At 63.7% G+C, this 57,335-nt stretch carries 51 protein-coding genes (2 of these 51 only partly in view); 19 read left to right on the forward strand and 32 right to left on the reverse strand.

The window, feature by feature from the left end:
* The 6 genes from trmB to SSA02_RS09615 form a co-directional block, all read right to left on the reverse strand.
* Positions 1-12: the beginning of a tRNA (guanine(46)-N(7))-methyltransferase TrmB gene (gene trmB, locus SSA02_RS09590; RefSeq protein ID WP_147093949.1), read on the reverse strand. It extends 705 nt beyond the left edge of the window; 12 of the gene's 717 nt are visible here — the first part of the coding sequence; it begins with the start codon at positions 10-12; its stop codon lies beyond the left edge, outside the window.
* Between the two features lie 5 nt (positions 13-17).
* Positions 18-1,205, reverse strand: a complete 1,188-nt coding sequence (metK, locus tag SSA02_RS09595; protein WP_147093839.1) for a methionine adenosyltransferase — start codon at positions 1,203-1,205, stop codon at positions 18-20.
* Between the two features lie 118 nt (positions 1,206-1,323).
* A complete protein-coding gene (gene dapB, locus SSA02_RS09600) occupies positions 1,324-2,091 on the reverse strand; it encodes a 4-hydroxy-tetrahydrodipicolinate reductase (protein WP_147093840.1) in 768 nt (255 codons plus the stop codon).
* Between the two features lie 4 nt (positions 2,092-2,095).
* Positions 2,096-3,241: a molecular chaperone DnaJ gene (dnaJ, locus tag SSA02_RS09605; protein ID WP_147093841.1), complete on the reverse strand. Its 1,146-nt coding sequence runs from the start codon at positions 3,239-3,241 to the stop codon at positions 2,096-2,098.
* Positions 3,242-3,472: 231 nt separating this feature from the next.
* Positions 3,473-5,377 carry a molecular chaperone DnaK gene (dnaK, locus tag SSA02_RS09610; protein WP_147093842.1) on the reverse strand — a complete coding sequence of 635 codons (1,905 nt, stop codon included), beginning with the start codon at positions 5,375-5,377 and terminating at the stop codon, positions 3,473-3,475.
* A 132-nt stretch (positions 5,378-5,509) separates the two neighbouring features.
* A complete protein-coding gene (locus tag SSA02_RS09615; protein ID WP_147093843.1) occupies positions 5,510-6,112 on the reverse strand; it encodes a nucleotide exchange factor GrpE in 603 nt (200 codons plus the stop codon).
* A gap of 263 nt (positions 6,113-6,375) precedes the next feature.
* Here SSA02_RS09615 and SSA02_RS09620 point away from each other — a divergent pair, with 263 nt between their 5' ends.
* Positions 6,376-7,089: a response regulator transcription factor gene (locus SSA02_RS09620; RefSeq protein ID WP_147093844.1), complete on the forward strand. Its 714-nt coding sequence runs from the start codon at positions 6,376-6,378 to the stop codon at positions 7,087-7,089.
* A 114-nt stretch (positions 7,090-7,203) separates the two neighbouring features.
* Positions 7,204-8,895 carry a stimulus-sensing domain-containing protein gene (locus SSA02_RS09625; RefSeq protein WP_371859210.1) on the forward strand — a complete coding sequence of 564 codons (1,692 nt, stop codon included), beginning with the start codon at positions 7,204-7,206 and terminating at the stop codon, positions 8,893-8,895.
* A 133-nt stretch (positions 8,896-9,028) separates the two neighbouring features.
* Here the strand turns inward: SSA02_RS09625 and SSA02_RS09630 are convergent, their stop codons facing one another.
* Complete coding sequence (locus tag SSA02_RS09630) at positions 9,029-9,388, reverse strand: UrcA family protein (RefSeq protein WP_186807753.1); 360 nt, start codon at positions 9,386-9,388, stop codon at positions 9,029-9,031.
* A gap of 254 nt (positions 9,389-9,642) precedes the next feature.
* On the opposite strand from SSA02_RS09630, the gene SSA02_RS09635 reads away from it, so the two are divergent.
* Positions 9,643-10,527: an aspartyl/asparaginyl beta-hydroxylase domain-containing protein gene (locus SSA02_RS09635; RefSeq protein ID WP_306345086.1), complete on the forward strand. Its 885-nt coding sequence runs from the start codon at positions 9,643-9,645 to the stop codon at positions 10,525-10,527.
* Positions 10,528-10,555: 28 nt separating this feature from the next.
* On the opposite strand, the gene SSA02_RS09640 is transcribed toward SSA02_RS09635, so the two are convergent.
* The 6 genes from SSA02_RS09640 to mlaD all read right to left on the reverse strand — a co-directional run bounded on the left by SSA02_RS09640 (position 10,556) and on the right by mlaD (position 14,784).
* Positions 10,556-11,053, reverse strand: coding sequence for a disulfide bond formation protein B (locus tag SSA02_RS09640; RefSeq protein WP_147093846.1), 498 nt, complete (start codon positions 11,051-11,053; stop codon positions 10,556-10,558).
* Positions 11,050-12,393, reverse strand: a complete 1,344-nt coding sequence (locus tag SSA02_RS09645) for an alpha,alpha-trehalose-phosphate synthase (UDP-forming) (RefSeq protein WP_147093847.1) — start codon at positions 12,391-12,393, stop codon at positions 11,050-11,052. The genes SSA02_RS09640 and SSA02_RS09645 overlap by 4 nt, the downstream gene beginning before the upstream one ends.
* Complete coding sequence (gene otsB, locus SSA02_RS09650; RefSeq protein WP_147093848.1) at positions 12,394-13,152, reverse strand: trehalose-phosphatase; 759 nt, start codon at positions 13,150-13,152, stop codon at positions 12,394-12,396.
* 233 nt (positions 13,153-13,385) lie between these two features.
* Complete coding sequence (locus tag SSA02_RS09655) at positions 13,386-14,084, reverse strand: DUF2155 domain-containing protein (protein WP_147093849.1); 699 nt, start codon at positions 14,082-14,084, stop codon at positions 13,386-13,388.
* A complete protein-coding gene (locus SSA02_RS09660) occupies positions 14,081-14,287 on the reverse strand; it encodes a hypothetical protein (protein ID WP_147093850.1) in 207 nt (68 codons plus the stop codon). Before SSA02_RS09660 ends, SSA02_RS09655 begins: the two co-directional genes overlap by 4 nt.
* Positions 14,284-14,784 carry an outer membrane lipid asymmetry maintenance protein MlaD gene (gene mlaD / locus SSA02_RS09665; RefSeq protein WP_147093851.1) on the reverse strand — a complete coding sequence of 167 codons (501 nt, stop codon included), beginning with the start codon at positions 14,782-14,784 and terminating at the stop codon, positions 14,284-14,286. The genes SSA02_RS09660 and mlaD overlap by 4 nt, the downstream gene beginning before the upstream one ends.
* Positions 14,785-15,105: 321 nt before the next feature.
* Between mlaD and SSA02_RS09670 the strand changes: the two genes are divergently transcribed.
* From SSA02_RS09670 to SSA02_RS09685, 4 genes are all read left to right on the forward strand, one after another.
* The gene (locus SSA02_RS09670) at positions 15,106-16,728 is read left to right on the forward strand and encodes a TSCPD domain-containing protein (RefSeq protein ID WP_147093852.1); all 1,623 of its coding nucleotides are present in this window, start codon (positions 15,106-15,108) and stop codon (positions 16,726-16,728) included.
* A gap of 35 nt (positions 16,729-16,763) precedes the next feature.
* On the forward strand, positions 16,764-17,228 hold the full coding sequence (locus tag SSA02_RS09675; protein ID WP_147093853.1) for a RidA family protein: 465 nt from the start codon (positions 16,764-16,766) through the stop codon (positions 17,226-17,228).
* Between the two features lie 65 nt (positions 17,229-17,293).
* Complete coding sequence (locus SSA02_RS09680; protein WP_147093952.1) at positions 17,294-18,448, forward strand: GNAT family N-acetyltransferase; 1,155 nt, start codon at positions 17,294-17,296, stop codon at positions 18,446-18,448.
* Positions 18,449-18,532: 84 nt separating this feature from the next.
* A complete protein-coding gene (locus tag SSA02_RS09685) occupies positions 18,533-18,781 on the forward strand; it encodes a hypothetical protein (protein WP_147093854.1) in 249 nt (82 codons plus the stop codon).
* Positions 18,782-18,870: 89 nt separating this feature from the next.
* Here the strand turns inward: SSA02_RS09685 and SSA02_RS09690 are convergent, their stop codons facing one another.
* A complete protein-coding gene (locus tag SSA02_RS09690) occupies positions 18,871-20,880 on the reverse strand; it encodes a M1 family metallopeptidase (RefSeq protein ID WP_186807754.1) in 2,010 nt (669 codons plus the stop codon).
* A gap of 153 nt (positions 20,881-21,033) precedes the next feature.
* Positions 21,034-22,254, reverse strand: a complete 1,221-nt coding sequence (locus SSA02_RS09695) for a glycosyltransferase family 32 protein (RefSeq protein WP_246103814.1) — start codon at positions 22,252-22,254, stop codon at positions 21,034-21,036.
* Between the two features lie 478 nt (positions 22,255-22,732).
* Here SSA02_RS09695 and SSA02_RS09700 point away from each other — a divergent pair, with 478 nt between their 5' ends.
* From SSA02_RS09700 to SSA02_RS09710, 3 genes are all read left to right on the forward strand, one after another.
* Entirely contained in the window at positions 22,733-23,128 is a 396-nt protein-coding gene (locus tag SSA02_RS09700) for a hypothetical protein (protein WP_147093855.1), read from the forward strand.
* A gap of 78 nt (positions 23,129-23,206) precedes the next feature.
* A complete protein-coding gene (locus tag SSA02_RS09705; protein WP_147093856.1) occupies positions 23,207-25,552 on the forward strand; it encodes a TonB-dependent receptor family protein in 2,346 nt (781 codons plus the stop codon).
* A 9-nt stretch (positions 25,553-25,561) separates the two neighbouring features.
* On the forward strand, positions 25,562-26,998 hold the full coding sequence (locus SSA02_RS09710) for a PepSY-associated TM helix domain-containing protein (RefSeq protein ID WP_147093857.1): 1,437 nt from the start codon (positions 25,562-25,564) through the stop codon (positions 26,996-26,998).
* On the opposite strand, the gene SSA02_RS09715 is transcribed toward SSA02_RS09710, so the two are convergent.
* The 3 genes from SSA02_RS09715 to SSA02_RS09725 all read right to left on the reverse strand — a co-directional run bounded on the left by SSA02_RS09715 (position 26,975) and on the right by SSA02_RS09725 (position 29,538).
* Entirely contained in the window at positions 26,975-27,631 is a 657-nt protein-coding gene (locus SSA02_RS09715; protein ID WP_147093858.1) for an SCO family protein, read from the reverse strand. The two genes, SSA02_RS09710 and SSA02_RS09715, sit on opposite strands and share 24 nt — an antisense overlap.
* Positions 27,632-27,739: 108 nt before the next feature.
* Positions 27,740-29,029 carry an adenosylhomocysteinase gene (gene ahcY, locus SSA02_RS09720; protein WP_147093859.1) on the reverse strand — a complete coding sequence of 430 codons (1,290 nt, stop codon included), beginning with the start codon at positions 29,027-29,029 and terminating at the stop codon, positions 27,740-27,742.
* A 128-nt stretch (positions 29,030-29,157) separates the two neighbouring features.
* A complete protein-coding gene (locus tag SSA02_RS09725; protein WP_147093860.1) occupies positions 29,158-29,538 on the reverse strand; it encodes a hypothetical protein in 381 nt (126 codons plus the stop codon).
* A gap of 263 nt (positions 29,539-29,801) precedes the next feature.
* On the opposite strand from SSA02_RS09725, the gene SSA02_RS09730 reads away from it, so the two are divergent.
* On the forward strand, positions 29,802-30,887 hold the full coding sequence (locus SSA02_RS09730; RefSeq protein ID WP_147093861.1) for a CorA family divalent cation transporter: 1,086 nt from the start codon (positions 29,802-29,804) through the stop codon (positions 30,885-30,887).
* A 258-nt stretch (positions 30,888-31,145) separates the two neighbouring features.
* Here the strand turns inward: SSA02_RS09730 and trhO are convergent, their stop codons facing one another.
* Positions 31,146-32,087, reverse strand: a complete 942-nt coding sequence (trhO, locus tag SSA02_RS09735; RefSeq protein WP_147093862.1) for an oxygen-dependent tRNA uridine(34) hydroxylase TrhO — start codon at positions 32,085-32,087, stop codon at positions 31,146-31,148.
* Positions 32,088-32,511: 424 nt separating this feature from the next.
* Between trhO and SSA02_RS09740 the strand changes: the two genes are divergently transcribed.
* The 3 genes from SSA02_RS09740 to SSA02_RS09750 all read left to right on the forward strand — a co-directional run bounded on the left by SSA02_RS09740 (position 32,512) and on the right by SSA02_RS09750 (position 37,063).
* Complete coding sequence (locus SSA02_RS09740) at positions 32,512-34,752, forward strand: Hint domain-containing protein (protein ID WP_186807755.1); 2,241 nt, start codon at positions 32,512-32,514, stop codon at positions 34,750-34,752.
* 355 nt (positions 34,753-35,107) lie between these two features.
* Complete coding sequence (locus tag SSA02_RS09745) at positions 35,108-35,998, forward strand: aldose 1-epimerase family protein (RefSeq protein ID WP_147093864.1); 891 nt, start codon at positions 35,108-35,110, stop codon at positions 35,996-35,998.
* Positions 35,999-36,112: 114 nt separating this feature from the next.
* Positions 36,113-37,063, forward strand: a complete 951-nt coding sequence (locus tag SSA02_RS09750) for a S1/P1 nuclease (protein ID WP_246103816.1) — start codon at positions 36,113-36,115, stop codon at positions 37,061-37,063.
* Positions 37,064-37,135: 72 nt separating this feature from the next.
* Here SSA02_RS09750 and SSA02_RS09755 read toward each other — a convergent pair whose 3' ends face one another.
* Positions 37,136-38,083, reverse strand: coding sequence for an aspartyl protease family protein (locus tag SSA02_RS09755; protein WP_147093865.1), 948 nt, complete (start codon positions 38,081-38,083; stop codon positions 37,136-37,138).
* Positions 38,084-38,086: 3 nt separating this feature from the next.
* Positions 38,087-39,022, reverse strand: a complete 936-nt coding sequence (locus SSA02_RS09760) for a tyrosine recombinase XerC (RefSeq protein ID WP_147093955.1) — start codon at positions 39,020-39,022, stop codon at positions 38,087-38,089.
* 95 nt (positions 39,023-39,117) lie between these two features.
* Between SSA02_RS09760 and SSA02_RS09765 the strand changes: the two genes are divergently transcribed.
* Complete coding sequence (locus SSA02_RS09765; RefSeq protein ID WP_147093866.1) at positions 39,118-41,352, forward strand: primosomal protein N'; 2,235 nt, start codon at positions 39,118-39,120, stop codon at positions 41,350-41,352.
* A 120-nt stretch (positions 41,353-41,472) separates the two neighbouring features.
* Here SSA02_RS09765 and SSA02_RS09770 read toward each other — a convergent pair whose 3' ends face one another.
* The 3 genes from SSA02_RS09770 to ykgO form a co-directional block, all read right to left on the reverse strand.
* The gene (locus SSA02_RS09770; protein WP_147093867.1) at positions 41,473-41,727 is read right to left on the reverse strand and encodes a hypothetical protein; all 255 of its coding nucleotides are present in this window, start codon (positions 41,725-41,727) and stop codon (positions 41,473-41,475) included.
* 69 nt (positions 41,728-41,796) lie between these two features.
* Positions 41,797-42,495, reverse strand: coding sequence for a tetratricopeptide repeat protein (locus tag SSA02_RS09775; RefSeq protein WP_147093868.1), 699 nt, complete (start codon positions 42,493-42,495; stop codon positions 41,797-41,799).
* Between the two features lie 37 nt (positions 42,496-42,532).
* Positions 42,533-42,658, reverse strand: coding sequence for a type B 50S ribosomal protein L36 (gene ykgO, locus SSA02_RS09780; RefSeq protein ID WP_025886195.1), 126 nt, complete (start codon positions 42,656-42,658; stop codon positions 42,533-42,535).
* Between the two features lie 121 nt (positions 42,659-42,779).
* On the opposite strand from ykgO, the gene SSA02_RS09785 reads away from it, so the two are divergent.
* Positions 42,780-43,229: a hypothetical protein gene (locus SSA02_RS09785; RefSeq protein WP_147093869.1), complete on the forward strand. Its 450-nt coding sequence runs from the start codon at positions 42,780-42,782 to the stop codon at positions 43,227-43,229.
* Positions 43,230-43,283: 54 nt separating this feature from the next.
* Here the strand turns inward: SSA02_RS09785 and SSA02_RS09790 are convergent, their stop codons facing one another.
* On the reverse strand, positions 43,284-44,990 hold the full coding sequence (locus SSA02_RS09790; RefSeq protein WP_147093870.1) for a S9 family peptidase: 1,707 nt from the start codon (positions 44,988-44,990) through the stop codon (positions 43,284-43,286).
* Positions 44,991-45,146: 156 nt separating this feature from the next.
* Between SSA02_RS09790 and SSA02_RS09795 the strand changes: the two genes are divergently transcribed.
* Positions 45,147-45,680: a DUF2501 domain-containing protein gene (locus SSA02_RS09795; RefSeq protein ID WP_147093871.1), complete on the forward strand. Its 534-nt coding sequence runs from the start codon at positions 45,147-45,149 to the stop codon at positions 45,678-45,680.
* A gap of 198 nt (positions 45,681-45,878) precedes the next feature.
* Here the strand turns inward: SSA02_RS09795 and mdoH are convergent, their stop codons facing one another.
* The 6 genes from mdoH to SSA02_RS09825 form a co-directional block, all read right to left on the reverse strand.
* Positions 45,879-48,056 (reverse strand): glucans biosynthesis glucosyltransferase MdoH, encoded by a 2,178-nt coding sequence (gene mdoH / locus SSA02_RS09800; protein WP_147093872.1) that lies wholly within the window; start codon positions 48,054-48,056, stop codon positions 45,879-45,881.
* Positions 48,032-49,555: a glucan biosynthesis protein gene (locus SSA02_RS09805; RefSeq protein WP_147093873.1), complete on the reverse strand. Its 1,524-nt coding sequence runs from the start codon at positions 49,553-49,555 to the stop codon at positions 48,032-48,034. Before SSA02_RS09805 ends, mdoH begins: the two co-directional genes overlap by 25 nt.
* 135 nt (positions 49,556-49,690) lie before the next feature.
* Positions 49,691-51,154: a mannitol dehydrogenase family protein gene (locus SSA02_RS09810; protein WP_147093874.1), complete on the reverse strand. Its 1,464-nt coding sequence runs from the start codon at positions 51,152-51,154 to the stop codon at positions 49,691-49,693.
* A gap of 276 nt (positions 51,155-51,430) precedes the next feature.
* Complete coding sequence (locus SSA02_RS09815; protein WP_147093875.1) at positions 51,431-52,486, reverse strand: FUSC family protein; 1,056 nt, start codon at positions 52,484-52,486, stop codon at positions 51,431-51,433.
* Between the two features lie 3 nt (positions 52,487-52,489).
* Positions 52,490-54,061 carry a Do family serine endopeptidase gene (locus SSA02_RS09820; protein WP_371859211.1) on the reverse strand — a complete coding sequence of 524 codons (1,572 nt, stop codon included), beginning with the start codon at positions 54,059-54,061 and terminating at the stop codon, positions 52,490-52,492.
* A 49-nt stretch (positions 54,062-54,110) separates the two neighbouring features.
* Positions 54,111-55,379, reverse strand: a complete 1,269-nt coding sequence (locus SSA02_RS09825; RefSeq protein WP_246103817.1) for an OpgC family protein — start codon at positions 55,377-55,379, stop codon at positions 54,111-54,113.
* A gap of 144 nt (positions 55,380-55,523) precedes the next feature.
* Here SSA02_RS09825 and SSA02_RS09830 point away from each other — a divergent pair, with 144 nt between their 5' ends.
* Positions 55,524-56,663 carry an Mrp/NBP35 family ATP-binding protein gene (locus tag SSA02_RS09830; protein ID WP_147093877.1) on the forward strand — a complete coding sequence of 380 codons (1,140 nt, stop codon included), beginning with the start codon at positions 55,524-55,526 and terminating at the stop codon, positions 56,661-56,663.
* Entirely contained in the window at positions 56,660-56,854 is a 195-nt protein-coding gene (locus SSA02_RS09835) for a hypothetical protein (protein ID WP_147093878.1), read from the forward strand. Before SSA02_RS09830 ends, SSA02_RS09835 begins: the two co-directional genes overlap by 4 nt.
* A 130-nt stretch (positions 56,855-56,984) precedes the next feature.
* Here the strand turns inward: SSA02_RS09835 and SSA02_RS09840 are convergent, their stop codons facing one another.
* A protein-coding gene (locus SSA02_RS09840; protein WP_246103818.1) for a preprotein translocase subunit YajC crosses the window boundary here: on the reverse strand, positions 56,985-57,335 show its 3' portion. Its footprint extends 336 nt past the window's final position; the window shows 351 of its 687 coding nt (coding positions 337-687); its start codon lies beyond the right edge, outside the window; it ends in the stop codon at positions 56,985-56,987.

Here is a 57,335-nt window from a genome sequence, read left to right on the forward strand (position 1 = left end):
GTCGGACAGGATGGGCCTCAGCGATTCAGGGCGCTGTGCAGACCCGGAACCAGATCCGTCTGCTCCCACGTGAAATTGTCCAGAGCCGGATCGGGCACGCGGCCGAAATGGCCATAGGCCGAGCTCGGCACATAGATCGGACGGTTCAGGCGCAGATGCTTGCGGATGCCGCGCGGCGACAGATCGACCATCTCGTTCAGCAGCTTGCCGAGACGCGCTTCGTCGATATCCTTGCCCGTGCCGTCGAGATCGACATAGACCGAAAGCGGCTTGGAGACGCCGATGGCATAGCTGAGCTGGATGGTGCAGCGATCAGCCAGACCGGCAGCGACCACGTTCTTGGCCAGATAACGTGCGGCATAGGCTGCCGAACGGTCCACCTTGGTGGGGTCCTTGCCCGAGAAGGCGCCGCCGCCATGAGGTGCCGCACCGCCATAGGTGTCGACGATGATCTTGCGACCGGTCAGGCCCGCATCGCCATCGGGACCGCCGATCACGAAGTTACCCGTCGGATTGACGTAGAATTCCTCTTCCGGGCACATCCAGCCTTCGGGCAGGATATCGCGGACCACTTCGCGCAGCATTTCGCGAATGGTGTTCTGGCGCATGCCTTCGATATGCTGCGTCGAGATCACGACCGAGGTTGCGCCAACGGGCTTGCCATCGACATAGCGCAGCGTGACCTGGCTTTTCGCGTCCGGCAGCAGGCCGACGCCCAGAGCATGGCCGCTCTTGCGGTAGTCACGAACCTTCTCGAGGATCGACTGCGCATAGAAGAGCGGGGCCGGCATGAGATGTTCGGTCTCGCGGGTGGCGAAGCCGAACATGATGCCCTGATCGCCCGCGCCTTCGTCCTTTTCGCCCGCGCTATCCACACCGACGGCGATGTCGGCGGATTGTGCATGGAGGAGCGAGGTGATCTCGGCGGTCTTCCAGGAGAAACCGTCCTGATCGTATCCGATATCCCTGATGGCGTCGCGCGCGCGCTCGATCAGCAGCTCCGGTGTGACCGATACAGGACCGCGAACCTCGCCGGCCAGAACGACACGATTGGTCGTGCAGAGCGTTTCGCACGCAACACGGGCTTCCGGATCGGCCTCGAGATAGGCGTCGAGGACCGTATCGCTGATACGATCGGACACCTTGTCCGGGTGACCTTCAGAAACGGATTCCGATGTGAAGAGAAAATCGCCGTAGTTACGCACTCAGGGACCTCGCAGGGAATGAGTGAAAGAATAAGGCAGCGGACGCGCGACAGCCTGCGCCCGTACCGCAAGAGAGGGTCGTCCTTAGAGGCAAGATACGGCGAGGGTCAAGAGTTTGTTATGATTTAGGCGCCTGGCTCCCGAAGACCATCGCCATGTCGTAGAGCCCCGCCGATCGGCCGTACAGCCAGTAAGCCGCCTTGAGCGCTCCTTGCGCGAAGACCCGCCTGTCGAAGGCGCGATGCGACAAGGTGATCTGCTCGGTATCCGATGTCAGGATCAGGCTGTGCTCTCCCACGATCTGTCCCGCGCGCAGGGAGGCGAACCCGATCGCGCCCTCGCCGCGCAGCCCCGAGCGATCGGTCTCGGCGATCCCGGCCAGGGCGGCACCGCGCCCGCGCGCCACATGCTCGCCAATGGCCAGAGCCGTGCCGGAAGGGGCGTCGCGTTTCTGGCGGTGATGGGTTTCCAGGATCTCGGCATCGTATTCGCTTGCGGGCAGGGCTGCGCCGAGCTGACGGGCCAGATCGAGCATCATGGTCAGACCCGGCGCGAAATTGGCGGCGCGAAGCACGGGAATGACTGCCGAGGCCCGTTCGATCGCGTCTTCGGCAGCGGCATCGAACCCGGTCGTGCCGATCACCCAGGCACAACCCGCACTGCTGAATGCCCGGGCATTGGCACAGGTGGCATCCGGGCTGCTGACATCGATCACGACATCGCTGCACGCTGCGAGTTCGGACGGATCCGTCACGATGCGGCGCGATGGATCGGCCTTGCGGGCCAGACCGCCCGAGAGAATACCGGGAGCTGAGGCCGTGTTTTCGAGCTCGGCCGCACAGAGCGCGCCGAGGCGGCCTGTGATGCCCGCAATACCGATGCGCATCCTGTCATTTCCCTTCGAAGAAGTCGCGGACCTTGGCGAAGAAGCCGGTATGTTCGGGATTGGCCTTTTCCTGATCCTGCGCCTCTCCCGCCTCCGTCTCGAACTCCTCCAGAAGCTCCTTCTGGCGCTTGCTCAGATGATGCGGCGTTTCCACGGCGACCTGGATATACATGTCGCCACGGGCACTCGAGCGCAGAACCGAGAAGCCCCGACCGCGCAGACGGAAATTCTCGCCGGTCTGGGTCCCCGCGGGGATCCTGACCTTGGCCCGGCTGCTATCGATGACCGGAACCTCGATCTCCGTTCCCAGAGCGGCCTGGGTCATGCGCAGCGGCACACGGCAATAGATATTGGCGCCGTCACGCTGGAAGATCTCGCTGCTGCCGACTGCGACATGAACATAGAGGTCGCCCGGTTGTACGCCATTGCCGCCCGCTTCGCCCTCACCCGTGACGCGGATACGGGTGCCGTCCTCCACCCCGGCCGGAATGGCGATATCGAGGGTGCGGGTCTGTTCCGTCGTGCCCGAACCGCGGCACGTCTTGCACGGATTGCGCACGACCTTGCCCGAGCCGTGACAGGTCGGACAGGGACGTTCGACCAGAAAGAATCCCTGCTGGGCGCGAACCGCGCCCGCACCGTGACAGGTCGGGCAGGTCGTGTCGCCGGGGTTGCTCTCCGCCGAACCCGAACCGTGGCAGTCCTCGCAGGTGACGCGCGTACGGATCTCGACCGGCTTCTTCACGCCGGTGAACGCCTCGCTCAGGGAGATCTCGACCTGGACCTGGATGTCATTGCCCGTGCGACGGCGCCCGCCACCGCGGCGGCCGCCCATCATGTCGCCGAACATCTCGAAGATATCGTCGAGTCCCCCGCCGCCGAAGCCACCGAAGCCGCCGCCCATGCCGCCCATGCCGCCATTCTCGAAGGCAGCATGACCGAAGCGGTCATAGGCGGCACGTTTCTGCTCGTCCTTCAGGACGTCATATGCCTCGTTGATCTCCTTGAACTTGTGCTCTGCCGTTTCATCCCCCGGATTGCGGTCGGGATGATAGCGCATCGCCTGCTTGCGATAGGCTTTCTTGAGTTCGTCGGCAGAGGCGGTCCGGGAGACTTCGAGAACGGCGTAGAAATCGATTTTGGTGGCCATGGGAGTCCTCGTCAGGAGATCCGGGGTCAGGAGATCCGGAGTCTGGAGATTCGGGGGTCAGGATGGGGGTGCCACGCGCCGTCGCCACTGACGGGCGGGTAAGGTTCGGGCGGGTAAGGTTCGGGCGAGCGGAGCAGAACGGCGAAACGCCCGCCCTTCCCTGAGGAAGGACGGGCGCCACGAGCAATCAGCCTCGGGAAGGGGCGGGAGACCGCCCCTGCCTTCGGGAGATCAGTGCTTCTTGTTGTCGTCCACGTCCTCGAAATCGGCGTCCACGACGTTTTCGTCCTTGGCAGCATGAGCCTCGCCACCGGCTGCGCCTTCCTCGGTCTGACCCGCGGCATAGGCAGCCTGACCGATCTTCATGGCCGACTGCGTCAGACGCTCGGAGGCAGATTTCAGCGCCTCGGCATCCGTGCCGTTCATGGCTTCGCGCACTGCGGCGATGGCCGCTTCGGCTTCGGACTTGTCCGCTTCCGGAACCTTGTCGCCCGCTTCGCTGATGGCCTTCTCGGTCTGATGAACGAGGGCCTCGGCATTGTTGCGCTGCTCGACCAGTTCACGCTTTGCCTTGTCGGCGCTGGCATTGGCTTCGGCTTCCTTGACCATACGGTCGATATCGGAATCCGACAGACCGCCGGAGGCCTGGATCTTGATCTGCTGCTCCTTGCCGGTCGCCTTGTCCTTGGCGGACACGTTGACGATGCCGTTGGCGTCGATGTCGAAGGTGACCTCGATCTGCGGCACGCCGCGCGGGGCCGGAGCGATCCCGGTGAGATCGAAATTGCCGAGCAGCTTGTTGTCTGCCGCCATTTCGCGCTCGCCCTGATAGACCTTGATGGTCACGGCGCTCTGGTTGTCCTCGGCGGTCGAGAAGGTCTGGCTCTTCTTGGTCGGGATCGTCGTGTTGCGATCGATCAGACGGGTGAAGACACCGCCCAGCGTTTCGATACCCAGCGAGAGCGGGGTCACGTCGAGAAGCAGGACATCCTTCACGTCGCCCTTGAGCACGGCGCCCTGGATGGCTGCACCGATGGCCACGACTTCGTCGGGGTTGACGTTGCGGGCGGGTTCCTTGCCGAAGAACTGCTTAACGGTCTCGATGACCTTCGGCATACGGGTCATGCCGCCGACGAGGATGACTTCGTCGATTTCCGCCGGCGTGACCGAGGCGTCCTTCAGGGCCGCGCGACACGGGCCGAGCGTACGCTGGATCAGATCCTCGACCAGGCTTTCCAGCTTGGCACGGCTGAGCTTGATCACGAGATGCTTCGGACCCGAGGCATCGGCCGTGATGAAGGGCAGGTTGATCTCGGTTTCCTTGGCGGAGGAAAGCTCGATCTTGGCCTTTTCTGCCGCTTCCTTCAGACGCTGCAGGGCCAGCTTGTCGCCACGCAGGTCGATGCCCTGCTCGCGCTTGAACTCGTCCGCGAGGTAACCGATGATGCGGTTGTCGAAATCCTCACCGCCGAGGAAGGTGTCGCCGTTGGTGGACTTCACCTCGATCACGCCATCGGAGATCTCGAGGATCGACACGTCGAACGTGCCACCGCCGAGGTCATAGACGGCCACGGTGCCGGAATCGCGCTTGCCGAGGCCGTAGGCCAGAGCGGCAGCCGTCGGCTCGTTGATGATGCGCAGCACTTCGAGACCGGCGATACGACCGGCATCGCGCGTCGCCTGACGCTGGGCATCGTTGAAGTAGGCCGGAACCGTGATGACGGCCTGGGAGACGGTCTCACCGAGATAGGCCTCGGCGGTTTCCTTCATCTTGCCCAGAACGAAAGCCGAGATCTGCGACGGGGAGTAGTTCTCACCGCGTGCGCGCACCCAGGCATCGCCGTTATCGCCACGTACGATTTCGTACGGGACCATTTCCTTGTCCTTGGCGACGGTCGGATCGTCGTAGCGACGGCCGATCAGACGCTTGACGGCATAGAGCGTGTCGGAAGGATTGGTGACGGCCTGACGCTTGGCGGCCTGACCGACGAGACGCTCGCCGCTGGCCGTGAAGGCGACCATGGACGGCGTGGTACGCGCGCCTTCGCTGTTCTCGATGACCTTGGTCTCGTCGCCTTCGCGAATGGCGACGCAGGAATTGGTGGTACCGAGGTCGATACCGATGACTTTACTCATGTTCCGGTCCTTTCAGCGGCGTGGTCCGGCCCATTCAGGCACCGGTCAACGCCCTCGTTTTCTGGAATCCTGCCCCGTCAAGGGACTGGTTTACCTGTAAAATCTAGGAGGCCTTCAGGTCGGTTTCAACCCTCATTCGCCCGCTTTGTTTCCGCCCTTGGCAACCACGACCATGGCGGGCTTGAGCAGACGTCCGTGCAGGGTCCAGGTCGGCGTCCAGGCCTGCATCACGGTGCCGTCGGCATGGTCGTCGCTGGGCTGCTCCGCCATGGCCTGATGCAGGTTGGCGTCGAAGGCCTGGCCGACCGGATGCTGGCAGGTGATGCCGTTTCGCTCGAGAATGCCGAGGAACGAACGCTCGGTGCTTTCGAAGCCCTCGCGCAGCTTTCCGATCAGGCTGTCTTCCGTATCGCTTTTCGCGGGCAGGGAGGCGAGACCGCGCTGCAGGTTCTCGGCCGCCTCGACGACATCCTTGGCGAATTTCTGAACGGCGTACTGACGGGCATCCTCGACCTCGCGCTTGGAGCGGGTGCGGAGATTCTGCATCTCTGCCTCGGCGCGCATCCACTTGTCGCGGAATTCGGCGACCTGGGCCTCGAGCTCGGCGATACGGGCTTCGGGGGATTCATGGCCGTCCGTCCGATGGCTTTCCGTATCCTGCCCGTTTCCTGTCTGCTCCGCTTCCTTGCCCGACATGTCGGCCTGTTCGGCGTGCAGCTCTTGTTCTGTTGTCATCGTGGTCGCAACCTCGGAATTCTGGCCCGGTCTGGACCGGGCGGCTGACGGTCGGCTTCCGGCGCGCTCCCCCTGTGCGGGGCGAGTAGAACTGCCAGAAGCCACGAAACGCGAACGGCAGAGCATCTGGGAGTGCCCCACCGTTTTGAGCCGCCCCGTCTTGGGCGCGGCTTCGTGGTAGGATATAGGTGGCAGTCCCAAGCCATATGCCAACCCCCCCTGAATTGGCAACAGGCAGAAATTGACAGGCGGATGCATCACTCATGGAGATGACCAAGCACACAATCGCCCTGGTGGACGACGATCGCAACATCCTCACTTCGGTGCAGATGACGCTCGAGGCCGAGGGGTTCGTGGTGCATACCTATACGGATGGCGAGGCCGCGCTCCAGGGTATCCAGGCGCGTCCCGTCAGTCTTGCGGTGCTCGACATAAAGATGCCGCGCATGGACGGAATGGAGCTGCTCCAGCGTCTGCGCGCCCGGTCGTCCCTGCCGGTCATCTTCCTCTCCTCCAAGGACGAGGAGCTCGACCAGCTCATGGGGCTGAGGCTGGGCGCAGACGACTACATCACCAAGCCTTTCTCGCAGCGCCTGCTTCTCGAGCGCATCCGTGCCCTTCTGCGTCGTCAGGATGCCAGCCGGGCCGAAGTCAGCGGCGCCGCCGGTACGGGGGCGGCGATCGTGCGCGGCAGCCTGACGCTCGACGAGACCCGTCATCAATGTCTGTGGGCGGGGCAGGACATCATGCTGACCGTTACGGAATTCCTGCTGGTCAAGGCGCTGGCCCTGCGTCCGGGAATGGTGAAATCGCGCGATCAGCTCATCGATGCGGCCTATGGCGAGAACATCTATGTCGACGATCGCACCATCGACAGCCATATCAAGCGCGTGCGCAAGAAATTCCGGCAGGTGGATGACAGTTTCAACCAGATCGAGACACTGTACGGCATAGGGTATCGTTACAAGGAAGACTGAACGGCCATGCCGCAGCCCGAACCCTATGGAAGGCCGTCCCGGCGGGGGGCACCGGGCACGGTCTCGCGCCTGATGCGCCGGTTGCGCAGGCGCTCGCTGCGCCATCGCGACATCATGGCGCTGGAAGCCGGACGCGAGAACGAGCCGTCGCGGCGCTTCCGCCTGCCGCGTTTCGCCTCGCCGCTCATGAGGCGGATCTTCCTGCTCAATACGCTGCCTCTCGCCATTCTCGCAGTCACGCTCCTGTTTCTCAACGATTTCCAGAACAGCCTGCTCGAGACCGATGTGAACGCCCTGCGTGAGCAGGCGCATATCTATGCAGCGGCCATGGGCCAGATCGCCGTGGTGCGCGATCCCGCCCGGCATCCGCTGCCCGGTGCGGAATTCATGCTGGATGCCGCCCAGGCCCGGCCTCTTCTCCTGCGTCTTACGGAACCGAGTCCGAATGTCCGTGCCCGGCTCGTCGGACCGGACGGGACATTGGTGGCCGACAGCATGAACGAGGCGGCTCTCGTCAGACGCGGAAAGAGAAACGTGCAGTCGGGCGCCGGAGAGCCCGCGCCCCCGCCCCGCTGGGAGCCGCCGCGCAATAACGGCATCGAGATCGCTTATGAATGGCTTCTCTCGCTTCTCCCGCTTTCGTCCCGGGAGGGAATCGTGACGCTCGACACGCAGGACAATCCTCCGCCCCTGCGTTCGGCCGGCGAGTATCGCGGTGTCGAGGCGGCGCCCTATATCCGCCGTACCCCCGATCATCAGCTCGTCATCACCGTGGCAGAGCCCGTAACCCATGACGGTCAGACCGTGGGGATCATCCAGCTCACGCGGCAGGCACAGGAAGTCGATCGATCGCTTTTCGCGGTCCGGTCCTCGATCCTCTCGCTCTTTCTTGCGGCGATGGTGATCACGATGCTTCTGTCATGGTATCTCTCCCTGACCATCGCGCGCCCCCTGCTGCGGCTTGCGGTGGCCTCGCATGACATGCGCGATGTTTCCGGACGTGCGGATACCGTGCCGGAAGCGCTGCTGGTACGTCGGGACGAGATCGGCGTGCTGGCCCGCGCGCTCAGGGGGAGCGTGCTGGCCCTCTGGGCGCGCATGGACGCCATCGAGCGTTTTGCGGCCGATGTCAGCCACGAGATCAAGAACCCGCTTTCCTCCATACGCTCCGCCATAGAGACCCTGCCGCGGATCGAGAACCGGGAGCGCCAGACCCGTCTTCTCGGGATCATCAACAACGATGTGCGCCGTCTGGATCGTCTGATTACCGATATTGCCGATGCGAGCCGTATCGATGCCGAGCTTTCCCGCACGCGATCCGAGCCGGTCGCCGTCGGGATGCTGCTCTCGATCCTGACGGAGATGCACCAGACCACGCGCAAACCCGAGGATGCCGTTCTCGTTCTGGACGATACCCATGACGACGCGACTCACCCCTTGCGCGTCCTGGCCGTGGAGGATCGTCTCGTTCAGGTCCTGCGCAACCTGATCGGCAATGCGATTTCCTTCTCGCCTCCGCGCGGCAGGATCGTGCTCTTCATGGCGCCGCAGGACCGGCAGGTGAAGATCACCGTCAGCGACGAGGGACCGGGTATTCCGCCCCTCAAGCTGGAGGACATATTCGACCGGTTCTACTCCGAGCGACCCCAGACAGAGAATTTCGGCCAGCATTCGGGGCTGGGTCTGGCGATCAGCCGACAGATCGTCGAGGCCCTTCACGGAACGCTCTATGCGGAGAACCGTCACGACGATGCGGGCCGGGTGATCGGCGCGCGTTTCGTTATCCTGCTGCCGCGCGCGCTCTAGGCTCGGGCGCGTCGGTTTGCCGCCCCGCGAGCGCAGATCCGGCGCTCCGGACCGGGCATGCCGCGCATCGGTCGATACGGGCCCGGCATGCCTTGCCCGCGCTTCGCCTTTCCTTTTCCGGTCATGCGTGAAGTCAGAACCGGGCGAGGCGGGTCTGGCCTGCCGCCTTGCGTCGCGCCAGCACGTCGCGCATCTGCGCCACGCCGTTTTCATAGGAGGCCTGCGCGCATTCCTCCACCTCCGCGGCGCGGCGGTCGCTCGCGCCCAGCTGCGCCTCGCACAGAGCTTCGGCTTTCTCGCGGAGGGTATCGGCGATGCGGTTCCACTCCCGGTCGGAGTCGAGATTGACATGCGAGATATCGATCCGGGCATTGTCGGGCGTGCCGGGCTGCGCCTGCACGGTTTCGAGCCGGGCCGCATCGGCATGAGCCGGGGTGACGGTCAGGGCGACAAGGCTGGCGGCGGTGACGAGCGTCTTGGTTACAACGAACATGATGCAATCTCCGGGCTGACCGGAAGGCCCCATGCCTCCCCGGTCGAGACACTCCATGCAAGAAGCGTGCCAAACCCGTATTTTCATTGCTGGGAGAGAATATTTTTCCAGAAACCCTGAAAGAGAAAGAAACTTATCCCATAAGATATGGATAATCGGCCATTCGATGGCGTTTTTCGCCAGTTTTCCTGCAAGGTCTGCGCTCGATATCCGGGAGGCGCCGCCGGGATTGCGATCGGCGGTCCGGAGCGGTCTTGAAAAAACGATCGCAGCGGATCAGTGTCCTCCTGTTACAGATCGATTACAGGGGGCCTGACGTGGATTATCTGGGCAAGAGAGTGGTGGATCACGGGCGCAAGCTGCCCTTCCTCAACAAGTCGCTCTATCAGATCGGCAAGGATCTCCGGCCCTCAATCGACCGTTTCATCGCCCGCAACTCGCTCATTCCGAATACGGCGCTCGTCGATACGCGGTATTTTCCCTGGATCCGCATGCTCGAGCGGAACTGGGAAACCATCCGGGACGAGGCGCTTCGTATCCGGGCGGAAGATATCCCGTCTCTGGGAGAGATCTCGCGCGAGCACGGACGTATTGCCGGGGACCGACGGTGGAAATCCTTCTTTTTCGAGGGATACGGCTATCGTCGCGAGGAGAACCGTCAGCGCGCGCCGAAGACGACGGCCCTTCTGGACCGGATTCCGGGTCTGGTGACGGCGAGCTTCTCGGTGCTCGAAGCCGGATGTCACATCCCCCGTCATGTCGGCATGACCAAGGGAACGCTCGTCTATCATCTCGGTCTCAGCATCCCGAGGAACAGGGAAGCCTGTCATATCAATATCGAGACCGAGGCCGGGCTGCACGTCCATAGCTGGAGCGATGGCGGGTCCCTGCTGTTCGACGACACCTATAATCACGAGGTCTGGAACGATACGGACGAGGATCGCTACATCCTTCTGGTCCAGATGCAGCGTCCCTGCCGCAAGGCAGCGCGCAGGCTCCTGCGTTTCTTCCTGTTCTGCGTGCGTCATTCACGCTTCGTTCAGGAGATCAAGAAGCGTCTGGACCGGATGCCGACCGGTAATGACGCAGCCCCTGCGCCGGGGACCCCTGCTTCGGTAACCCCTGCTTCAGGGGCGTAGAAAACCGGGATGAGCGCGCCTTGGGCGGTCAGCGTGTCTGGCGCCATTGCCGGGCCTGGAGCACGACACTGTAGCTGACGAGCGCGAAGAGCACGGCAGCCGCGATCCCGCCGAGAACCGTCATCGAGACGGGGAGATGGAAAAGATAGGTCGGATCGTCGCAGGGTTTGGCGGGACGCAACGGCATATGGGCCATGCGCTCGCTGAAGCTTCCGCCATGAAAGACAGGCGCGTGACAGGACGGGAGCGGACTCTGCCACCATTTGCGTTCGACGCCGTTATGGAGGCCGGCAAGCATGACGGCGGCGGCGAGCGCCGGGAGAGACAGAACCGTCGCCCAGAAGCCGATCATCCCCGGAACCAGCAGGGCAATGACGCCGAGCACGCCGACGATACGCCAGGGGGTGCGTTCGATGAGGCAGAGCTCACAGGGCGCATAGCCCAGAACATGTTCCGCCCACCATGCGATTCCGAGTGCGGCCATACCGGCGAGAAACAGCGATCCACCGGTCAGTCTTGTAATCATTCCCGTCTTTCGGTCTCTCTCAGCATTTCGAGGAACGTATCGGCCCAGTTGGCTGCCGTATTCTGGGTCACGTCCTTGTGCAGAGCCTGCCAGCGCCTCTGTCTTTCTTCAAGGCTCATCGTGATTCCGGCATGGATCGCATCGGCGATCCCTTCGGAATCGTAGGGATTGACCATGAGCGCCTGTTCCATCTCCGGAGCGGCACCTGCGAGCGAGGACAGGATGAGCGCACCGGGATCGGCCTCGTCCTGAGCGGCGACGAATTCCTTCGCCACGAGATTCATGCCGTCGCGCAGGGGCGTCACGAGCGCGACATCCGCGATCCGGTGAAAGCCGGCAAGGAGCTCGCGCGAGACCGACTGGGTCAGATAGCGTATGGGCGACCAGTCGAAATTGCCATGCATGGCGTTGATATGTCCGGCCATCTCGTCGAGCTGGCGACGCAGGTCGCGGTAGCTCGCGACCCCGGCGCGTGACACCGGCGTGATCTGCAAGAGGACCGTCTCGCCCTTGTGCTGGGGATAACGGTTCAGGAAGGCCTCGTAGCCATGGATACGCTCGGGAATTCCTTTCGAATAATCGAGGCGGTCCACACCCAGGATCAGCTTTCGCCCGCGCAGCGAGGCATGGAGGCGCTGCACCTCCGGCATGAGGACGTTCCTGCTGGCCTGTTCGCTGAATTCGACCGGATCGATCCCGATCGGGAAATGGGCCGCGCGATTGGGGAGGCCGTTCGCCGCGAAACAGCCATCCATGTTGCGGGCATCTTCTTCGGTCTGCACCCCGATGAGATCGTAGGCCGCCATCTCGCGCAGCATTTCCTCGGCGCAGGGCAACACGCGGGTGACGCTCCAGGGCGGGAACGGGATGTGCAGAAAGAAGCCGATCTTGGCCTTGACGCCGCGTCGCCTCAGCTTCGCCCCGAGCGGGAAGAGATGATAGTCATGAATCCAGATCGTGTCGTCCTCGCGGAGGAGCGGGACGAGCTGGTCGGCGAACATGGCGTTGACTTCGCGGTAGACCTGATAATCCGTCCGACGATAATCGATGATCCCTATGCGGTAATGGCAGAGCGGCCAGAGGAGACCGTTGGAGAAATTCTCGTAGAAATGCTCGTACTGGCTGCGCGTGAGATCGATCGTCGCATAGGTGCAGCTTTCATGCGTGTCGCATCTGGGCGTCTGGTCTTTCGTCTGGCTGGCATGACGACCGGACCATCCGAACCAGAGGCTTTCCGTACCGCGCACGGCATCGCGCACACCGACCGCGAGACCGCCCGCGGGCTGACTGCGTTCCCGCGGGGCGGGAACGCGGTTCGAAACGACGACGAGGCGTCCCATTCAGCTCTGCTCCCCGTAACCTGCGAGAAAAGCGCGAAATGCATGGGCGGTCGGAAAATCGTCGGGAATGAGATAGCCCTGTCCGCCCATGGCCCGTGCGGCTTCGACCCCGTCCCGGTCGGTCACGTCATCGCCGACGAAAACGGGAATGCGTCCCCTGAAAGGAGGCGCCTGCATCAGAGCTTCGACCGCCTTGCCCTTGTGAACCCCTGCGAGCCTGATTTCCCAGGCCATCTTGGAAGGATGGATCTCGAACCTGTCCTGACCCGACAGCCAGGCAAGGATCTCCTGCTCGAATACGGGTCCGGCCTCCGGATGGCTCCGGTAATGCAGCACGAGACCCGCCTGCTTGCGTTCGAGGGCACAGCCCGCAAACCGGGCGACGAGCGTTTCGGCCCGGTCGATCCACGGCTCGGGCAAGGGGGTCGTCATCATCGGTTCCGTCGGGGCATCGGGGCTGCGACGCAGGGTCAGGCCATGCTCACCGGCGATTGCGGTCGGCACATGAGGCAGGAAATGATCGATCTGCGCGATGGGTCTGCCGGTGACGATGGCCAGAGCGCCGCCGCAGAGCGTTCTGATCCGGGTCAGGGTCTCGACAAGACCCTCTTCCACCTTCACCGAGGCCGGGGTGGGGGCGATATCGACGAGCGTTCCGTCGAAATCGAGCAGGAACGCCGCGCGATCCGGCGGGGGAAACGCCGGAGCGGGAAGGGGAAGATCGGGCCTGTCCGGCTCGGCGGGAGAGGGGGTTGTCATGATCCTGATAACTTCCTCATTGATACGCGGTTGCACCGAACCCGGGGGAACATCCGCGTTATCGCCCGCAAATCTGATCAGAATATGGTCGTATGTCGAAAGATGTTTCCCCGGAGGAAGGGAGGCAAGGCGGCCTCCCGGCTCTCCGGCCTTCCGGCCGGAAACGACGCGGGAGGATCGGCGCAACAAGGTCGAAGCCGATGGGTCGAAGCTGCGGGGTCGAAGCTGCGGGGTCAGCGGGACGGAGCGGCTTGCGGGGGAGGGAGCGGGGTCGCGCCATTGCCCGAGAAAGGCGTGAGCTGGGTCGGGCCGCCTCCGGACGCGGTGCTGGAAGGGCGGCCATAAGGCGGGGCGGAAGAGGCAGGCGGGACGGGCTGGTCGCCCAGCGGGGCGAGGCGGGTCGGGCCGGTCGCGCTGTCCGATCCGCCCGGGCGATCGTCCAGATCGCCGGGCTGGTTCTGTTCGCCCTGGGGGGGCGAGGCCGTCAGGACCGGAACGACCGGCTTGGGCAGGGGGGCCAGAGCCGGGTCGGTCTTCGGACCCGCGCATCCCATGACGTTGATGCCGTATAGCGGGCTGCGAAAGGTGGAGAGAGAGGGCTCTTCGGCGAGGATCCAGCCCGTCCAGGCCGATTCCGGCTCGGAATCGTCGGTCGTGCTGAGGAGCACGGCCGCATTGCGCGGCAGCGTTTCCGGGCGATCGACGCAGCGGGTCACGCGCAGATGCAGCGAATGATAGTGTGCCTCGCCGCCAGCGGGGATCGTCAGGGTCTCGACGGTCGAATCCGTGCGGTTCAGGATCTGGATGACGGCCTCGCCGCGCCCTTGCCAGAGATCGGCGGCATACATGACGGGCGGAGCCACCGCCTCGGCGCCCGAAGCGGGCGCGCTCAGGACGAGGGCGAGAAACGGCGTCCAGGCGAGGCGTTTCATGTCTTGAGTCCTTTCAATGCGTCGATCATCTGCCTCAGATGATGGCGCATGACTTCCGGATCCACGCCCATCAGGAGGGCATCCTCATAGACATCCTGAAGGGTCTGTCTCAGTTCGGCATCGTTTTCGCGCAGAACCTTGAGCTTCTCGACGCAGGAAACGGGGTTGCCGTCGCGATCGGTCCAGGGGATCGATCCGGTCACGGGGTGCTCGCCTTCCGGCTCTTGTCGAGAGAATCCGTAACCGAGAAGATGAACTTGCTCAGAAGCTGCTCGAGGCTGATGGAGCCCTGTGTCTGGGTGACCATGCTGCCCGGTTTCAGGTCCTTCTCGTCGCCACCCGGAGAAAGGGCGATGTATTTTCCGCCGAGCAGACTGTCCGATGTCACGATGGCCGCGCTATCCGTCGGCAGGGCAATCCCGTCACGCACGGTGAAGGCGACTTCGGCGCGGTAATTTCCGGGATCGACGGATTCCGATGTCACATGGCCGACGGTGATCCCCGCCAGGCGGACATCCGATCCGACCGAAAGCCCGTCGATCTGATCGAAGACGGCGTGCAGCGTATAGCCGTCGCTGCCGCCCTGATGCCGTCCGAGCACCGCAAGTGCCAGAAGAGCGGCCAGAAGGGCCAGAACGAGAAAGCCGGTCATCAGCTCGACGAGGTCGCGACGGGGTCGCACGCCGGATAGTGAAGGCATGAGGCTTTGGTCCTGGTTTGATGGGCCCGAAAAGGATGACGCCCTTCAGTCCTACAGGCTTCGTCCGTCAGCGTCCATCGTCCGGATGGCGCCTCCCGCGCCCTCTTGCCTGCCGGGCACCGGGAGCGCCCTCCGGGAGACGCGACGTTTCCGGCACAGGGAGCAATTCGGGACGGAGCGATTTCCGGGGCGGAGCGAAGCACGGGGGAGGCGGGCCGGGAAACGTTATCCACCATATCCCCATTTTACGGACCATTATCCCCGCCTGGCCTTGCCGAATTCCCCTTTCCGGTCGGGCGGCGCGTATCTAGATTCACAGACATGACAATGCTTCTCCAGTGGAACGGGGTACGGATGCGCACCGCTCAGGTCGCCGCCGATCCTGACGATCTCGCCCTGCGGGCCGTGACCCTCCCTGTGACCTGGGAGGACGAGGCTGCGGCGGCGCTGGTGCAGCTCGCCCCCGGAACAGGGCCTGTGCGTCTCTCCACGGAGGCGGGGCGCTGGCTCGATCGTCTCGATCGTCTCCCTCCCCTTTCCGGGGAGACGAGCCCGATCCGTCTCGGTCCGGCGCTTGCCGGGGGGCTGCTCCGGCAGGAGCTCGCCCCGCAACAGGGGCTGTGGCAGGGGCAGATCGACCGGCGCGCGGGGTTCGTGCTCAATCTTGCTGCCTTCGTGGATGAAGGCGCGTTCTCCGGCGCGGCGCTCGTGCAATGCATGCGAATGGCCTGTGCGGCTTTGCGCAGGCTCCATGCCGTCGATGGCCCCATGCTCAACGGGGAGCTTCCCCTGTTCGACACGCCGGCTGCGAGCGCGCCGGAGCCTGAGGCACAGGGTGGCCAGACTCCGGGTGGCCAGACTCCGGGTAGCCAGACGCTGGACGGCCATGCTCCGGACGGCCAGGTGCCGGGCGGTCCTGCGGGGATCGTCCTGCTGACGAATCTCGATTGCTGCCTTGCGCTCATGGGGCTGGATTACGACAGCGAGGATGGACGCGATGCCGCGTGCTATCTGTCCTGGCTCGTGACCTCTCTGGCCCGTCAGGGTGCGGGGCCTGTGCCGCTTCCGCCGGTTTCCTGCCCCATACCCGGCCTGGAGACGACCGGACGTCAGATCCGGGACGAAATGGAAGACGCCCTTCCCGATCTGCCCAATCGCGCCCTGATCGAGACGGGGTTCTCCCGGCCCGGCCCGATCGATGCGCTTCTCGGGGTCGAAGCCTGCGGACTTGCGCCGATCTTCTCGCCTCTCAGACCCGACGGCAAGCTGCGGGTGAGTGCGCTGGCCCGCATCGCACGGCGCGGGCTGACGATCGAGGCGGCTCTGGCGGCCTCCGTACTCGGCGAGACGCCGCTCCCGCAACCCGGCCCCGACGCCCATCTGCGTATGCATCGCGCCCTCACGGGATTTGTCGATCGTATGCCCGCACGACCCGATCCGGCTGCGCCCCTGCCTCTGCGCACCCGGCTCGATCGCGGGACGCGCCGCCCTCTGCCCGCGCGTCATGGCGGCTTCACGCAGCGCAGTTCCATCGGAGGACACAGGCTCTATCTGCGTACCGGCGAATATGAGGATGGCTCTCTGGGCGAGATTTCCCTGACGCCGGGGCGGGAAAGCGCGATGGTGCGCGGTCTGCTCGAAAGCGTCGGTCAGGCGGTGACGATCGGTCTGCAGTACGGTGCGCCGCTGGAGGCCTATGTCGCCCAGTTCGCCCATACGCGTTTCGGCCCTGCCGGTACGGTCGAGGGCGATCCGGTGGCAGCCTATGCGTCCTCGCTGCTTGATTATGCGTTCCGGGCGTTGTCAGATAGCTATCTCGACAAACGTCTTCCCGACAGCGCGCCCGAGGATCCGGAGATCGTTGACGAGGATCCGATGTTGCCGCTCGATATCCCGGGCGATCCTCCCCCGCGACAGCGCGGCAAGCTGCGCCTCGTCAGCTGACGGGGGATGACGCTCCTTCGTCAGGAGTCATACCGATGACCGATTCTCCCCAGGACCGCCTCGCAGCACTCGGCCTTTCCCTTCCAAAGGCTGCCGCTCCCGTTGCGACCTATGTGCCCGTCGCCCGCACCGGGTCGCTTCTCGTCGTCTCGGGTCAGTTGCCGCTGACCGGCGGCACGCTCAAGGCGACGGGCAAGCTGGGTGAGGATGTGTCTCCCGAGCTCGGGCGAGCCTGTGCCGAACTCTGCTTTCTCAATATCCTTGCCCAGCTCGAGGCGACACTCGGCGATCTGTCCCCGGTCGTGCGGATCGTCCGTCTCGGCGGTTTCATTGCCTGCACGAGCGATTTCACCCAGCATGCCACGGTCATGAACGGCGCATCCGATCTCGCCGTAGCCGTTTTCGGCGAGGCGGGACGTCATGCCCGCTCCACGATCGGCGTGCCGTCCCTGCCGCTCGATGCTCCGGTCGAGATCGAGGCGCTCGTCGAAATCGCCTGATCTGATCCCGGAGGGCGATGCCGGGAATGCTTGATTCCCGCCCGGTGACGGCCCACCTAGCGGAGATGACGGACTGGTCCCTGACCCTGCATGCCTCCATCGCCGAAATCGATCCCGTGCAATGGGGGCATTGCGCGGGCGACGACAATCCGTTCGTCGCCCATGACTTCTTCCTCGCACTCGAGGAGAGCCGCTCGGTCGGGCCGGAGAGCGGCTGGCTGCCGCGCTATGCCGTGCTCCGGGGAGATGGGCAGATCGTCGCTCTGGCGCCGCTCTTCCTCAAGGCGCATTCCTATGGCGAATATGTTTTCGACCATGGCTGGGCGCAGGCCTATGAACAGGCAGGCGGGCGGTATTATCCGAAGGCGCAGATCGCCATTCCGTTCTCGCCCGTCAGCGGCGGGAGACTGCTCGTTTCCCCCGATATGCCGGATGCGGAGACGATACGCGGTCTTTTCGCGCAGGCCCTGCAACAGGCATGCGAGGAGCTCGGTCTGTCTTCCGTTCATATGACCTTCTGTTCTGAAGACGACCAGAACGCTGCCGTCGATCGGGGCTGGCTTCCCCGGATCGGGTTGCAATATCACTGGGAGAACCGGGGCTATGGGACATTCGACGACTTTCTCGAGACCCTGTCCTCGAGAAAGCGCAAGGCCATTCGCCGTGAACGACGTGAAGCGCAATCCTGCGGGCTCGTCTTCCGTACGCGTCGCGGCGATGAAATCACAGAGGCCGACTGGGATGGTTTCTACGCATTCTACCAGGCTACGATCGACCGGAAATGGGGACAGGCCTATCTGACGCGCGCCTTCTTCTCGCAGTTGTCGGAGCGTCTGGGCACGCGGGTCGTTCTGATGCAGGCGCTTGCGGGAGATCGACCCGTAGCGGGTGCGCTCAACCTCGCCGGGACCTCGACCCTTTTCGGCAGGAACTGGGGATGCGAAGGATCATGGCCCTTCCTGCATTTCGAGCTCTGCTATTACAGGGCCATCGATTTCGCCATTGAGCAGGGTCTCTCCCGCGTCGAGGCGGGCGCCCAGGGCGAACACAAGATCCAGCGCGGCTATCTCCCGCGCCTGACGCGCTCTGCCCATTTCATTCGCGATCCCGCTTTGGCGGGACCGGTCGCAGCCTTTCTCGAACAGGAAAGAGAGGCCATCCTGCGCGAGAGGGACGATCTTCGCAGCCTGTCTCCCTTCCGTGAGGAAAATATTAGTTGAGAACGACTCTCACTATCATATAGCCTGTGGTGACCGTCATCGTACGTGGCATCTGCCGCGTCGTTCCTGTGAAGGTCAGACCGCATGATCCGATATCTCTCGACCGGCGCTGCCGATCTCGCCCGCCTTCTCGCCCAGAGCCATGCGCCCCGCCCGGAAACGTCCCGGTCCCTGTCGCCTCCGCCATCGCTTCTCTGGGCGGAGGCCCTGCTTTTCTTCGGTTTCGAGGGCGGCGAGTTCGCCCATGAGGGACATGGCGTCGACGGATTCGGCGTCGAGAAATACGGTGCCGGGGGGGATGGATGCGATCTTTCAGGAAAACGGCCCCGGTGAGCAGGCCGGGACCCGGAACAGGCCCGGGGCATGAATCGCCCCCTCCCGGAGGGTGATCCGGGGCGGGCGCAAAGAGGCGAAGAGCCCTGTCAGGGTCGGGATGCGGGTGTCAGAACGGTTCCCTCGCGATCCGGCATCGGAAGATGGCGATCGGGATCCAGGGCGACCGTGCGTATCGGACCGTGATCCGGAAAAGCGATCTGCAGACGCGTATGCAAGGCCCATGCCTCTGTCGGGATCTGCCGGTCCGTATGGCTGCCATCCTGCCAGACCACGCGCAGCAGCACCGGCAGGACCAGCTTTCCCTCGTTCTTCACGCCGATCGAGACGGTTCCTGCGCCTTCGGGTGCGGTGTCGTGCCTCTCCACCCCTTCGAGCCGATATTGCGGCCACCAGTTCCGGAAATACCAGCCGCGCCAGAACCAGCCCAGATCCTCCCCGGCGGCGCTCGACATGAACCGGAAGAAATCGGACGGGGTCGGATGCTTGAAGGCCCAGCTGCGGATATAGGCGCGGAAGGCCGGGTCGAAACGTTCGGGGCCGAGAATCGTCTCCCGCAGGAGCATCAGGCCGTAAGCCCCTTTGAAATAGGTGACCTTGTGGCGGTATTTTTCCGGAACGAGCTCGGACGGCATCATCAGCGTGGGCGCATCGCCTGCGGTCAGAACCGGAACGATGTCGCGCGCGGGATCGCCCGTTTCGGGGGCGAATTCGGCATCCTTCTTGGGCGCGAACTCGCCATGATTGAAATGCTGTGAGGCATAGGCATCGATGAAGGTATTGAACCCCTCGTCCATGAAGGCGTGACGGCGCTCGTTGCTGCCGACGATCATGGGAAACCATCCATGACCCAGCTCATGCGTGGTGATCCAGAACAGAACGTCGTCCCTGTCTTTCCACCCGTCGAAGACGATGCCGGGATATTCCATTCCCGCGCCATGGCCGCCGAGATTGACGGCGTTCGGCCAGGGATAGGGATACCATTGCTCCGAGAAATACTCGATCGCGTGTTTGACGTATTCGGTCGAACGATCCCAGGCTTCCGGTCCTGCGCCCTCGCGCGGATAGACCGACATGGCAAGCCGCGGCCGGGGCGTGCCGCCACCGGGGGCGGGGAGCGCCGGAAGGTTCAGCCGCGCGGCATCCCAGATGAAGGCCGGAGAGGCGGCAAAGGCGACATCGCGCGTATTGTCCATGTGGAAGCGCCAGGTTTTCTCACCCGTCCGGGCAAGATGGCTTTGCGGATCGTCGATATCCTGCGCCGTGCGGATGAGAACGCGGCGATCGCTCTGGGCGGCCTGTGCGAGACGCTTGCGCTCGGTTGACGTGAGCACGTCCTGCGGGTTGGTGAGCGCTCCGGAACCGACCACGGTGTAGTTCCACGGAACCGTGACCGCATAATCGAAGGAGCCGTATTCGAGATAGAATTCCTGACCGAGATAGGGAAGCGTGTCCCAGCCGCGCAGATCGTCATAGACGGCCAGACGGGGATACCACTGGGCGATCTCATAGATCTCGCCGTCATGCACGGGCGTTACGGCGGTGCGCCCACCCCATGGGCCGGGAATGGTGTGATGCCAGGCAACATGCAGGACGATCCTGTGTCCTTTCCCGGCGAGCGGCGCGGGCAGCACGATCTGCATGCGGGTGTCGGAAATCCGGAACGGGACCGGCTTTTCCTTGCCGTTCTCCTCGATCGTGACGCGCTCGATGACGGCACCATCCGTATGGTCCGGATGCCAGTCGGGATAGGCGATCCAGGATCGTGAGTCTGTGCGGTAGAGATTCTGATCGAGCTGGAGCCAGATCTCCCCGAGCGTATCGGGGCTGTTATTGATGTAGGTAATGGCCTCCGACCCGTCCAGCCGGTGATGCGCGGGATCGATCCGGGCCTTGATCCGGTAATCCGCACGATTCTGCCAGTAATCCGGGCCGGGACGCCCCGATCCGCTCCGGTAGGATGAGATGGCATCGGGCAGGACGAGCGTGTCGAACACGGCCCGCATGGAAAGCGGCATGGTCTGGCTGGGCGCCGGCGGTGCCGCGAACGCGCTGCCCGTGCTCGCGATCAGACAGAAAAAGGCAAGGGGAGCGCGCATGAAGACCGATCCAGACTGACGGAGAAAGGGACCGGCCCGATTTCGTTCCGGCCCCGATCCCTTTCTAGCAGACCCGGAGCGGTCTTTGAAGCGACCCGCCCGGGATGGGGCGGGACGCCCCCCGAAGATCGGGTACGGATCTGCGCTTCGGTCTCAGACTGCCTGCCAGTGGATGGTCTGCGCCTTGTAGGGCGTATCGAATTCTTCGATCAGACGGCTGAACATATGATGATCGTAGACGCTCGTGGGCGGCATCGCGGCGATATCGCTCAGATCGCGATGAATGAGCCGGTTCAGAGCGCGATTGAACACCCCGGGACCTGTCTTGTAGGCGATGAAGAGGCCCTGATGCATATGACAGTTGCGATAAATGTTCAGCAGGCACTCGTTGAGGAGTGGGCTTTGCGGCACCGAACCGAAAAAGTCGTTATGCACCACGTTGTTGTGGGTCAGGAAAAGAACGTTCGAGTCTTTCTGATCGAGGATGAATTTCAGCGCTTCCTCGTCGCGTATGCGGATATCGGCATCGAGCCACCATCCACCCAGCGCCTGGATCACATGGACACGCAGGATGTCGGCTGCCTCCGCCGGATGGCGGGCATTCAGGAACAGGGCTCTGGCTTCGACGCCATAGACGTCATAGAGCCATTCCTCGGCCTCGGCCTTGTCGAAGATCTTGACGTCGAGATCGGTGATCCGGCGATGAAACTCGAAATTCCGGACGATTTCCTCCGGGGGATTCTTGTCCCAGTAGAGAAACAGCCTGTTCGGGATCACGCGATGATCGGCCCGGTTCTTGGAAAAGGTGAAATGGGCCTGCTGGGCAAAGGACAGATAGAGCGAGTCGATTTCCTCGCCCGTGTGGAATTCCTCATAGGCATTGCCCGTCAGACGCAGGGCCCCCATGGGATCGCCTTCGCGCCAGGCCTTGTGCACGCTCTCTATGAAGTTGGCGTGAGGGATGCACAGGGCACGGAGCTGAGCCACTTCCTCGGCAGGGAGATCCATGCCGGCCTTGAGGAGGCAGAGAAGCCGGGCCTGAAGCAGAGACTGGGCGAGCGGATATTCGCCCGGATTTTTCGAATGAAGGTCGAAAGCGATCCGGTAGAAACGGGAGGCTTCCTGAACGCGGAAACTCGTATGCAGGATATTGGCCAGGGTGAAGGCATGCATGACGGTCGAGCAGCCATTCGTCAGGTAGAAGGCCAGAGCCTGCTCGTCCTGGGCGAAATCCTGCAAGGTCAGCGCATCCAGCCCTTCCAGCGTCGGCAGCTGTGCGGGACCGTCCGGCGCAGGAACATCCTCGGAGCGCTGGAGGTCCCATGCGTCGATCTCAGCCGATGCAGGGTCGGTTTCCGGATGCGTGCTGTCCATAGCAGTGAGGTTCCCGTTTTCGAGGCAAACTGAGTAACCTTCTATCTCACACCTGTAGAGCGATGTCCATTCTCAAGGCGGACAAGTAATGAAAAAGGAATGTCTTTGTTTGATACGTTAAAGTTATCTGGAAATATATAAATCTCTCATGATCGTGGCTGAGGGGGGCATCCGAATATGCCCGGCTTCCCACCAACGTTCCCGACGCTCGAGAACAGCATCTCTCGTTTGACTGGCGCGTCGGTCACTTTCTGCCCCCTCTTTCTGCAAGCGGCCCGACTTCGAGAGAGTAGCGCGTCTTTTGGACATCCGGCGCGTCGAACTGTGCTTTCCATTTCTTACGCGGGGCAAGGCCGGAGACGACGGAGCGTCGCGATGCGGCGCGCCGGAGCGCAGGACAGCAACACATCGTCGGAATTTCCGGAGATTCATCTTCCCGGTCATGGGCAAGAACGGACACACGGTCTAGACAGGATGCATGAGCAAGACATGTCAGACCGGACGGGGATGGAAGGCCTTCTGGTTGCTGGCCCTGCTCGCTCTGTCGATCCGTCTCGGTCTTGTGGGTGCCGATCCGGGGGCGGAGGATGACGATGCCCTGGGCCGGATTGCGGCCCTGTCCGTATTCTGTGCGGGCGACGGGCAGCACGATGTCCCCGGGCATCATCATCCGGGCTGGGTCCAGGACGATGCCTGTCTGGATGCGGCTGCGCATCAGGGGGACGGAAACCTCCTCTCCTTCGCAAGCCCGACCGGCGCGGTTCTTTCTCTTCCCGAGGCGCGCACGGCCTGGCGTTTTCCGCCGGTGCGCGGCCCGCCTTTTCACCTGCGTGCGTCCCGTTTTGCCCAGGGGCCGCCTTTTTCCCTGTCCTGAAACCGCTCTGCGTTTCCATGCCGGTGTCGTGCGCTCCGGATGGAAGCCGTGTCTTTCTTCGGATCAGGTCTGGGTATCATGTCCCTTTTCTTTCGCGCCGCCTGTCGCGGCGTGTTGCCTCTCGCGCTGATCGCGGGCGGCTTGCCCGCTTTTGCGGCTTCGTCTCCTCACACCTCTTCTCCCGCTTCACCCCCCGTCACGGGGCGGAAAGCCAGGAACACATCTCCTCACATTCCGTCAGGCACGGATCGTCTCGTGGAGCGCATCCGTGTACGCGGGGTCGCGCGCGGGCCGGTGACTCTCTCGCCGGTCGGGCAGACCACCTACAGCGCCGATCGCAAGGATTTTGCCGGTCATGCCGCCCAGAGCGTGGCCGATATGATGGCGACCGTGCCGGGGGCGAGTTTCCTGCAAGGCAACGGCCCGCGCGATACCGTGGTCTCGATACGCGGCTCGGGGGCGCGTCAATCCTACGGGCTGCGCAACCTGCAGGTGTCCGAGGACGGTTTTCCGGTCACCCAGCCCGATGGCACCGCGCGTGCCGATCTGATCGACCCCCATGCCTATGAGGGGGTGGATGTGTTTCAGGGACCGGCGTCCACGCTTTACGGCAATTACGCCATCAACGGCGCGATCAATTTCCGCACGCGCAGCGGCGCGTCGGTTCACGGGCTCGAACTCGGCTCGGATTTCGGCAGCTTCGGCATGTTCAACAACTACATGACGCTGGGCACGGGCAACCGGGCATATGATTTCGTGCTTTTCGCCAGCGATGTGCGCGGCGACGGGTTCATTGCCAACAGCCAGTATGCGACCTCGACGGAAAACATGCGTCTGCGTGTGTCGCTCTCTCCCACAGACCGCCTCGTTCTGAAGTTCATCAACAATGTGACCGATGCGTTTCTGCCGCTGCGTCTGTCGCTCGATCAGTATCGCCTCAACCCCTATCAGCGGGGATGTGCCACGGCCACCGGTGCCGCTGCCGGATGCGGCACGGTCTCGCTCTATCGCAACGGGGCGTACGGCCCGAGGATGGAAGTGACGCCGCAACAGGCCAATCTCGGTCGTTTCGACAGGCGCAGTATCGTCGGATTGCGCTGGGAGCACGATTTCACGCCCCGCATGGTCTGGCACACGCAATTTACCTATGACCAGCGCCATATCGACCAGCCGACCTCGACCACGGCTTTCGTCGGGCCGTTCAATTCCTACAACGTCCAGACCGATCTGACCCGTCACGACCGGCTCGGCACGACACCGCTCACCAGCTATGTCGCGGCAAATTTCAACTACATGGATTACGGCTATCAGGTTTATGCCCTGTTGCCGCAAGCGGGCGCCACGCGCGGCAGCGAGACATCGACCTCCTATGGCCATCAGTGGAATATCGGCCTTCGTTTTCAGGAAGACTGGCAATTCGCGCCGCAATGGCATCTGGTGATCGGGCTCGGCGGCACGCAATCCGATATCGGGGCGGTGCAGACGGTCTATAGCCGCAACGCCACCGCCACGCGGGCGCAGTATGTCACGGCAAACCGGCGCTTCTTCAACCTTGCCCCCGAGGCCTCTGTCGTGTTCACGCCCGACAAGGTCTGGACCTGGCATGCGCGACTGGGCACGGCCTATGCCACGCCGGGCTATTCGAGTTTCTTCGTCACCCCCCAGGGCAATTACGGTAACAATACGCAACTCAAGAGCCAGAGCAGTCTTGGCATCGATCTCGGAACGCAATGGCACCCGTCGCCCTCGCTGAACGTACAGGCGACGGGGTTTTACGAGTTCTACAGAAACGAGCTCGTCAGCCAGTCGGCCGGGGTCAATACCCAGGCGGGCAGCTACACCTTCAACGCGCCTGCCTCGCAGCATCGCGGTGTGGAACTTGCCGCGACATGGCAGGCCCTTCCGCGAACCCTGCCGGGGACGAAGCTGCGCCTGTCCTATACATACGACAACCAGATCTACACGGATTATACTGAAATCCTGTCGAACAACACGATGTCCCGCAGCTTTTCGCGCAAGGGCAATCTGATCCCCGGGGTCATGCCGCATTTCCTGAATGCGCGCGTGCTCTACGACCAGCCCTCGGGAATGCTCGAGGGAGTCGGCGGATTTGCCGAGGTGACGTGGCGCAGTGCCTTTTTCATCGACAATGCCAATCAGCTCAGGGTCCCCGGATACGGTCTGCTCAATCTCGAAATCCATTACGACCCACCCGCAAGGCTGGGCTGGGTGCATCGTCTGCACAGCTATTTCGAGGTCCAGAATGTCGCCGACAGCCTCTACGCTGCGGGGGCGACACCCGTCAGCGACACGCTTCTGGCCGACGGGCAGCAGGCCGGGAAGGGCGTGCTCTCAGGCAAGACCGGCTCTATCTACGCAGGCAGTCCGCGCGCCTTTTTCGGTGGCGTGCGGGTGCGGTTCTGAGGGGCGATCATGACACGGCTTTTCCGCTCTTCGCGCCCAGCCTTTCACCGGCCGGTCTGGCCCGATCGTGCCATGCTCTGGCGCTGGCATTTCTTCGCCGGGCTCTTCTGTCTGCCTTTCGTCATCGTGCTCTGCGTGACCGGTTCGCTCTATCTGTTCAAACCGCAGATCGAGACCTGGCTCGACCGCGATATCGATCGTGCGGTTGCGGAAGGGCCGCCGCGAAGCGTGAGCGCCCAGCGCGATGCGGCGCTTTCCGCTGTTCCGGGCGGGCATTTTCTTGCGCTGGAAATGCCCGCCCGGAAGAGGCAGGCCACGCGTGTTCTGGTGGCGCATGGAGCGGATGTGACGCGTGTCTATATCGATCCCGTCACGCTCAGGGTCATGGCCCGACGTGACGAGCAGACACGTTTCGAGCGGCTGGTCTTCCGTCTGCACGGGCAATTGCTGATCGGTAATCCGGGTTCCGCGATCATGGAGATGGTCGCGTCATGGACTCTGGTGCTGATCGTGACCGGGCTTATGCTCTGGTGGCCGCGACGCCCGGGTGTCGGCGGGACGGTTTTGCCGAGGCTCGGTGCAAAAGGCCGCGTGTTCTGGCGCGATCTCCATGCTGTCGGGGGGATGTGGATCTCGCTCGCGCTCATCCTGTTTCTTGTGTCGGGGCTTCCCTGGTCCTTCGTCTGGGGTTCGAGCTTTTCGGCGGTGGAGCGCCGTATAGGCAGGCTGGTATCCGTACAGGACTGGGAGATCGGGGCGGTTCCCATCGCCGCGACGCTCTCGGGCCATGCCACCATGCCCGGCATGGATATGGAAGCCGGCGCGCAACCGGCACTGCCCCGACCGGCGATATCCCGGCCGGCGATATCCCGATCGGTAATATCCCGGGCCGCAATATCCAGGGCGGAGATGTCAGGGGCGGCGATGCGTCCGGAGGGGCTGGATGCGGTCTATGAGACCGCGCGCCACCTTGCTTTCCCGGCCCCGGTGCTCGTGACCCCGCCCGTCGGGGAAGGAGAGGCATGGCATATACGCTCCGATACCCAGAACCGCCCGGAGCGGATCGAGGCCAGCGTAACGGCACAGGGACAGGTCATCCATATCACCCGTTTTGCCGAAAAGAGCCTGACCGATCGTCTGATCGGTTATGGTGTCGCCTTTCATGAGGGACATCTGTTCGGGGTTCTGAATCTCTTCCTGAACCTGTGTGTCGCGCTTTTGCTCACCCTCGCCAGCATGGCGGCGCTCATGCTGTGGCTCAGACGCCGTCGCCCCGGACATCTCGATGCCCCCGGCGCCTCGCCGCGTCGCATAGGCTGGGGCGCGCTGGCCGTCATGGGGGTCATGGGGGGTCTCCTGCCCGAGCTCGGCATATCGCTGCTGCTGCTCGCACTGGCAGGCCGGTTCCTGGGGCCGCGTTTTTCAGCGCTTCGCCAGAAAGGGTAAGAGACGACGCGCCACGGTGGCGGGGCTGGAATCGGCGGGGAGGATGGCCTGAAGACGGTTCTGGCCATCCATCAGATACAGCACCGAGGAATGATCGATCCGATACGCGCTGCTCGCGTCATCGCCCGACGGATCGGTCGTGATATGGGACGTCACGTGAAAGGCCTGCGCCACGGCCCGTATCTGCGATGCCGTGCCGGTGAGGCCGACGATCGCGGGAGAAAAACGCCTGGCATAGAGTCCGACATCGTCCGGACGGTCCCGCTCCGGGTCCAGCGTGATGAAGAGCGGCACGGGACGCTGCCTGTCGGGCGGGAGCAGGGTATAGGCCTGCGCCACGGTCGCAAGCGTCAGCGGGCAGACATCGAGGCAATGGGTATAGCCGAAATAGATGAGCGTCTGCCGCCCGGCGAAACGCGCCTGTGTGACCGGGCGATTCGTGCTGTCGATGAGGCTGTAGGCACCGCCGATCTGCGTTTCATGCCTGTGGCCGAACAGGGTCCGGAACCCGATGGCGCCCGCGAACAGGCCGATAATGACGAGTGTGGGCACGGCCCACAGACGCAACGCCGCGCGTCGCGATCCGTGATGTGCCGAACGGGAGGGGCCGGGAACGAAGCGTTTTCGAGCCATGCGCGTCTCCCTCGTGGAAGAGGCGGGGGCCTGCCCCGCTCCCCCTTTCTGACCCTGCAAAAGGGTTTTCCGGCGGTCAGCAGGGCGAAGCCCTGCGTCCCCCTTGTCTCAGTAGCGGTATTCTTCGTGCTTGAACGGACCGGCAACCGGCACGCCGATATAATCGGCCTGCTTGTCGCTCATCTTGCTCAGCTCGGCGCCGACCTTGGCGAGATGCAGCGCGGCCACCTTCTCGTCCAGCTTCTTCGGCAGGGTATAGACCTTGGTCTCGTACTGGCCCGGTTTTGCCGTCCAGAGTTCGATCTGTGCCAGGGTCTGGTTGGTGAAGGACGCCGACATCACGAAAGAAGGGTGACCCGTGGCGTTACCGAGATTCACGAGACGGCCTTCGGACAGCAGGATGATGCGCTTGCCGTCGGGGAACTCGATTTCGTCCACCTGCGGCTTGATGTTGTCCCACTTGTAGTTGCGCAGGGCCTCGACCTGGATTTCACTGTCGAAATGCCCGATATTGCACACGATCGCGCGGTGCTTCATCTCGCGCATATGCTCGACGGTGATGATGTCGACATTGCCCGTGCAGGTCACGAAGATGTCGCCACGCGGCGCAGCGGCTTCCATCGTCACGACCTCATAGCCTTCCATCGCGGCCTGAAGGGCGCAGATCGGATCGACTTCGGTCACGAGCACGCGGCAGCCTGCATTGCGCAGCGAGGCGGCCGAGCCCTTGCCCACATCGCCATAACCGGCAACCACGGCAACCTTGCCAGCCATCATGACGTCTGTGCCACGGCGAATCGCGTCCACCAGGCTCTCGCGGCAGCCATAGAGATTGTCGAATTTCGACTTGGTGACGCTGTCGTTCACGTTGATGGCCGGAACCTTCAGCGTGCCCTTCTTGGCCATTTCCCACAGACGATGCACGCCCGTGGTCGTCTCTTCGGACAGGCCGCGCACGTCGTTCAGCATCTCGGGATACTTGTCGTGCATGAGCACGGTCAGGTCGCCGCCGTCATCGAGGATCATGTTCGGCGTCCAGCCATCGGGCCCCTTGATGGTCTGCTCGATGCACCACCAGAATTCCTCCTCGCTCAGGCCCTTCCAGGCGAAAACCGGCACGCCGGTCGCGGCGATGGCGGCAGCAGCCTGGTCCTGGGTCGAGAAGATGTTGCAGGACGACCAGCGCACGGTCGCGCCGAGAGCCGTCAGCGTCTCGATCAGCACGGCGGTCTGGATGGTCATGTGCAGACAGCCCGCAATGCGCGCACCCTTGAGCGGCTGGCTGGCGCCGTATTCCTCGCGGAGCGCCATCAGGCCGGGCATTTCGCCTTCGGCAATGGAAATTTCCTTGCGGCCCCATTCGGCGAGGGAAATGTCGCGCACCTTGTAATCGGTCATTCTGAAACCCTTGTCTTTCTGATGATGGGGCAACGGTATAAAGCGAGTTCGGTCGTTCGGCCAGCGCGCAAGAAAAAACGCCCGTCCTTGCGGAGCGGGCGTTCGGGTCGGAACCCGGAGCCGGAGCCTCAGTTCGGATCGGCGTGACCGGCGGTGCTCATCCGGTGATGATGCTTGTGCCCGGATTTGTGACCCGTCTTGTGATCATGGGCCGGAGAAGAGATGGGCAGCTTGTCGGAGCTGCGACCCGTCTTGTCCATGTCCGTCGGCGGTGCCTTGGGCGCGCTCGGATCGGGCTGCTCCTGCCTCTGGTTCTGGAATGTCCTGTTTTCCTCGGTCGGATTATGGACCTTGTAGGAATTGGCCTTCATCTGTTCGGCCTGTTCCGGGGTCGGAGCGGTCGTGCTTTCTGCCGAGGTCGTCGCCTGGGCCAGTGCAGCGGCAGGCACGGCGAGCGGGGCCGAAAGCAGAGCGGTGGCCGCGAGGAATACTTTGAGACGTTGTTTCATGACAGGCTCCTGTCTGTGACTGGAGAGAACTGGACCCGGATGGGAAAGGCAATCCGTTGCGATTGCCTCCCCGGCGATACGGGATATTTCCGTTTTTCCGGGTACGGGGACGAACTGGTAACAAACCGGCAGCGTTCAAGTTTCCTTGCCGCCGGATTAAGCCTGGTTTTTGTAGGGAAACCGGTTGCCTGACCGGAGCGCCCATGCGAGAGAGCGGGCGGCAATGCCCTGACCGTACCCGAACCGTCACGATGGAGGATGGCATGTCCAGCACACGCACGCAGCTGCCTTTCTCGGTCGTCGGCGGTCAGGATACCAGGCCGTCATCCGTCCTGCCCCATGGGATCGCCAACGGTCTCGTCTGGGCCATCAGGGCCCGCCCGGGCGAGGACCCGGTGCCGCTCGAGCCGGAGGAGATCGAAAGCCTCCTCAACGATCGCACGCCACCCTCGAATTATCCCAAGCCGAGCGAGAGCTGGGCATGGATGCATTTCGATACCGTGCACAGCTCGGCGCGCCAGCATGTCGCGACCTTGCCGTGCCTGCCGGAAGATGTCAGCGCGATGCTGGCCGAGACCGAATACGGAGTCATGCTCGAGGCGCTTCCCGGTCTGGTCTGGGGGGCGCTGCCCGCCTTCGACGATGCGGTCAGCGAGGAGGACCGGGAGATCTGCGCGTGGCGCTTTGCCATGCGTCCCGATCTTCTGATCACCACGCGGCGCAACCCCATTCCGGTGCTGGGCGTCGCCTATCGCAGCCTCCGGGCTGACTCGGTACCCCATAGCCCCGCCGGTGTGATCGATCGCGCCCTGCGCGAGTTTACCGGCAGTGTGCGCCGGCAGATCAACAAGCTCGATGACGAACTCGATCGTGCGGAGGATGCGCTTCTTCTGATCGACCGACGCACCGATCTCGGTCATCTGGGCGGTATCGTCGGAAAAGGGCGGCGACGCGCCACCGAGCTCAGGCGCGTCGTCACGCCCATCGACCGCGTGCTTCGCGACGAGGATCTCGAACTGCCGGAATGGGCCGAGGACGAGCTGCGCGACCGGACCGAACGTCAGGTCCATGCGGCGCTGGACGACATGATCGCCCTGCTCGACCGTGCGCGCTCCCTTCAGGACGAGCTCGGGTCCTCCCAGGCGGAAGAGACGAACCGGCGCCTCTATATCCTGACCGCCGCAACCATTCTCATGTTCCCCGCGACGCTTGTGACCGGTTTCTTCGGCATGAATACAGGCGGAATGTATCTGGCGAGCGGGGAATACGGCACCATAGAAGCGGGTCTGGTCTGTTTCATCGCGATGATCCTGACCTGGGTGTTTCTCAAGCTGGCCCGGTTGCTCTGATCCGACTGCCCTGATCCGACTGCCCTGATCCGACCGCCCTGATCCGACCGCCCTGATCCGACCGCCCTGATCCGGCGGCTCCGATACGATGGTTCCTGTCCGGCCGGTCTGATCCGGTTGTGGCCTGCGTCTGCGGGAGCACCGTCCGTCCGGACCAGATCCGCCCCGCTTATGGGCGCGGCGTCTTGGGGCGCGCCTTCCGGTCACGCCCGATGAAGGTAGCGGATGTCCCCGGTTCCGATGTCACGGGTCCCGATGTCACCGGTGCGGGTCTTGCTGGCCGATATGATGCGTGCCACGGGCGCGGGCGCGCTCCTCCTGGTCCTGACGCGCGGCATAGCGTGCGCGCTGTGCGTCCGTCCGCTCGGAAGCGCAGGCAGGGCACTGGACACCGTCGATAAAGAGTTCCGAGGTCTTGTCATCGGCCGAAACGGGCCGACGGCAGGCATGACACAGGGCGTAGGCACCCGGCTCGAGACCGTGACCGACCGTCACGCGCTGGTCGAAAACGAAACACTCCCCCTCCCAGAGGCTCTCGGTTTGAGGAATCTCCTCGAGATATTTGAGAATGCCTCCCTGGAGATGACACACATCCTCGATCCCTTCGGACAGGGCAAAGGCGGTGGATTTCTCGCACCGTATGCCACCCGTGCAGAACATGGCGATCCTGGGTTTGCGTCCCTCGGCTTCCAGCGCGGCACGACGGGCGCGGAACCATGCGGGGAACTCGCGGAAGCTCCTGATGTCGGGATCGATGGCCCCCCTGAACGTTCCGACCGCCACCTCGTAGTCGTTGCGTGTGTCGATCAGGATCGTGTCGGGATCCGAGATGAGGGCGTTCCATTCTGCCGCGGGCACATATCGGCCCACTCCGGCGAGCGGATCGATATCGGGCTGTCCCATCGTGACGATTTCGCGCTTGAGCCGGACCTTCATGCGGTTGAACGGCATGGTCTCGCTCCAGGAGCGCTTCCATTCGAGCGTCGCGCAGCCCGGGAGGCTGCGCAGATGGGCGAGTATTGCGTCGATTCCCTGTTCGGTGCCGGCGATGGTTCCATTGAGCCCCTCACGGGCCAGAAGGAGCGTGCCTCTGATGTCATGCTTCAGGCACAGGGCGAGAAGGGGCGCGCGCAGCGCCTGCGGATCGGCGAAAGGGGTGAAGCGGTAGAGGGCGGCGATGCAGATGGGGGGCGGCGCCATGATCGATAATCCCGACAGACAGAAGACGAAACGAGAGCGGGGTCCGTCCGGGTGAGAGGATGCGAACGCTGGACCGGGCCCAGGGCGCGTCTTAGCGCAGGTTCCCCCCGTGAAGCCAATGACGTTCCCGACCGGGATCACTCTGGCAGGGATTCGGGGGAGACGACTCCACGTTCCTGCAGCGGAGAACAGGGGGCGCTGTCGGGCCATCAACGATGGGGAGATCTTATCGCGCGGATGAGAAAAGGTCAGGAAGTCATCAATAAATCACTAAAAAATGGATTAATTTTAACGGGGTTTATCGATGGAATTTTAATCCTGATGAAAAATTACGATTCATAACTATATTTAACGCTTCTCTTGCATGTTTTGTCACTATCAGCGGGAGATCGATCACGCTTCGGCAAGGCGTGCAGGGAGGCGAATGATGGCAGTAACGTCACAGGCTGTTTTGACCGGGGGAAGCTGGACCGCATCGAGCGTGAGCGGCATCACCTATTATGTCAGCGGGTCCGTCTCCGCCTACGGGGTGACGACCCTGTCTTCCATCGGCTCCCTGACCGTCACGAGCGGTGCCACCGTATCGGGTGTCATGATTTCCGGCGGTGTCCCGTCCGTCTATATCCGGAGCGGCGGTGTCATGACGAGCTCCTACGAGCTCAACGGCTACACCTATGTTTCTGCCGGCGGCATCCTGTCCGGGAATACGCTCAATTCCGATGAGGTCTATCTCTACGCCGGTGCCAGCTCGGTCGATGACACCTACGTCAATAGCGGTGCGGGGGTCGATGGCTACGCACGGCTCTTCGTTTCATCGGGAGCGAGCCTCCAGGGCGCGACACTGAAAGACGGCGCGACGGGCGGCCTCAGTGCCATCGTCTCGTCAGGTGCGTCCGTATCGGGGCTTACGCTGGGCTCGGGCGGCACCGCCATCGTAAGTTCGGGTGCCTCGATCGCCGGTATCAATACAGGGGCAGGCAGTGTCCTTTCACTGGGCGCGGCCTATGGAAGCGGCACGGCTGCCCTGCCCCCGAACAGTCAGGGCAGCGTCGTGCTGACCGGCGGCGCCTGGACGGCGTCGAGCATCAGCGGGATCACCTATTATATCAGCGGGTCCGTCTCCGCTTCGGGCAAGGTCGTGCTTTCGAATATCGGCAGTCTGACCGTCTCGAGCGGGGCCGTTGTCTCGGGCGCCGTCATCTCGGGAACGACGACGCCATCGATCTATATTTCCTCGGGCGGGACGATGACCTCGTCGCTCGACGTGAACGGTTATCTCTATGTTTCGGCCGGCGGGACGCTCTCGGCCAATGTGCTCAATTCGAACGTCGTCTATCTGTATTCCGGCGCCCATTCGATCGGAGACAGCTATGTCAATAGCGGGACCTATGCCGATGGCTATTCGGATGCGATCGTCTATCCGGGTGCCACGCTGACGTCTCCCTATATCGGTTCGGCTTCGAATGGGGGATTCACCGTTACGGTTTCCTCCGGGGCGACCGTGAGCGATCCGACCCTCGTAAACGGTGGCGGTCGACTCGTGGTATCCGGATCGCTCAGCACCAGCGGCGCTGCCCCCTGCTTTCTCGCCGATACCATGATCGAGATGGAAAATGGCGAGACGGCTGTTCAGGATATCAGGATCGGTGACGTGGTCGTCGCGTATGTCGATGGCGCGCGCGTGGCACGGCCGGTCATCTGGGCCGGGTGGACGCAGGCCGTCATCCGCTCCGACCTGCCGGACGATCTCGCAGGTTATCCGGTCCGTATCCTGAAAGATGCGCTGGGAGAGAATCGTCCGTACAAGGATCTGCTGGTCACGGCGGAACATTGTCTCTTTGTCGAGGGCGCGTTCGTACCCGTCCGGATGCTCGTCAATGGACGTTCCGTTTTCTACGACCGCAGTTTCTCCGGATATGTCTATTATCATATCGAGACGGATGACCATTCCGTCATCATGGCCGATGGCGTTCTGACAGAGAGTTTCCTCGATACGGGGCACAGGGGCAGCTTCCGTCAGGAAGGGGATATCGTCGCTTTCGGGGGCCGCAGGCAGAACTGGCAGACGCATGGCGCCGCATCGCTCCGGACCGACCGGGCATTCGTCGAGCCGATCCATGCATCGATCGTATCGCGGCTGCCGGACGATGCGCCGCCGCGCTATGTCGCCTCGGCCGCCGGGGATGCCCCCCGGGACGAAGGAAGCCCCAGCGCGGCCGAGACGGCCAGTGTCGCCACGGCCAGTGTCGCCATCGTGACCGATACGGGTCAGTGGATCGCGCGCAGGCGTGTGACGAACGGGCAGCACGTCTTTTCGATACCCGCCGATGCCCAGACGCTGCGTATCGTCTCGCAGAGCGCGCGTCCGAGCGATGCCGTTGCGCCGTTCATCGACGACCGGCGCGATCTCGGGGTGCTGGTCAACGCCATTCGTCTTTTCGAAGCCGAGGAGATGGAGGAGCTGGGCGAATTCCGTACCGCGGAAACGCTCGAGGGCTGGAATGCGCGGGAGGAATGCGGTCGACGCTGGACGCGCGGGAACGCGCTCATCCATCTTCCCGACCGGCAACCCGGACGCCCGGCCATTCTCTCGATAGAGATCTCCGCCTTCGCACCGCGACCCGAGCGGGTCGGTGCCGTCGTACCGACGCGTATCGCGGGATAACGGTCGCCGGATGGGCCATCCGTGATACGGAGGGTCCGGCTTGCGGATCGTTGTCCGCGCCCTCGTCTCAGGTCGGGTCGTTCTTGCGCCCTTCCTTCTACCGTTGCCCGAGCTTTCCTTGTTTGCTTTCCTTGTTCGCATCGATCCGGAGGGATGTATCCGGGGGCAGTAACGCCTCTCGCGGGGGCCCTGGTGATGCCGGGTCTGCCCCGCATTCATGGCGCGCCACGGCTGTTTGAACGATGCCGTCAAAACAGTCTCTTGATCCTGAGCAGGATTTCAGGAAACTCGGCTCGCCCTGAGCCCCGATATCTGTCACGGATTGCGGGCGGCGAGGCGAGAGGAGATTTCGATCATGGCGTCTGAGAGTCACACCTTCGGCAATGAAGGCTATACTGCCCGCGTCACAGCGCTCGGTGCCGAACTCTGCTCCTTGCGCGATCGGACAGGTCGGGAGCTCATCTGGACCGGTGGCGCGTGGCCGCGTCATTCTCCCGTGCTCTTTCCCATCATCGGCAGGGTGCACGATAACCATGCCTTGATCGACGGTCTCGATTATACGCTGACCCAGCACGGTTTCGCCCGTGACAGGGTGTTTCGCTGGGCCGAGCGGAGCGAGACGGGATGCACGCTCGTGCTCGAGGACGATCCGACCAGTCGAGCGCTCTTTCCTTTCGCTTTCCGGCTCACCCTGCGTTACGCGCTGGACGAGACGGGACTTCATGTCAGCTACGATCTGACCAATCCCGATACGCGCGGAACGCTTCATGCCTCTCTGGGGGCGCATCCCGCTTTCGTGTGGCCCTTCGTCCCGGATACGGCCAAGACCGATTACATTCTTCGTTTCGAGAAGGAGGAGCACGCGCCCCTGGCGCGGCTCGAGGCGGGACTTATCGTGGACTGGTCGCGGCCGAATCCCGTGAAGGGGCGGGAGCTGGCGCTGAATGACGGTCTCTTCGAGGAGGATGCGCTCATTTTCATGCATCCGCAGAGCCGGAAGCTCCTGTTCGGCGCAGATCGGGGAGACGGACTTGCTTTCGCATGGCACGGTTTCGAACAGCTGGGCGTCTGGATGAAACCGGGATCGGATTTCCTCTGCCTCGAACCGTGGCAGGGCTATGCCAGCCCCGCGGCTTTCACCGGTCCGTTCGAGGAGAAGCCGGGCCTGCTCCATCTGGCGCCGGGCACGTCCTGGCAGGCAGGATGGTCCGCCGGTCTCGTCGCGGGGAAGACGCTGTCATCGTAACATCTCTTGCATGCCGGGCCGCAGGGTGAGACGTGTCGGTTTCTCCCCCATGGAACGTTTCGAGGTCCGATGTCCGCGCTTTTCTTCCGATCCAGGCGTCTGTCCGGTGCCTTCATGGCACTCTCCTCCATCGGCCTGCTAGCGATGACGCCGCGCGAGGCGTTCGCCTGGGGGCCGTACGGCCATGCGATCGTGGCCGATATCGCGCAAAGCCGTCTCTCTCCCGAAGCCACGCACTCTGTGCAGGCGCTTCTCGCTCTCGAGCATTACCGGACGCTCGACCGGGTGGCCTCCTGGCCCGATACGATCGGGCATGTGCCGGTGGCGAAAGGCGGGCTGCCCCAGACGCTCCCCTGGCATTATGTCGATACCGACGTCGCTTTTTCGACCTATGACAAGGCGCGGGACTGTGCGGACGATATCTGCGTGACCGAGAAACTGCCCGAAATGGCGCATGTTCTGGCCGACCGGTCCGCTCCGGAGGCGAAACGGCTCGCTGCGCTCAAATGGATCGTGCATCTCGCAGGGGATCTTCATCAGCCGCTCCATGCCGCGGAGCGCGATCACGACAAGGGCGGCAATGCCGTAAAGGTCTCTTTCTTCGGCGATGACCGGAACGGTCACGAGAACCTGCATTCCCTGTGGGATGAGGGAATCATGGACCGGGCCCGTCATCTCGTGGTCGGGCCGCATTATACCATCGATTTCGCCCGCGCGCGTGCGGAGGCGGAGCGTCTCGACGCACAGATCACGCCCGGACAGGCAGCCTACTGGTCCTCCGGTCTGACGGAGGATCCGGGACGGGGGGCAGTCCGTGATGCGGTCGTGACCTGGACCAATGAAAGCCACGGTCTGGCCCGGACCGTGGCCTATGGGCTCCTGCCGGAAGGTGCGGGATCGGACGGCGCGGGGTCGCAAGGGCGCGAATTGTCTCTCGGAGAGACCTATAGCGACCGGACGCTCCCGGTTATCGAGACACGGCTCGAACAGGCGGGGGTGCGTCTCGCTGCCCTTCTCAACCGCGTGTTTTCGAAGCCCGGCCCGGTTTCCGGCCCGACCCCCTGATCGAGGCGTTTTCCCCGGGGGGCGTTCGCGGCTCCGGCTCCCCGATAGCTGCCCGGGCACGCCGGATCGTTATCAGCGCACCCAGATCTGCCCTGCGCTGAACGAAACCCATATGTCGTGCTGGGCGAACCAGTCGGCGCCGAGCAGCATATCGGCGCTGTCGCGCAGATCGGAGACCGTGAGGACGGGATCCTTCCAGACGGGGTTTCCCGTGCCGGTATCCGGCCCCGCCTTCGAGGTGCGAAGATGCAGGGCGTGGAATTCATGCCAGTGATACCAGCGGGCATTCAGATCGACCCCGCTCGTGACGCCACCGGGATCGCGCGCCAGAACGGCATCGGTTATGCCCATGGCATTGGCGAAGCGGCGTGCGAGGATATGCGAGCGCGCACCGCTATCGAGAAGAGCCACCCCATCATGGCCGTCGAGCGTGAAGGCAACCGTCAGGCGCGTTCCCTCACGACGTGTCGCCAGGGCCGTATATCCGGCGGGCCAGGCGGGAGAAGCCGTGCAGCGGTCTCCCGGGGGCGCGGGTTTCCAGAGACGGAGCCGCCCATGGGGCACGTCGAATTCCACATCGTAGCGATGGAGGAGATCCACCCCCATGAGCCCGGCGATCGGGGGTGTCAGAGACGGGACACCGGGCAATCCGCCCAGGGGGATCGCCCGGGATCCCATGGGCACGGGGCCGAGGGCGAGTGCCTGCACGCGCATGTTCGGCGCGAGCTGGCCGCGCCCGTTCGGCCCCTGGATGACCGTGGCGTGGTCGGGATCCGGCGTCAGATGCAGGGCGCCTGCCGCTTCGGGCGTGATCAGACTCCCCTCCGAGCCGGTATCGAGAATGAACCGCGCCTGCCGTCCGTCCAGAACCACCGGTGCGTTGAGAAACAGGGCGTCGTTATGAAGGGGAAGATCGGCCACATGGACCGGGGGCGTACAGGGGCTCGCATGCGCGACCGTCCCGTGAAGCAGCACGCCGAGGCAGAAACTGGCAAGCGCAAGGGGGACAGGGCGCGGCATCGGTCATTTCCTTGCGCGAGGGTGGGCCTGCCAGACGGCAAGGAGATGGCGTTCATCGGCCAGGGTATAGGCCTGGGTTGTAGAAAGGCTGGCATGGCCGAGGAGTTCCTGAATGGCTCTCAGATCGGCACCGCCCTCGAGGAGATGCGTCGCGAAGGAATGACGCAGCGCATGGGGGGTGGCGCTCGGATCGAGCCCGCTCTGGTCGCGCCATGTCTGCATGACCCGGCGCGCCACGGCTGGCTGGAGCCTCTTGCCCCGCAGGCCGACGAAGAGCGGGGCATCGGGTGCGGGGCACGGATGAGCGCGACGCCATGTCTGCAGAATGGCGAGTACGGCGGGCAGAAGAGGCACGAGGCGCTCCTTGCCGCCTTTTCCCACGACGCGCAGGGTGCCCTCCGATGCCCGGTCGAGATCGCGCAGGTCGAGGGCGAGAGCCTCGCCGATACGCAGCCCTGCACCGTAGAGCAGGGTGAACAGGGCTTCGTCGCGCAGGGCGCCGAGCGGGTCATGGGCGAGGGCGGCCATCTCCGTCGGTGCCGCGCGGGCGATATCGCTGGCGATGGGGCGTGGCAGACGCTTGCGCGTTTTCGGCGGTGTCAGCTGGCGCAGGGCGCTGGCGCTCACCCCGTGTCGCAAGGAGAGAAACTGGAAAAAGGAGCGCATCGCCGAGACGCGGCGCGCGCGCGACCGGGCCTGGCCGTCGCGCGAGCCTTGCGATCGCTCCGAGCGCTGCGCGTCATGGGCGAGCCACGCCCGGAAATCGGCTGTCCGCAACGCGGCAAGGGCTGCGAGATCCGGTTCCTGCCCCAGATGCTCCGTCAGGAAGGCGAGCGCCATGACGACATCGTTGCGATAGGCGGCGATCGTGTTGGGACGCGCCCGCCGCTCGAGACCCAGCCAGTCGAGCCATCCGGACAGGCATTCATGCATCTGCATGTCGGGCATCCACTCGGGCATCCGCTCGGGCATCCGCATGACGAGACGTCCTGTCTCGGGTAAGAACGACGTTCGATAGGAGAAGCGCGACGAGCATGACGCAAGAGAGCTTAGAGAAGCGGCGAGAGAAAGGCGAGAGAGCCGAGAGGATCGCCGTGCTCCTTCCTCTGCCTTTTCCCACCGCCCTAGACTATCTCGCGCCCGAAGGGGCCGTATCGCCCGGAGATCTCGTCCAGGTGCCGCTCGGCAAACGTCAGGAAACGGGCTGCGTCTGGGATCGCGAGAGCGATGTTCCCGCCGATTTTGCGCCGGTTCCGGCACGGGAAGTGGCGCGCACGCGGCTCAAGCCCATATCGGGCAAACTCGACATGCCAGCGCTTCCAGGCGATCTGCGTCGTTTCATCGCCTGGCTCGCGGCCTATACCCTGACACCGCCGGGGCTCGTCCTGGCGATGGCGATCCGCGCCCGACATACCAAACCCCCCCGTGTCGTGCATGGCTGGGTGCGCGGTACGGAAGCGACCGAAGGGCTGCGCATGACCGAAGCCCGTCAACGGGTGATGGCCGCACTCGGTCCGCATCCTGCAACGACCGCGTCCCTGGCCGAACGGGCGGGTGTGTCGGACGCCGTGATCAGGGGACTGGCCGCAGCCGGTGCGCTGCGCGAAGAGGTCGTGACATGCGATCCCCTCTTCGGGACGCCCGATCCGGATTTCGACCGGCCGCGCCTGTCGCCGGAGCAGGGAGAGGCCGCGCATGAACTCTCCTCAGCGGTGCGGGAGGGCGGGTTTGCGACCATCCTGCTCGAGGGCGTGACGGGATCGGGCAAGACGGAGGTCTATTTCGAGGCAGTGGCCCAATGTCTGGCGCAGGGGCGGCAGTGCCTCGTCCTCCTCCCAGAGATCGCCCTCTCCACCCAGTGGACCGACCGGTTTGCGAGACGGTTCGGCGTGCAGCCGGCTCTCTGGCATTCGGAGCTGGGAGGCAGGAAGAAGCGCGAGACCTGGTATGCCATCGCTGCGGGGCGGGCCCAGGTCGTCGTGGGCGCGCGCTCGGCGCTCTTTCTTCCTTTTCCGGCGCTCGGCCTCGTCATTGTCGACGAGGAGCACGAAAGCGCGTTCAAACAGGAAGAGGGCGTCACCTATCACGGCCGGGACATGGCGATCGTCCGGGCGCGTCTTGCCGGGATCCCCGTCATACTCGTTTCGGCGACACCCAGTCTGGAGACGCTCACCAATGTGGAGGCCGGGCGGTACCGGCACGTCGTCCTCCACGGTCGGCACGGGGCGGCGACCCTGCCGCGCGTCGCGCTGATCGACATGCGCAAGGCCCCGCCGGAACGCGGGCAGTTTCTCTCTCCCGCGCTGCTCGGGGCCATGCGCGAGACGCTCGCCCGTCAGGATCAGGCGATGCTGTTTCTCAACAGGCGGGGTTACGCCCCCCTGACCCTGTGCCGGAGCTGCGGGCATCGCATGGAATGTCCGAATTGCTCGGCCTGGCTCGTCGAGCATCGCGCAAGGCAGATCCTGACCTGTCATCATTGCGGGCATCACGAACCCCTCCCGCATAGCTGCCCGTCCTGCGCGGCGGAGGCCAGTCTCGTGCCCATCGGGCCCGGAATCGAGCGGGTTCACGAGGAGGTCAGGCATCATTTTCCCGAGGCGCGCATTCTCGTCATGGCCTCGGATACGCTGGGTTCGCCCTCCGCTACGGCTGAGGCCGTCAGACAGATTGCGGCGCGCGAGGTCGATCTGATCGTCGGGACGCAGATCGTCGCCAAGGGCTGGCATTTTCCCGATCTCACGCTTGTGGGCGTCGTCGATGCCGATCTCGGTCTGGGAGGAGGCGATCTGCGCGCGGCCGAGCGCACGGTGCAGCTTCTGCATCAGGTAGGAGGGCGTGCGGGGCGTGCCGAGAAACCGGGGCAGGTCCTGCTTCAGAGCTATCTCGGCGATCATCCCGTCATGCAGGCGCTCGTCTCGAACGATTACCAGGCTTTCATGGCGCAGGAGGCGGCCCAGCGGAAACCGGGCTTCTGGCCGCCCTATGGGAGACTGGCCGCCCTGATCGTCAGTGCGGATACGGCTGAGGCCGCCGACGGGCTTGCCGGTCGCATCGGGGCGAGGGCGCCCGATCTGCCCGGCATACAGGTGCTCGGCCCCGCACCGGCCCCGCTCGCGATTCTGCGCGGGAGACATCGCAGGCGCCTGCTGTTGCGCACGAGGCGAAACGTCGCGGTGCAGCCCATCCTGCGAAACTGGCTCGAGGGGCTGAAACTCACCACCCATGAACGGGTGGATATCGATATCGATCCCATCTCGTTCCTCTGAACGTCTCCCTTGAACGTCTTCCTGCGCGCTCATGCGCATCATGGCCCGTTCCGGAAAAGAAAAAGGCGCCCGGGAGGGCGCCTTTCCGTCGGCCGGTCAGGCCGCTTCAGGGGCCTTTTTTCAGGCCGTCTCGTCCTTGCGCCCGGGGCGGATGGCCTTGATGACGAAGGTCGCGATGGCGATCACGGCCAGAAGGTGCTGGATATGGGGGCGGATCTTCTTCGGGCCGAACATGCCGAGAAAGGTCAGGCCGCCCATGATGGCTTCTTTGGTCTGCGGCCTGGCCGTACAGCACATCTTGCTGATGCAACAGCCCTTTTTCTCCTGACCGGGTGCGGTCAACTCGGTCACCTTGGCCTTTTTCTTGCTGAACATGAGGGTCTCCTGTTTCTTCACACTCTATCAAACAATGGAATCGCGGCAGAGTTGAGACGATTACGCGCTTTATATGGGACGTCCATCCAGGGTCGCCTGCAGGGTCGTGATCCGCTTCCGGATGTCATGAGCCTGCGGATCCACGACGAGCACCTGTCGCGCCGCCGATAACGCTGCCCCGATATCGTGGCGTTCTTCCTCCACCTGGGAAAGCAGCCGCCACGAGAGGGGGTCGTCCGCATCCATCTGCAGGGCGACGCCAAGATCGCTGATCGCGCCCTCGAAATCGCCGGCAGCATAGCGGATCCGTGCGCGGGCGCGCCGGATGAACGCCCTGTCGGGCTGGAGAACGACAGCACTCGCAAGCGCAGCCTCGGCCTTGCGATAGTCATGCGTCTTGAGGAAGGCGTCGGCCTTCTCGAGCAGGAGCCGCGTGGCGGGTGTGAGGTGTCTCTGACGCAGTGTCTCTGCCCGTCGTTCGAGGGCACGGGCTTCCGAAGGCGTTTTCGCCTCGCGCAATGCCTTGCTGACCTGCTGGAGGGTCTTGAGGCTTCTGGAGGGTGTGGCAGAGGATGTGCCGGAGGATGCATCCGGGGACGCGTCCGGAGACGTACCGCGGGATGGGTGCGCAGCGCCGGGACGATCGCTCCCGGGCAGGCCGGATCGGGTCGATGGCGCAGCATTCGCGGTCGAAACGACAAAAGCCGCGCTGCCAAGAAGCAGACACGGCTTTGTGACGGCCCGGATCCGGGCCGCGACCTGCGTCAAAACGGGGGGTACCCTCCGTTCCGGCATCGGGCAGAAATCAGCCCTGACGTGCCTTCATGCGCGGGTTCTTCTTGTTGATGACATAGACGCGCCCGCGGCGACGGACGACGCGGCAATCCTTGTCGCGGATCTTGGCGGATTTGAGGCTATTGCGAATCTTCATGATATCTGCTTCCCGGGCCATGCATGACGAACGGGCGTCGCGCCCGCGAGAGGTGGTCGGAATACTCATCGTCCTCGTCAGAGTCAACTCCTACAGTCAGCGCCTCGCATGAAGAATGCCCGTGGGACGCGGTTTTTCGATCATGGTCAAATCCGTCGATCCCCCTTATCTTCCCGATATGAAGACAATCCTGCCCGCGCTTTTCGGTCTGGCGATCCTTGTGCCGCTCTCCGCACAGGCAGCCTCGCATCCCAGGAACGATCCGGCTTCCGTGCTCAACCGGATTCTCGCCGTGCTCCAGGCCGATCCGGATTCGGCCAGCGATTCCTGCGTCGAGGCGCTCAAGGAACTGCACAAGACCCAGAAGATCGTGGCCGATATGGACACGGACAACGCGAACCAGAATGCCGCGGTCGCCCGCGACGTGCTCGAATCCGATTTCGACGAGACGATCGAGGTTTGCGGAACGGATGCGAGAACCCTGTGTCGCACCAAGGCGGAGACCCTGCCGAAGCTTCCCGCTCTGTGTCTGGCCATCCGTCATCGCCCCGTTGCGGACGATGCGGACTGACCTCCCGGCTCCGCCGAGCCTCTGTACCAGGCCCCGGCCCGGAATTCCTCCCGCTCAGGAGTCGCTGCGGGAGTCCTCGTTCTGGCTCCTCTCTGCCAAGTTCCTTTCTGCCGGGCTGTTCTCTTCTCCGCCATCTGCGAGGGGGCGGCGGTTCATGGCCCAGATCGCGAAAGCCTGAACATAGGCGACTTCTTCCAGACGTTTGAAGCGCCCCGACGATCCGCCATGCCCGGCATCCATGTTGATCCGGCACAGAAAGGGACCGCCTGTCGCGATCTCGCGGAGTCTGGCGATCCATTTCGCAGGCTCCCAGTATGTCACGCGCGGATCGGACAATCCGCCCATGGCCAGTACGGGCGGGTATGAGACCGGACGGATGCCGTCATAAGGGGAGTATCCCGCGATCAGATCGTAGGCTGCGGGATCCTCGAGCGGATTGCCCCATTCGGGCCATTCCGGGGGTGTCAGCGGGAGCGTGTCGTCCGACATGGTGTTCAGCACGTCGACGAACGGGACCTGAGCGGCGATCCCGGCAAAAAGCCCGGGCTCCATATTGGCGACGGCACCCATGAGAAGCCCGCCGGCAGAGCCGCCATGGGCGACGATACGCCCCTCTCGGCCATAACCTGCCTCGGCCAGACGATGGCCGCACCGGATGAAATCCGTAAAGCTGTTCGGCTTCTGCGTGCCGCGACCCTGCAGGAACCAGTTCCAGCCCTTTTCGGATCCGCCGCGGATATGGGCGACGGCATGGATCCAGCCCCGATCGACAAGGCTCAGTATGGCGGTGCTGAACCCCGCATCCATCGAGATGCCGTAGGAGCCATAGCCATAGAGAAGAAGAGGCGCCGTGCCATCGCAGGGCGTCTCGCGCCGTTTCAGCACGGTGATGGGAATTTCGGCCCCGTCATCGGCGATGGCGAACAGGCGTCGCGTTTCATAGAGCGCCGGGTCGTGACCTGACGGGACGTCCCGGATCTTGCGCAGGCTCTGCTCGCCCGTGGAGGTGTCGACATCGTACCAGTGCGCCGGAGTGGTCGGCGATTCGTAGATATAGCGCAGGATCGGCGCATCATATTCCAGAAAACCGAGAAGAGAGAGATCGAAGGCCTCTTCCTTCATGCCTATGGTCCGGGCGACGGCCCTGAGGTCGCCTTCGGCGTCCGAAGCGACACTGTGGATCTCGATATTGCCGTCCGTTCTCTCGGCCCAGGCAAGCTGCGTCCGGCTGGTCGAGACGCCCAGAAGGAAGCGACCCGGAACATGCGGCAGGAAGGGTTGCCAGTTCTCGCGCGCGGTCCTGTTCTCAGGCGTCTGCATGAGCTTGAAATCGACGGCCCCCTCGCTGTTGGTCTGGATGATGAACCGGTCGTTCCAGTGGGTCAGGGAATAGCGCTCGCCGCGTCTGAGGGGGGAGGCGCTGACCGGGTTGCGCGTGGGATCCTCTGCCGGGATCAGCAGGGTCTCGTTCGTATCGTGGTCGCCCCGCTCGATAAGGATCCAGCGCCGCGACGCCGAGACCGAGATCGACAGGAAGAAACCGGGATCCGCCTCGTCATGGACGAGCGTGTCTTCGCCCCCGGTCAGGGCACGGCGATAGATGCGCGATGGCCGCCCGTTGTCATCCCGGTAGATCCAGAAGATCCAGCGCGAGTCCGGAGAGAGGGCGAAGCTCCCTGCGGTGCTTTCGATCGGCGGGGCGCAGAGGGCACCGGTCGAGAGATCGATCGTATGGATCCTGTAGACCTCCGATCCCTGCACGTCCTCTGTTTCGCCAGTAGAATAAACCCGATCTCCCTCCGGAAGTTACAGACATACATGGTCTTGCTCCGGTCGAAAGACCGCAGGCGAACCGATGTCCCTTCATGCCGTGCCTCTCGGGGGCGCGCGTTTTCTTCAGGTTGAGGATTGTTCGAAATGCAGTCTCGTATTCTCCGGGGCATGACCGCCCTGTGCGGCCTCGCTCTCGTCACCGGTGTCGCCCATGCGCAGCAGGCGCCCACTCCGGCGGTCCCCCCCGGCACGCAGTCCACGGCAATGCCTGCCGGTTCCGTGCCTGTGCATCGCGAGGGGGCTCCGCATGCCGCGACCGACATGATGCAGGCCGTCGGCGGCAGTGCTGTCAGCAATACGGTCTCGACCGCAGCGACCCCGGGCGTGCTGGATCATTACGGTCTGCCGTCGCTCGATGCTGCCAGGGCAGGCAATCTGGCCGGTCTGGCCAGCTACTGCGTGCGCAATCATCTCGTGCACGGCACGACCCTGCGTGTTGTGGGGCGCAAGCTCGCCATGCGTCCGGATGTGAAGAACGACCAGTATTACTCGCTTGGTGGCAAGGGACTTCTCCAGACCAGCTCCAACGTCCCCTTCGACGTCTCGAGCCTCGATCTGAGCCATCGGACGCAGCTTTGCGCCCAGGTCGGTCAGGTCGGCCAGAAGTTCATCAAGTAAGCCACGAGCGCGCAAGCCCGACGGATACGGGGCGGCTTCGTCCGGATGCGGGCGAAGCGGGTCACAGCGTTTCGTGTCAGGCAGTGCTGCAACGCAAGAAGGCCAGCCCCCGGGGGCTGGCCTTTTTCGTCGCTCTGGCTGCAAACGGATCGCGCGCGGCCTCTGGCCAGAGACGGGACCGGACGGCGGGACGCCGCTCTAGCCGGGCAGGGCGAGGATCAGGTCGACACCCTCTTTGGTGCAGAGAACAGCCGCCTTTTCCTGCCGGGTGAGAACGGCGAGCGCGTCCGGAACGGAAGGGGCCTCGCGCAGTTTGAGAAGGCCGACGAGAAGATTGGGGTCGATGGCCGATCCGGGTTTGCGCGGTGCAGGCAGGGTGCGGCAGTGTTCCGCCAGAAGAAGCGGACTTGCGCGCAAAGCGGCAAAGGCCTCTCCGGGGGCGTCATCGGGCATGGCCTCCTTTTCGGCGCGGCGCAGATCGTTTTCGGTCGCGAGCCGGAGGATGGGAGGCAGGGCCGTTTCTTCCGGGATCAGGAGGAGGTTCCAGCTCTTGAGCCAGAGGCCCACCTCCCGGCTGGCCGTCAGGGCCGCCAGGGGAATGGCCAGAGCCAGGCCGACGAGGACCGGTGTCATCCACAAAAAGAGCGAGAAGGAGACCGACCACGCCGCAGCCGCCATCACCGTGCCGAATGCGGTATAGATCCAGTATCCGTGGGCGATCTCGCGCAGCGACACGCGCCCGTCATCGCGATTCTGGGCGTTCCATCCCGAATCCCGGCCGCGCAGGATGGAGAGCACGCCCGAACTGTGGATCAGCATGGCGATCGGCGCGATAAGCCCGCCGATCAGGGTTTCGAGCAGGATCGACATCGCAAGGCGGAAGGCACCGCCACAGCCGCGTAGCGTGACGCGGTCGAAAAGGGCGGCGATGAAGGCCAGCGCCTTGGGCGCCAGGAGAATCGCCATGGTGCCGATGAACACGTATTTCGCCTGAACCGGGTCGACCTGCGGCCAGTGCGGATAGAGCGTCTTGGTCTCGCCGAAATATTCCGGCCTGTCGAAATGCGATTGCAGCGAGATCAGGATGCCGAACATCAGGAACAGCAGCCAGAGCGGCGAGGTGATATAGGCGCCGATGCCCACCATCATGTGCATGCGGCTGACCCAGTGCAGACCGCGCGAGAGGACGATCTTGCCGTGCTGCAGATTGCCCTGGCACCAGCGTCGATCCCGTATGGCCACATCCGTCAGCGATGGCGGGCTCTCCTCATAGGACCCGAACAGGCCGGGCACCATGTGAATGGCCCATCCGCCCCGTCTCATCAGGGCTGCCTCGACGAAATCGTGACTCATGATCCCGCCACCGAAGGGTTTGCGCCCGGGAAGATGAGGCAGCCCCGCCTGTTCGGCAAAGGCGCGTGTCCGGATGACGGCGTTGTGACCCCAGTAATTGCCTTCCGAACCGTGCCACCAGGCGATGCCGTGAGCGATGAGCGGGCCATAGACACGCCCGGCGAATTGCTGCATGCGCGCGAAAAGGGTCTTCCCGCCGATGATCACGGGAAGGGTCTGGATGAGCGCGACCTTCTCGTGACGCTCCATGGCCGAAACGATCCGGACGATCAGCCCCCCATCCATGACGGAATCGGCATCGAGGGTGAGCATCTGCTGATAGGCGCCGCCGAAACGTTTGACCCATTCCTCGAGATTCCCCGATTTGCGGTCGATATTCTTCTGCCTGCGCCGGTAGAAGATCCGCCCCTGGCCGTGCACTACCTCGACGAAATCGAGATAGGCGCGCTCCTCGCGGATCCAGACATCGGGGTCTGTAGTGTCGGAAAGCAGGAAGATATCGAATGCATCGATCCGGCCCGTACGGACCAGGGAATCGTGAATGGCGCGCAACCCGACGAGGACCCGGTCGGGGTCCTCGTTATAGGTGGGCATGAGAATGGCCGTGCGTGTCGCCAGATCGGGCAGCGGCCCCTCCCGCGCGATACCGAGGCCGAGTCCGCCCTGGCGCAAGACCGAGACGAAGCCTGCGAGAGACGAGGTGAAGGAGAGGGAGATCCACGCGCCGAGAATGACGAACAGCGCGAGCACGATCAGCCCGAGCGTGGAGACGCCCATGCTGTTGAGCACCCGGTTCATCTCGAATGCGCCCCAGGCCGTCAGCACGACGGCGCCGCCGATCACGGCGAGACGACGCAGCCATAGCAGAGGGGGCGTGGTCGGAGGATGACGGTCGCGACCGAAGGTCTCAGGCCGCTGACGCAGATTTTGCGTCGGCATGGCCAGAGGGGCGTCGGCGGGCAGGAAATCGAAAGGGGCGACCTTTGCGGAAAGCGTGCTCACGGCGTCCAACGATACATCCATTTTTCGGAAATCGGTCCCTGCTCGTTGGCGAGCTGGCATTGCAGCTCGGCCAGCTTGGCATTGCCCGGATAGAATTCGAAGGTGGTCCGCCAGCCCTTGATGTTGGGATTGGGCTCCACCACCACGTTCTTGATCGTTCCGGCAGATGACTGCGGCAGAAGATGGAAGGCGGCATTCGGGGGCAGGTTCTCGAAAGGCTTGCCCGTGAAATCGATGACGAACATGCGGCCATCCGCATGGTCGGTCACGGCGCCGACACGGGTTGCGCCGATCCGTGCCAGATCGGTCGGCCAAGGCGTGTCCCACCCCCAGTACATACGATAGGTATAGGCGTATTCATGCCCTTCCTGCATCGGCTGCTTCGGTCGCCAGAAGGACACGATATTGTCGTTGACTTCATTGGGGGTCGGGATCTCGACCAGATCGACGGCACCTTCGCCCCAATCGCCGATCGGTTCGATCCATAGCGAGGGACGTTTCTCGTAATTCAGCGCCAGATCCTCGAAATCGTGGAAGGCCCTGCGGCGCTGCATCAGACCGAAACCGTGCGGGCTCGCATCCTGGAACGCCGAGAACTGGAGATCGACGGGATTGTTGAGCGGACGATAGAGCTGGGCGCCGGTACCCGTCCACATCTGGAGCGCTTCGCTGTCATGGGCGGCAGGGCGCCAGTCATCCACATGATTGCGGTTGTTGGAATCGAAATAGAACATGCCGGTCAGAGCTGCGATCCCGCCCTGGCTGATATCGGTGCGCGGGTAGAACGTCGTCTGGACATCGAAGACGGTGGTCGCTCCCGGACGGATGGTGAAGCGGAAGGCACCCACGACCGAAGGGCTGTCCATGAGGGCGTGAATGACCACAGAATCGACGCCGGGCTTCGGCTTTTCGAGCCAGAATTCGCGGAAGAGGGCGAATTCCTCTCCCTTCGGATCGCCGGTCCCATCGGCAAATCCCCGAGCGGAGAGACCGTAATTCTGACCCTTGGCAACGGCGCGGAAATAGGAGGCGCCCAGAAAGACGGCGCATTCCTCCATGACATTGGGGGTGTTGATCGCATTGCGCAGGCGCAGACCGGAGAAGCCGAGATCGTCGGTCACGCGCAGCATGGGATCGGGATAGGTGAACATGTCGGGATCGTAGGGAATCGGGGTCGACGCCCCGTCCACGACCTCGTTCATCAGAATGCGGGGGCGATAGAGAAACCCGCGCGGAAAGAACTCCACATCGAAGGCGAGATTGTCGCCATGCCACAGCGCACGGTCTTCCTTGAAGGCAATGCCCCGGAACTGGTCGAAGCTCAGATTGTCGATGGCACTCGGCAGCGATTGCGGCGGCGCCTTGTAGGCCGATTTCGAGAGCTTCTGGGCGATCAGGCGTACGGTATTATTGTCGAATGGCGTGGTCTGGGCGGCGGGTGGCGCCGCTGCCCTTGCTACCTTGCCGGCCCCCAGTAGTGAGAGGCCGGCACCGAGTTTGACGAGATCGCGACGCAGCACTGTGACTATCTCCGGCAAGCCCGGTAAAATACCGGGCGAAATCTGATTTTCCTAACGCCCATAGGTTACTTTGGGACACAGAAAAACCTGCCTGCCTCAGAAATCTGTCACGAGTGCGGCTTTCGCCCGCTCATTTCAGACGGGCAGCGCCGCCTTGACGCCTTTTTCCCGGATGATCTTGCGCAGTTCGATCACTTTCGCGTCAAGCTCGGCATGGTCGAGGTTCTGCCAGCCATCGAAAGCCGGAAGCGAGAGCGCCGTTTCGAAATCGTCGCTCCGGGCGGTCTTCCAGGTTGCATCCGTGAAGGTCGGCTCGATCGGCTCGTAGCTTTCGCCCTTCTCGTTCTTGCCGCGCAGCATTTCGAGATAGGCCGCAAGACCATAGGCCACACGGTCGAGATCCCGCCCGTCCGAAAGCAGGTTGCGGATCGTCGCCGTCCAGAACACCTGGACCTTCGATGCGCCATCGCTGCCGATCCGCAGGTTCTGGTCTGCCATGGCAGGGTTCGAGAACCGGGAAATGACCGATTTCTTGTACTCCTGCAGATCTTCCCCGGGAGCGGCCTTGAGCGTGGGAATGACATCCGTGTCGAGATAGGTCTCGACCAGCTTGCGCAGGTCGGGATCGCTGATCGACTCGTCGATATGCTCGTAACCGAGCAGAAGGCCGGAGAAGGCGAGGAAGATGTGGGACGCGTTCAGCATCCTGATCTTCATGTATTCGTAATCGGTCACGTCATCGACCATCTGCACGCCGACCTTTTCGAGATCGGGCCTGCCATCGGCGAAATCGTCCTCGATCACCCATTGGGTGAAATCCTCTGCGACCAGGGGAAGCAGATCGTCGAGGCCGCTTTCACGGTTCAGCCTCTCTGCGATGGCAGGGGAAACCGTCGGTGTGATGCGATCGACCATCGCATTGGGGAATGTCGCGTTTTCCTCGATCCATTTCGCCAGCTCCGGATCGCGGGCGCGGGCATAGCCGAGGAACGCCTTGCGGGCGACGTTGCCGTTATGGCGCAGATTGTCGCAGGACATGATGGTGAACGCCTTGTGTCCCGCATCGCGACGACGGCGCAGCGCCTCGACCACATAGCCGAACACGGTTGCCGGTTCCCCGGGGTTGGCGAGGTCCTTCCTGACGGCTTCGTTCCCGAGATCGAATTCCTCGGTCTTCTCGTCGATATTGTATCCTCCTTCCGTGATCGTCATCGAGACGATCCGGATCGAGGGGTCGGACAGGCGCTCGAGGACCGTCTCGCAGCCCTGGGAGGCGAGGAGGTAGTCGCGCAGGGCGCCGTTGATGCTGCGCTTGCTCTCGCCGGAGGGCGCCGTCTCGGTGAGGGAGAACAGGCAATCCTGCTTCCTGAAATCCTCGGCCTTCTTTCTGGAACGCTCGCCGAAGGTCAGGCCGACCCCGATGATTCCCCAATCCTGCTGGCCCGGAAGTGCGAGTACCTTGTTGATGTAATAGGCCTCATGCGCGCGGAAGAAGTTACCGACACCGAAATGCACGATTCCGGGCTTGATGTCGTCGAGATCGTAGGACGGACCGGCGACGCCGTCGGGCAGGGTCTTCAGGGTCTCACGGGTGATCATAGGCTCAAATCCCTCGTTATTGGTTCAGGCTTCTCTTTTCCCGGCCCGACCGATGCCCCCGGCTTGCAGGGCCAGAGGGCAGAAGCGCCGGTATCGCGAACGGACATGTCGCTCCTCCCAGGCTGGAGTTCGGCCCGGCAGGAGTTCGGCCCGGCAGAAGATCCGGACAACGAACCCGTGCATACGGGCCGTCGCGGGCGGGAAACGGGGCTGTTCTCCCCCGGTCAACGTCCGGACCATGTCCCGGGTTCACGGCAATGTCATCCCCTCTGCGGGTTAATTACCGATCATCTCCCGCAGATCCCTGGCGCGGCTTTCGGGCTTGCTCATGAGAACATCGGTCGCGCGTCGCAGATCCTGACGCAGCAGGGAGATGACGAAATGCATCTCCGGCAGGGCATCCTGACCCAGGGTCGGCAGAGCGCTGAGCACGTCTTCACGTCCGGGGCGTTCCGGGTTTCCCGTCGCCTTGCCCGAGGCGTGGATCTCGCATCGTCGTGCAAGTGCGCGATAGGCGTGACTCAGACCGGTATGCAGACCGGCCACGCCGGAAAACCCGCCCCGGTCCTTTCCCGCGTTGATCGCCCTTGCGACGAGCATGGTATCGCTGAGCATGCGCCGCATCAGGGCGGGCAGAACGCTGAGGATCGGATGACGCTTCTCGAGCAGACCCCAGTTTTCCCGATAGGCTTCCGCCACGCATTCGTTCAGGGTGATGAGATTGCGGGCGCAGTGATCGTTGCGCTTCTCGAGGTCGTTCCAGATCTCTTCCCGGCGCAGGGCTGCCTGCAGGAGATCGTCCATTTCGCGGAACATCCGCGCGGCCACGAGAAACCCCCGCCTGCGGGCATTGGCATGCAACACGACGAAGGACACGACGAGCGAGACCAGAACGCCGAGAAAGATGGCGGTGAGGCGTTCGGTCAGCGGCCAGTAGGGATTGCTGCCCCGCGACGGAAGCAGATAGACGATCATGAGGGTCACACCGGCGAAACGGAGCGACGGGCGCACCGCAGCCAGATAGGCCAGAGGCAGCAGAGCCACGGCGAAGACCGGCCAGTAAAAGCCCAGGATCAGGCGCGCAGTGATGGCCAGCGTGCCGATGACGGCGCCGAGAAGCGTGCCGACGATCTGGTCGCGTGCGGTCGAGACGGTCTGGTCGATGCTCGATTGCGTGACGATGAGCGCCGTGATCAGCGCCCAGATCGTTTCATCCAGACCCAGAGAGATGCCTATCCCCCAGCAGAGCCCGACAGCGACGAGCGTGCGGACCATCTGCCTCCAGGGCGCTTCTCCGTCTGCCCGGATCTGAAGCAGAGCGGTAAAGCGCATCGCTCAGTCTCCCGAAAGCGGCAGAGGCACCCAGCGCAACCCGTCCTGCCCCTGTACAAGCAGCAGAACCGTATGTTTCTTCTGTGCGCGTGCGCGCGCGAGTTCCTTTGAAAGGGCCTCTGGCGCATTCACGGCGATCTGCTGCACTTCCGTCACCACGTCGCCCGGCTGGAGGCCCCGCGTATCGGCAGGACCGTCCTGCGTCACATCGGTCACCACGACGCCTCTCTGGGAGTCGGACAATCCGTATTTCGTGCGGTTCGCATCGTCGATGGCCGCAAAGGTCACGCCGAGATCCGCCAGGGCGAGCGTGCTCGGCCCTTTGGTCTTCTCGGGGGTGGGCGGCATGTCGGGCGCCTCGGGAGAGGCCTTGACCGTCACGAGGGCCTCGCGCGTCTTTCCCTTGCGCCACAGACCGAAACGCGCCCGGGTGCCGGGTGCGATCTCTGCCACCAGACGCGGCAGGGCATGGCCGTCGATCGGCTTGCCGTCGAGCGAGAGAATGACGTCGCCCGTCTTCATCCCGGCCGCCGATGCCGGTCCCTTGGGATCGACGGTCGCGATCATGGCGCCCTTCTCGGGTTTGAGGCCGATGCTGTCCGCAATCTCGTGCGTGACATTCTGTACCCGGACCCCGATCCAGCCGCGCGAGACATGGCCGTCACGACGCAGCTGCTCGATGACGCCGCGCGCATCATTGGCCGGAATGGCGAAGCCGATACCGATGGAGCCGCCGCTCGAGCTGTAGATGGCGGTGTTGATGCCGATGACCTGACCGTCGAGATCGAAGAGCGGCCCGCCCGAATTGCCGCGATTGATGGACGCGTCGGTCTGGATGTAGTCGTCGTAGAGCCCGTGATTGATATCGCGCCCCCGGGAGGAAACGATCCCGTTCGTGACCGTGCCGGACAGGCCGAACGGGTTGCCGATGGCGAGCACGCGATCGCCGACGCGCGCCTTGTCGCTGTCGCCGAAGGCAACGGTCGGGAACGGGGCCTTGCCGTCGATCTTGATGACGGCAAGGTCGGTCCGGCTGTCGCGACCGACGATTCTGGCGGGGAGTACCGTACCGTCCTGAAGGGTGACCGAGACCTTGTCGGCATCCTTGATGACGTGATTGTTGGTGACGATGAAGCCGTCCGGCGAGATGATGAAGCCGGAACCGAGTGCCTGCATCTTGCGGGGTGGCCCCGAAGGGGTGGGGCGACGGTTCATGTAGTCGTGGAAGAATTTTTCCATCGGCGAGCCGGGCGGAAACTGGGGAACCTGCGGCCCGTCTTCCGGGCTCGCATCCGGCCCGTCATCGTCGTCGTCGCTTTCGCCCGGTTTCAGCGTGGCGGAAATCGAGATGTTCACGACAGCAGGGAGCAGTCTGGCAGCCAGATCGGCATAGCTGTCCGGCGCGGCATGGACGGCACGTGCCGCCGGAGGCGAGATCGCGGGCTCGGCCAGGGCGCGCGGTGCCAAAGCGTATGGTGCCAGAGCCGATGGTGCCAGAGCGTAGGACGCCAGAGCGCACGGTGTCAGAACGCATAGTGTCCGGGCGAGCGGCGCGGCCGACAGACAGCTTCCCATAAGGGCGGCGAGAACGGAGCGGTGTTTCATGATGCCACGCTAACGCACTTCATGGGTTTGCGTCACCTGTCTCCGCGGGGCCATGCTCCGACGGGCCATCCGGGCCAGATGCCTTGCTGGCCTCTGCCTCGGCCCGGGCCTGCGCGCGCGTTTCTCCGGCCATGAGAGCGGCCTGGCGGCGATGACCGTCGAGCCAGTAGGCGAGCCCGTACACGCCAAGGAAACCGGAGAGATTGACCAGGATCTGGATGGCCCAGCCTGCGCCGAAATTGTTCATGACCAGCCGGGCGAACAGGTCGAGAATGGTCCCGAGGCTGAAAACCTCGAGGGAGTGACGACCGAGCATGGCGAGGCCCTGACCGATTCGTGTCTCGGAAAGCCGGGTCGCGGTCGAAGAGGATTGGACGAGAACGAGGATCGCCAGCGCCTCGACCCAGCGCCAGAGCGCGAGATCGGATTTGTCCGCATGGGGGATGACGTCGATCGGCCGGAGGCTCGGCAGGTTCCAGACGTCATAGGGGAAGCATTCCAGCGCACCGAAGACGAGATAGGCGCCCGCAGCGAGACGCGCCCAGAGGGGGCCGGGCAGATTGCCCCCCCGCTTGCCTGCCATGACCGCCGCCAGCATTCCCATGGTGAAGATGAACTGCCAGGCGAAGGGGTTGAAATACCATCCGTCGGGATCGAGCCAGTTGGGCAGGTTGAGCGTGGGATCGCTGTTGATCAGCAGCCAGAGCGCTGCGCTGCATCCGGCCAGAAGCCAAGGCGAGCATGTCCAGAGGAAGACGAGAAGCGGCAAAGCCAGAAGCAGGACGATATAAAGGGGCAGGATGTTCAGATTGCTCGGCAGGGCCTCGAGCGTCAGGACATGCCAGATCCAGTCATGCCCGTGTGCCAGCTCGGGCTCGAGAAAATCCACGGGAACCGGCAGGAAATGCCGCCATTGCCGGATGGTGACGACCGAGACGAGCAGCATGACCATCTGGAAGAGGTAGAGCCGCCAGCACCGGCGCAGGATACGCTCGATACCGACAAGCCATCCCCCGTCCGGCGGCCCGCGCAGGATGAGGCGTCCATAGGCGAGCCAGGACGCATAACCGGCGAGGAGCACGAAGATCTCGGCCGCATCGGCAAATCCGAAATTGCGCAGGGTGAACCGGTTGAGAACGTCCTGAGGGGCATGATCGGCAAGCATCATGAGCAGCGCGATGCCGCGCAACGCGTCGATACGGTGGTCGCGCCGCTTCCGTCTTGTGGGTGTCTCCGCCCCCCCGGAGGGGGGGGAGCCCATGGGAACTCCGGTTCTGGCCTCGCTCATGTCCTGCCTCGTTCTCCTGACCGGCCACCCCCTGCCGGGGGGACATCGTTGCGTCGGCTCATACGCGCTCATGCCTGTGCGATCCACTTCCCGCCATGCTAGACCGGAGGATCACGGACCGGCCCCGTCTGCCAGAGGACAAACATGACCGATTTTGACAAACCCGCCAACGAGACCGATCAGCGCCGGATTCTCGAGACGCTCAGCCTGGTCAAGGATGATGCCGGGACCTCCAACGTCCTGAATTTCGCCTCTCTGGAGGGGGTCGCGGTGCGTGACGGTCACGCGCATGTGTCCCTTGCCACCTCGCGGGAGAATGCGGCCCGGATCGAACCCATGCGGTCGCGTCTCGAAGCGGCGCTCGCCAGCCTGCCGGGGATATCGCGGGCGACGCTCGTGCTGACGGCCCATCGCGCGCCGGGAGCCGCCCAGCCCCAGGGGCACCGGCCGTTCCGGCTCGACCAGCCTGCAAACAGCCCGGGCCATCCGCAGCCGACCCGACCGGATGGCAAGGCCCTGCCCCAGGTGCGCGCCATCATCGCGGTGGCCTCGGGCAAGGGAGGGGTCGGCAAATCCACCACGGCGGTCAATCTGGCAGCCGGTCTGGCGCAGCTCGGGCTCCGTACGGGGATGCTGGATGCGGATATCTACGGTCCCTCGCTGCCGCGTATGCTCGGGCATTCGGCAAAACCCGCCCTTGAAAACGGCAAGATCATCCCGGTCGAAGCCTGGGGCATGCACGCGATGTCGATCGGTTTTCTGGTGGACGAGCAGCAGGCCATGATCTGGCGCGGTCCCATGGTCATGGGGGCGATCGGACAGTTTCTGGCCGATGTGGCATGGCCCGAACTCGACGTGCTCGTCATCGACATGCCCCCCGGGACGGGTGACGCGCAACTGACCATCGCGCAGAAACTCAGCCTTCGCGGTGCGGTCATCGTCTCCACCCCGCAGGATATCGCCCTGCTCGACGCCCGCAGGGGGCTGGCCATGTTCGAGCGCATGAACGTGCCGCTTCTCGGTGTGGTCGAGAACATGTCCTATTTCTGCTGTCCGAACTGCAACCATCGTACGGAGCTGTTCGGCCATGGCGGCGCGCGGGACGAGGCAGAAAAGGCGGGGGTGCCTTTCCTCGGCGAGATCCCGCTGCTGACGGATATCCGCATGAGTGCCGATGCCGGAACGCCGATCATTCTCTCGGCGCCGGAGAGCGAGGCGGCCCATGCCTATACGCGCCTTGCCCGCTCGGTCGCAGACAGTCTCAGGCTGGGGGCGGGCGCATGAGGCGGTTTGCGCGCCTCATCGTCCTGGCATCGGGGGTCGGTCTTGCGGTATCCGGTTGTGCCGGTCACGCGGTGAAGCATCGTGGCTATGCGGCGGATGGCTATGGCGTGATCGACGACTCGCCCCATCTGCCGCCGCCTTCCGGATTGTGGCAGCACGCCCCCCGGACACCCGCCCCCCACGTGGAGTAACGTGCCGGAACCGGTTCTCCGGACTATCCGCTCCCGCCCCGGGCAGTATTCCGGCCAGCGATATTCCGGCCAGCGTTATCCGGGCCAGCGTTATCCGGGCGGGTGTTGTTCGCGCTGGCGATGTCCTTTCTCAGGGGCCGGGTGCGGGTTTCGCCGCTGCTTTCGGCGTCTCCTGGGTGCCTGCCTTTTCCGTCACCGAGACATCGCCGTTGATCGTCCTGTTCAGTACGGAGAACGACACGGCGTCCATGGTGGTCACGTCCACCTGATCTCCGACCTTGAGGCTCGGGAGAAGGGCCTGCATCGCTTTCTTGCGGATCGTCACCGTGCGGGTGATGTCCGAAGGATCGATGAACGTCACCTTGTGGGCAGCAGGATCGACCGCGAGAATGCGGACGCGCTCACGCTGGAAGGAGACCATCGTGCCATGAGGATGACGGCGCGCGTAACCTCTGGCCGAGGAGACGGTCGATTCCGGCTG

Origin of the sequence: Swaminathania salitolerans, from assembly GCF_007988945.1 — a bacterium.
Classification (GTDB): domain Bacteria; phylum Pseudomonadota; class Alphaproteobacteria; order Acetobacterales; family Acetobacteraceae; genus Swaminathania; species Swaminathania salitolerans.

Excerpts from the sequence above, each read along its gene's own strand:
- SSA02_RS09640 (WP_147093846.1), bottom strand. The coding sequence starts at position 11,053 with ATGATTACAAGACTGACCGGTGGATCGCTGTTTCTCGCCGGTATGGCC.
- SSA02_RS09695 (WP_246103814.1), bottom strand. The coding sequence starts at position 22,254 with ATGGACAGCACGCATCCGGAAACCGACCCTGCATCGGCTGAGATCGAC.
- SSA02_RS09725 (WP_147093860.1), bottom strand. The coding sequence starts at position 29,538 with ATGAAACAACGTCTCAAAGTATTCCTCGCGGCCACCGCTCTGCTTTCG.
- SSA02_RS09730 (WP_147093861.1), top strand. The coding sequence starts at position 29,802 with ATGTCCAGCACACGCACGCAGCTGCCTTTCTCGGTCGTCGGCGGTCAG.
- SSA02_RS09655 (WP_147093849.1), bottom strand. The coding sequence starts at position 14,084 with ATGAAACGCCTCGCCTGGACGCCGTTTCTCGCCCTCGTCCTGAGCGCG.
- SSA02_RS09680 (WP_147093952.1), top strand. The coding sequence starts at position 17,294 with ATGACGGACTGGTCCCTGACCCTGCATGCCTCCATCGCCGAAATCGAT.
- SSA02_RS09820 (WP_371859211.1), bottom strand. The coding sequence starts at position 54,061 with ATGGGAAGCTGTCTGTCGGCCGCGCCGCTCGCCCGGACACTATGCGTT.
- ahcY (WP_147093859.1), bottom strand. The coding sequence starts at position 29,029 with ATGACCGATTACAAGGTGCGCGACATTTCCCTCGCCGAATGGGGCCGC.
- SSA02_RS09625 (WP_371859210.1), top strand. The coding sequence starts at position 7,204 with ATGGCGCTGGAAGCCGGACGCGAGAACGAGCCGTCGCGGCGCTTCCGC.
- SSA02_RS09795 (WP_147093871.1), top strand. The coding sequence starts at position 45,147 with ATGCAGTCTCGTATTCTCCGGGGCATGACCGCCCTGTGCGGCCTCGCT.
- mdoH (WP_147093872.1), bottom strand. The coding sequence starts at position 48,056 with ATGGATGTATCGTTGGACGCCGTGAGCACGCTTTCCGCAAAGGTCGCC.
- SSA02_RS09670 (WP_147093852.1), top strand. The coding sequence starts at position 15,106 with ATGACAATGCTTCTCCAGTGGAACGGGGTACGGATGCGCACCGCTCAG.
- SSA02_RS09740 (WP_186807755.1), top strand. The coding sequence starts at position 32,512 with ATGATGGCAGTAACGTCACAGGCTGTTTTGACCGGGGGAAGCTGGACC.
- SSA02_RS09745 (WP_147093864.1), top strand. The coding sequence starts at position 35,108 with ATGGCGTCTGAGAGTCACACCTTCGGCAATGAAGGCTATACTGCCCGC.
- ykgO (WP_025886195.1), bottom strand. The coding sequence starts at position 42,658 with ATGAAGATTCGCAATAGCCTCAAATCCGCCAAGATCCGCGACAAGGAT.
- SSA02_RS09675 (WP_147093853.1), top strand. The coding sequence starts at position 16,764 with ATGACCGATTCTCCCCAGGACCGCCTCGCAGCACTCGGCCTTTCCCTT.
- SSA02_RS09685 (WP_147093854.1), top strand. The coding sequence starts at position 18,533 with ATGATCCGATATCTCTCGACCGGCGCTGCCGATCTCGCCCGCCTTCTC.
- SSA02_RS09750 (WP_246103816.1), top strand. The coding sequence starts at position 36,113 with ATGGCACTCTCCTCCATCGGCCTGCTAGCGATGACGCCGCGCGAGGCG.
- dapB (WP_147093840.1), bottom strand. The coding sequence starts at position 2,091 with ATGCGCATCGGTATTGCGGGCATCACAGGCCGCCTCGGCGCGCTCTGT.
- SSA02_RS09705 (WP_147093856.1), top strand. The coding sequence starts at position 23,207 with ATGTCCCTTTTCTTTCGCGCCGCCTGTCGCGGCGTGTTGCCTCTCGCG.
- SSA02_RS09755 (WP_147093865.1), bottom strand. The coding sequence starts at position 38,083 with ATGCCGCGCCCTGTCCCCCTTGCGCTTGCCAGTTTCTGCCTCGGCGTG.
- SSA02_RS09830 (WP_147093877.1), top strand. The coding sequence starts at position 55,524 with ATGACCGATTTTGACAAACCCGCCAACGAGACCGATCAGCGCCGGATT.
- dnaK (WP_147093842.1), bottom strand. The coding sequence starts at position 5,377 with ATGAGTAAAGTCATCGGTATCGACCTCGGTACCACCAATTCCTGCGTC.
- SSA02_RS09630 (WP_186807753.1), bottom strand. The coding sequence starts at position 9,388 with ATGTTCGTTGTAACCAAGACGCTCGTCACCGCCGCCAGCCTTGTCGCC.
- dnaJ (WP_147093841.1), bottom strand. The coding sequence starts at position 3,241 with ATGGCCACCAAAATCGATTTCTACGCCGTTCTCGAAGTCTCCCGGACC.
- SSA02_RS09815 (WP_147093875.1), bottom strand. The coding sequence starts at position 52,486 with ATGCGCTTTACCGCTCTGCTTCAGATCCGGGCAGACGGAGAAGCGCCC.
- SSA02_RS09760 (WP_147093955.1), bottom strand. The coding sequence starts at position 39,022 with ATGCAGATGCATGAATGCCTGTCCGGATGGCTCGACTGGCTGGGTCTC.
- SSA02_RS09810 (WP_147093874.1), bottom strand. The coding sequence starts at position 51,154 with ATGATCACCCGTGAGACCCTGAAGACCCTGCCCGACGGCGTCGCCGGT.
- SSA02_RS09645 (WP_147093847.1), bottom strand. The coding sequence starts at position 12,393 with ATGGGACGCCTCGTCGTCGTTTCGAACCGCGTTCCCGCCCCGCGGGAA.
- SSA02_RS09615 (WP_147093843.1), bottom strand. The coding sequence starts at position 6,112 with ATGACAACAGAACAAGAGCTGCACGCCGAACAGGCCGACATGTCGGGC.
- SSA02_RS09715 (WP_147093858.1), bottom strand. The coding sequence starts at position 27,631 with ATGGCTCGAAAACGCTTCGTTCCCGGCCCCTCCCGTTCGGCACATCAC.
- SSA02_RS09710 (WP_147093857.1), top strand. The coding sequence starts at position 25,562 with ATGACACGGCTTTTCCGCTCTTCGCGCCCAGCCTTTCACCGGCCGGTC.
- SSA02_RS09765 (WP_147093866.1), top strand. The coding sequence starts at position 39,118 with ATGACGCAAGAGAGCTTAGAGAAGCGGCGAGAGAAAGGCGAGAGAGCC.
- mlaD (WP_147093851.1), bottom strand. The coding sequence starts at position 14,784 with ATGCCTTCACTATCCGGCGTGCGACCCCGTCGCGACCTCGTCGAGCTG.
- SSA02_RS09770 (WP_147093867.1), bottom strand. The coding sequence starts at position 41,727 with ATGTTCAGCAAGAAAAAGGCCAAGGTGACCGAGTTGACCGCACCCGGT.
- SSA02_RS09690 (WP_186807754.1), bottom strand. The coding sequence starts at position 20,880 with ATGCGCGCTCCCCTTGCCTTTTTCTGTCTGATCGCGAGCACGGGCAGC.
- SSA02_RS09620 (WP_147093844.1), top strand. The coding sequence starts at position 6,376 with ATGGAGATGACCAAGCACACAATCGCCCTGGTGGACGACGATCGCAAC.
- otsB (WP_147093848.1), bottom strand. The coding sequence starts at position 13,152 with ATGACAACCCCCTCTCCCGCCGAGCCGGACAGGCCCGATCTTCCCCTT.
- SSA02_RS09825 (WP_246103817.1), bottom strand. The coding sequence starts at position 55,379 with ATGAGCGAGGCCAGAACCGGAGTTCCCATGGGCTCCCCCCCCTCCGGG.
- SSA02_RS09700 (WP_147093855.1), top strand. The coding sequence starts at position 22,733 with ATGAGCAAGACATGTCAGACCGGACGGGGATGGAAGGCCTTCTGGTTG.
- SSA02_RS09835 (WP_147093878.1), top strand. The coding sequence starts at position 56,660 with ATGAGGCGGTTTGCGCGCCTCATCGTCCTGGCATCGGGGGTCGGTCTT.
- trhO (WP_147093862.1), bottom strand. The coding sequence starts at position 32,087 with ATGGCGCCGCCCCCCATCTGCATCGCCGCCCTCTACCGCTTCACCCCT.